General features: G+C 63.3%; 49 protein-coding genes, 1 tRNA gene and 4 pseudogenes (2 of these 54 running past the window's edge). 26 read left to right on the plus strand and 28 right to left on the minus strand.

Annotated elements, in window-relative coordinates; translation table 11 throughout:
- Nucleotides 1–810: the 5' portion of a type I glutamate--ammonia ligase gene (glnA, locus tag ACZ1G0_RS06890; protein ID WP_472736270.1), read on the minus strand. It extends 597 nt beyond the left edge of the window; the window shows 810 of its 1,407 coding nt (coding positions 1–810); its start codon is at nt 808–810; the stop codon falls past the left edge of the window.
- A gap of 42 nt (nt 811–852) precedes the next feature.
- Nucleotides 853–1,191: a P-II family nitrogen regulator gene (locus ACZ1G0_RS06895; protein WP_472737777.1), complete on the minus strand. Its 339-nt coding sequence runs from the start codon at nt 1,189–1,191 to the stop codon at nt 853–855.
- A 172-nt stretch (nt 1,192–1,363) separates the two neighbouring features.
- Between ACZ1G0_RS06895 and ACZ1G0_RS06900 the strand changes: the two genes are divergently transcribed.
- Together ACZ1G0_RS06900 and ACZ1G0_RS06905 are read left to right on the plus strand one after the other, a co-directional pair.
- Entirely contained in the window at nt 1,364–2,107 is a 744-nt protein-coding gene (locus ACZ1G0_RS06900) for an NAD(P)H-hydrate epimerase (protein WP_472736271.1), read from the plus strand.
- Complete coding sequence (locus ACZ1G0_RS06905) at nt 2,041–3,096, plus strand: ADP-dependent NAD(P)H-hydrate dehydratase (RefSeq protein WP_472736272.1); 1,056 nt, start codon at nt 2,041–2,043, stop codon at nt 3,094–3,096. The genes ACZ1G0_RS06900 and ACZ1G0_RS06905 overlap by 67 nt, the downstream gene beginning before the upstream one ends.
- On the opposite strand, the gene ACZ1G0_RS06910 is transcribed toward ACZ1G0_RS06905, so the two are convergent.
- On the minus strand, nt 3,093–3,554 hold the full coding sequence (locus tag ACZ1G0_RS06910) for a Hint domain-containing protein (RefSeq protein ID WP_472736273.1): 462 nt from the start codon (nt 3,552–3,554) through the stop codon (nt 3,093–3,095). The genes ACZ1G0_RS06905 and ACZ1G0_RS06910 overlap by 4 nt on opposite strands.
- A gap of 138 nt (nt 3,555–3,692) precedes the next feature.
- Nucleotides 3,693–4,193, minus strand: a complete 501-nt coding sequence (locus tag ACZ1G0_RS06915; RefSeq protein WP_472736274.1) for a Hint domain-containing protein — start codon at nt 4,191–4,193, stop codon at nt 3,693–3,695.
- A 286-nt stretch (nt 4,194–4,479) separates the two neighbouring features.
- Between ACZ1G0_RS06915 and ACZ1G0_RS06920 the strand changes: the two genes are divergently transcribed.
- A tRNA-Leu gene (locus tag ACZ1G0_RS06920) sits at nt 4,480–4,564 on the plus strand.
- Nucleotides 4,565–4,624: 60 nt separating this feature from the next.
- Here the strand turns inward: ACZ1G0_RS06920 and ACZ1G0_RS06925 are convergent.
- Nucleotides 4,625–9,335: pseudogene (locus tag ACZ1G0_RS06925) on the minus strand (RecQ family ATP-dependent DNA helicase).
- Between the two features lie 770 nt (nt 9,336–10,105).
- Here ACZ1G0_RS06925 and ACZ1G0_RS06930 point away from each other — a divergent pair.
- The 5 genes from ACZ1G0_RS06930 to ACZ1G0_RS06950 all read left to right on the plus strand — a co-directional run bounded on the left by ACZ1G0_RS06930 (nt 10,106) and on the right by ACZ1G0_RS06950 (nt 14,494).
- Complete coding sequence (locus ACZ1G0_RS06930) at nt 10,106–11,422, plus strand: DUF4147 domain-containing protein (RefSeq protein ID WP_472736275.1); 1,317 nt, start codon at nt 10,106–10,108, stop codon at nt 11,420–11,422.
- Nucleotides 11,346–11,798: a DUF1499 domain-containing protein gene (locus tag ACZ1G0_RS06935; protein WP_472736276.1), complete on the plus strand. Its 453-nt coding sequence runs from the start codon at nt 11,346–11,348 to the stop codon at nt 11,796–11,798. Before ACZ1G0_RS06930 ends, ACZ1G0_RS06935 begins: the two co-directional genes overlap by 77 nt.
- Nucleotides 11,799–11,840: 42 nt before the next feature.
- Nucleotides 11,841–12,896, plus strand: a complete 1,056-nt coding sequence (gene prfA / locus ACZ1G0_RS06940; RefSeq protein WP_472736277.1) for a peptide chain release factor 1 — start codon at nt 11,841–11,843, stop codon at nt 12,894–12,896.
- Between the two features lie 4 nt (nt 12,897–12,900).
- Nucleotides 12,901–13,758, plus strand: coding sequence for a peptide chain release factor N(5)-glutamine methyltransferase (gene prmC, locus ACZ1G0_RS06945; RefSeq protein ID WP_472736278.1), 858 nt, complete (start codon nt 12,901–12,903; stop codon nt 13,756–13,758).
- A gap of 178 nt (nt 13,759–13,936) precedes the next feature.
- Nucleotides 13,937–14,494, plus strand: a complete 558-nt coding sequence (locus ACZ1G0_RS06950; protein ID WP_472736279.1) for a DUF4167 domain-containing protein — start codon at nt 13,937–13,939, stop codon at nt 14,492–14,494.
- Between the two features lie 135 nt (nt 14,495–14,629).
- On the opposite strand, the gene ACZ1G0_RS06955 is transcribed toward ACZ1G0_RS06950, so the two are convergent.
- The 7 genes and pseudogenes from ACZ1G0_RS06955 to lptF form a co-directional block, all read right to left on the minus strand.
- Complete coding sequence (locus ACZ1G0_RS06955; protein ID WP_472736280.1) at nt 14,630–15,262, minus strand: hypothetical protein; 633 nt, start codon at nt 15,260–15,262, stop codon at nt 14,630–14,632.
- Nucleotides 15,259–16,097 (minus strand): annotated as a pseudogene (gene rsmA, locus ACZ1G0_RS06960) (16S rRNA (adenine(1518)-N(6)/adenine(1519)-N(6))-dimethyltransferase RsmA). The gene ACZ1G0_RS06955 and the pseudogene rsmA overlap by 4 nt, the downstream one beginning before the upstream one ends.
- Complete coding sequence (pdxA, locus tag ACZ1G0_RS06965) at nt 16,097–17,059, minus strand: 4-hydroxythreonine-4-phosphate dehydrogenase PdxA (RefSeq protein ID WP_472736281.1); 963 nt, start codon at nt 17,057–17,059, stop codon at nt 16,097–16,099. The pseudogene rsmA and the gene pdxA overlap by 1 nt, the downstream one beginning before the upstream one ends.
- On the minus strand, nt 17,056–18,285 hold the full coding sequence (locus tag ACZ1G0_RS06970) for a peptidylprolyl isomerase (protein WP_472736282.1): 1,230 nt from the start codon (nt 18,283–18,285) through the stop codon (nt 17,056–17,058). Before ACZ1G0_RS06970 ends, pdxA begins: the two co-directional genes overlap by 4 nt.
- Before the next feature lie 29 nt (nt 18,286–18,314).
- Nucleotides 18,315–20,447 (minus strand): LPS-assembly protein LptD, encoded by a 2,133-nt coding sequence (locus ACZ1G0_RS06975; protein WP_472736283.1) that lies wholly within the window; start codon nt 20,445–20,447, stop codon nt 18,315–18,317.
- Between the two features lie 3 nt (nt 20,448–20,450).
- The gene (lptG, locus tag ACZ1G0_RS06980; protein WP_472736284.1) at nt 20,451–21,548 is read right to left on the minus strand and encodes an LPS export ABC transporter permease LptG; all 1,098 of its coding nucleotides are present in this window, start codon (nt 21,546–21,548) and stop codon (nt 20,451–20,453) included.
- On the minus strand, nt 21,545–22,804 hold the full coding sequence (gene lptF, locus ACZ1G0_RS06985) for an LPS export ABC transporter permease LptF (protein WP_472736285.1): 1,260 nt from the start codon (nt 22,802–22,804) through the stop codon (nt 21,545–21,547). The genes lptG and lptF overlap by 4 nt, the downstream gene beginning before the upstream one ends.
- On the opposite strand from lptF, the gene ACZ1G0_RS06990 reads away from it, so the two are divergent.
- Entirely contained in the window at nt 22,798–24,273 is a 1,476-nt protein-coding gene (locus tag ACZ1G0_RS06990) for a leucyl aminopeptidase (RefSeq protein ID WP_472736286.1), read from the plus strand. The two genes, lptF and ACZ1G0_RS06990, sit on opposite strands and share 7 nt — an antisense overlap.
- A gap of 5 nt (nt 24,274–24,278) precedes the next feature.
- On the plus strand, nt 24,279–24,746 hold the full coding sequence (locus ACZ1G0_RS06995) for a DNA polymerase III subunit chi (RefSeq protein ID WP_472736287.1): 468 nt from the start codon (nt 24,279–24,281) through the stop codon (nt 24,744–24,746).
- Between the two features lies 1 nt (nt 24,747).
- On the opposite strand, the gene ACZ1G0_RS07000 is transcribed toward ACZ1G0_RS06995, so the two are convergent.
- Complete coding sequence (locus tag ACZ1G0_RS07000; protein ID WP_472736288.1) at nt 24,748–26,493, minus strand: serine protease; 1,746 nt, start codon at nt 26,491–26,493, stop codon at nt 24,748–24,750.
- 169 nt (nt 26,494–26,662) lie between these two features.
- Between ACZ1G0_RS07000 and ACZ1G0_RS07005 the strand changes: the two genes are divergently transcribed.
- The 8 genes and pseudogenes from ACZ1G0_RS07005 (at nt 26,663) to glmM (ending at nt 37,189) form a co-directional block, all read left to right on the plus strand.
- Nucleotides 26,663–27,598, plus strand: a complete 936-nt coding sequence (locus ACZ1G0_RS07005) for a glycine--tRNA ligase subunit alpha (protein WP_472736289.1) — start codon at nt 26,663–26,665, stop codon at nt 27,596–27,598.
- A gap of 3 nt (nt 27,599–27,601) precedes the next feature.
- Nucleotides 27,602–28,141, plus strand: coding sequence for a DUF6446 family protein (locus tag ACZ1G0_RS07010; protein ID WP_472736290.1), 540 nt, complete (start codon nt 27,602–27,604; stop codon nt 28,139–28,141).
- Nucleotides 28,141–30,198: a glycine--tRNA ligase subunit beta gene (gene glyS, locus ACZ1G0_RS07015; protein WP_472736291.1), complete on the plus strand. Its 2,058-nt coding sequence runs from the start codon at nt 28,141–28,143 to the stop codon at nt 30,196–30,198. The genes ACZ1G0_RS07010 and glyS overlap by 1 nt, the downstream gene beginning before the upstream one ends.
- A 144-nt stretch (nt 30,199–30,342) precedes the next feature.
- Nucleotides 30,343–32,873 (plus strand): annotated as a pseudogene (locus ACZ1G0_RS07020) (putative PEP-binding protein).
- A gap of 204 nt (nt 32,874–33,077) precedes the next feature.
- Nucleotides 33,078–33,743: a cell wall hydrolase gene (locus ACZ1G0_RS07025; RefSeq protein ID WP_472736292.1), complete on the plus strand. Its 666-nt coding sequence runs from the start codon at nt 33,078–33,080 to the stop codon at nt 33,741–33,743.
- 100 nt (nt 33,744–33,843) lie between these two features.
- Nucleotides 33,844–34,767 carry a dihydroneopterin aldolase gene (locus ACZ1G0_RS07030; RefSeq protein WP_472736293.1) on the plus strand — a complete coding sequence of 308 codons (924 nt, stop codon included), beginning with the start codon at nt 33,844–33,846 and terminating at the stop codon, nt 34,765–34,767.
- A 50-nt stretch (nt 34,768–34,817) separates the two neighbouring features.
- Entirely contained in the window at nt 34,818–35,846 is a 1,029-nt protein-coding gene (gene folP, locus ACZ1G0_RS07035) for a dihydropteroate synthase (RefSeq protein WP_472736294.1), read from the plus strand.
- The gene (gene glmM, locus ACZ1G0_RS07040) at nt 35,846–37,189 is read left to right on the plus strand and encodes a phosphoglucosamine mutase (RefSeq protein ID WP_472736295.1); all 1,344 of its coding nucleotides are present in this window, start codon (nt 35,846–35,848) and stop codon (nt 37,187–37,189) included. The genes folP and glmM overlap by 1 nt, the downstream gene beginning before the upstream one ends.
- Here glmM and ACZ1G0_RS07045 read toward each other — a convergent pair.
- From ACZ1G0_RS07045 to ilvC, 3 genes are all read right to left on the minus strand, one after another.
- Nucleotides 37,186–37,704: a DMT family transporter gene (locus ACZ1G0_RS07045; protein WP_472736296.1), complete on the minus strand. Its 519-nt coding sequence runs from the start codon at nt 37,702–37,704 to the stop codon at nt 37,186–37,188. The genes glmM and ACZ1G0_RS07045 overlap by 4 nt on opposite strands.
- Nucleotides 37,701–38,027 (minus strand): EamA family transporter, encoded by a 327-nt coding sequence (locus ACZ1G0_RS07050; RefSeq protein ID WP_472736297.1) that lies wholly within the window; start codon nt 38,025–38,027, stop codon nt 37,701–37,703. Before ACZ1G0_RS07050 ends, ACZ1G0_RS07045 begins: the two co-directional genes overlap by 4 nt.
- A 265-nt stretch (nt 38,028–38,292) precedes the next feature.
- The gene (gene ilvC, locus ACZ1G0_RS07055; protein ID WP_472736298.1) at nt 38,293–39,315 is read right to left on the minus strand and encodes a ketol-acid reductoisomerase; all 1,023 of its coding nucleotides are present in this window, start codon (nt 39,313–39,315) and stop codon (nt 38,293–38,295) included.
- Between the two features lie 132 nt (nt 39,316–39,447).
- Here ilvC and ACZ1G0_RS07060 point away from each other — a divergent pair, with 132 nt between their 5' ends.
- The 4 genes from ACZ1G0_RS07060 to ACZ1G0_RS07075 all read left to right on the plus strand — a co-directional run bounded on the left by ACZ1G0_RS07060 (nt 39,448) and on the right by ACZ1G0_RS07075 (nt 42,040).
- Nucleotides 39,448–39,903 carry an Lrp/AsnC family transcriptional regulator gene (locus ACZ1G0_RS07060; protein ID WP_472736299.1) on the plus strand — a complete coding sequence of 152 codons (456 nt, stop codon included), beginning with the start codon at nt 39,448–39,450 and terminating at the stop codon, nt 39,901–39,903.
- Nucleotides 39,900–40,370, plus strand: coding sequence for an Lrp/AsnC family transcriptional regulator (locus tag ACZ1G0_RS07065; protein ID WP_472736300.1), 471 nt, complete (start codon nt 39,900–39,902; stop codon nt 40,368–40,370). Before ACZ1G0_RS07060 ends, ACZ1G0_RS07065 begins: the two co-directional genes overlap by 4 nt.
- A gap of 54 nt (nt 40,371–40,424) precedes the next feature.
- Nucleotides 40,425–40,667: a NirD/YgiW/YdeI family stress tolerance protein gene (locus ACZ1G0_RS07070; protein ID WP_472736301.1), complete on the plus strand. Its 243-nt coding sequence runs from the start codon at nt 40,425–40,427 to the stop codon at nt 40,665–40,667.
- A gap of 227 nt (nt 40,668–40,894) precedes the next feature.
- Nucleotides 40,895–42,040 carry an aminotransferase class V-fold PLP-dependent enzyme gene (locus tag ACZ1G0_RS07075; RefSeq protein WP_472736302.1) on the plus strand — a complete coding sequence of 382 codons (1,146 nt, stop codon included), beginning with the start codon at nt 40,895–40,897 and terminating at the stop codon, nt 42,038–42,040.
- Here the strand turns inward: ACZ1G0_RS07075 and ACZ1G0_RS07080 are convergent.
- Entirely contained in the window at nt 42,037–43,215 is a 1,179-nt protein-coding gene (locus tag ACZ1G0_RS07080; RefSeq protein WP_472736303.1) for a UbiH/UbiF family hydroxylase, read from the minus strand. The genes ACZ1G0_RS07075 and ACZ1G0_RS07080 overlap by 4 nt on opposite strands.
- Before the next feature lie 65 nt (nt 43,216–43,280).
- Nucleotides 43,281–43,931 (minus strand): pyrimidine 5'-nucleotidase, encoded by a 651-nt coding sequence (locus ACZ1G0_RS07085; RefSeq protein WP_472736304.1) that lies wholly within the window; start codon nt 43,929–43,931, stop codon nt 43,281–43,283.
- A gap of 101 nt (nt 43,932–44,032) precedes the next feature.
- Here ACZ1G0_RS07085 and ACZ1G0_RS07090 point away from each other — a divergent pair, with 101 nt between their 5' ends.
- A complete protein-coding gene (locus tag ACZ1G0_RS07090) occupies nt 44,033–44,686 on the plus strand; it encodes a GntR family transcriptional regulator (RefSeq protein WP_472736306.1) in 654 nt (217 codons plus the stop codon).
- Here the strand turns inward: ACZ1G0_RS07090 and ACZ1G0_RS07095 are convergent.
- Together ACZ1G0_RS07095 and carA are read right to left on the minus strand one after the other, a co-directional pair.
- Nucleotides 44,667–46,559: a glycosyltransferase gene (locus tag ACZ1G0_RS07095; protein WP_472736307.1), complete on the minus strand. Its 1,893-nt coding sequence runs from the start codon at nt 46,557–46,559 to the stop codon at nt 44,667–44,669. The two genes, ACZ1G0_RS07090 and ACZ1G0_RS07095, sit on opposite strands and share 20 nt — an antisense overlap.
- A 179-nt stretch (nt 46,560–46,738) precedes the next feature.
- Entirely contained in the window at nt 46,739–47,896 is a 1,158-nt protein-coding gene (gene carA, locus ACZ1G0_RS07100) for a glutamine-hydrolyzing carbamoyl-phosphate synthase small subunit (RefSeq protein WP_472736308.1), read from the minus strand.
- A 151-nt stretch (nt 47,897–48,047) separates the two neighbouring features.
- Here carA and ACZ1G0_RS07105 point away from each other — a divergent pair, with 151 nt between their 5' ends.
- Entirely contained in the window at nt 48,048–48,500 is a 453-nt protein-coding gene (locus tag ACZ1G0_RS07105; RefSeq protein WP_472736309.1) for a GatB/YqeY domain-containing protein, read from the plus strand.
- Between the two features lie 59 nt (nt 48,501–48,559).
- Here ACZ1G0_RS07105 and ACZ1G0_RS07110 read toward each other — a convergent pair whose 3' ends face one another.
- The 8 genes and pseudogenes from ACZ1G0_RS07110 to lipB all read right to left on the minus strand — a co-directional run bounded on the left by ACZ1G0_RS07110 (nt 48,560) and on the right by lipB (nt 55,320).
- A complete protein-coding gene (locus tag ACZ1G0_RS07110; RefSeq protein WP_472736310.1) occupies nt 48,560–48,727 on the minus strand; it encodes a hypothetical protein in 168 nt (55 codons plus the stop codon).
- Between the two features lie 120 nt (nt 48,728–48,847).
- Nucleotides 48,848–49,870, minus strand: a complete 1,023-nt coding sequence (locus tag ACZ1G0_RS07115) for a helix-turn-helix domain-containing protein (protein WP_472736311.1) — start codon at nt 49,868–49,870, stop codon at nt 48,848–48,850.
- Nucleotides 49,871–49,974: 104 nt separating this feature from the next.
- Nucleotides 49,975–50,502 carry a DUF2244 domain-containing protein gene (locus ACZ1G0_RS07120; protein WP_472736312.1) on the minus strand — a complete coding sequence of 176 codons (528 nt, stop codon included), beginning with the start codon at nt 50,500–50,502 and terminating at the stop codon, nt 49,975–49,977.
- A 10-nt stretch (nt 50,503–50,512) separates the two neighbouring features.
- Nucleotides 50,513–52,183 (minus strand): cytochrome c oxidase subunit I, encoded by a 1,671-nt coding sequence (locus ACZ1G0_RS07125; RefSeq protein WP_472736313.1) that lies wholly within the window; start codon nt 52,181–52,183, stop codon nt 50,513–50,515.
- A gap of 269 nt (nt 52,184–52,452) precedes the next feature.
- Nucleotides 52,453–53,070, minus strand: a complete 618-nt coding sequence (locus tag ACZ1G0_RS07130; protein WP_472736314.1) for a hypothetical protein — start codon at nt 53,068–53,070, stop codon at nt 52,453–52,455.
- Nucleotides 53,071–53,259: 189 nt separating this feature from the next.
- Entirely contained in the window at nt 53,260–53,796 is a 537-nt protein-coding gene (locus tag ACZ1G0_RS07135) for a hypothetical protein (RefSeq protein WP_472736315.1), read from the minus strand.
- Between the two features lie 187 nt (nt 53,797–53,983).
- Nucleotides 53,984–54,514, minus strand: a complete 531-nt coding sequence (locus ACZ1G0_RS07140) for a hypothetical protein (protein WP_472736316.1) — start codon at nt 54,512–54,514, stop codon at nt 53,984–53,986.
- A gap of 154 nt (nt 54,515–54,668) precedes the next feature.
- Nucleotides 54,669–55,320 (minus strand): annotated as a pseudogene (lipB, locus tag ACZ1G0_RS07145) (lipoyl(octanoyl) transferase LipB).
- Nucleotides 55,321–55,465: 145 nt separating this feature from the next.
- Between lipB and ACZ1G0_RS07150 the strand changes: the two are divergent.
- Nucleotides 55,466–56,140: a peptidoglycan-binding domain-containing protein gene (locus tag ACZ1G0_RS07150; protein WP_472736317.1), complete on the plus strand. Its 675-nt coding sequence runs from the start codon at nt 55,466–55,468 to the stop codon at nt 56,138–56,140.
- Between the two features lie 75 nt (nt 56,141–56,215).
- A protein-coding gene (locus ACZ1G0_RS07155) for a hypothetical protein (RefSeq protein WP_472736318.1) crosses the window boundary here: on the plus strand, nt 56,216–56,993 show its 5' portion. Its footprint extends 122 nt past the window's final position; the window shows 778 of its 900 coding nt (coding positions 1–778); the start codon lies at nt 56,216–56,218; its stop codon lies off the right edge, out of view.

Consider the following 56,993-nt stretch of genomic DNA (forward strand, 5'->3'; position numbering starts at 1 on the left):
CACGTGCATGCCGGTGCCGTTGTCGCCTGCGATGGGCTTGGGCATAAAGGTGGCGGATTTGCCGTAGGCGTGGGCCACGTTGTGGATCACGTATTTGTATTTCTGCAACTCGTCGGCCTGCTTGGTCAGCGACCCGAAGATCAGGCCCAGCTCGTGCTGGCACGACGCCACTTCGTGGTGGTGCTTGTCGACCTTCATGCCCATCCTTTTCATGGTGGACAGCATTTCGGACCGCAGGTCCTGCGCCGCATCCGTGGGGTTTACGGGGAAATAGCCGCCCTTGACGCCGGGACGGTGGCCCATGTTGCCCATCTCGTACTCGGCGTCGGTGTTCCAGGAGGCGTCTTGCGCATCCACTTCGTAGGACACCTTGTTGATCGAGTTCGAAAAACGCACGTCGTCAAACAGGAAGAACTCGGCTTCGGGGCCAAAGTAGGACACGTCGCCAATTCCCGAGGATTTCAGGTAGGCCTCGGCCTTTTCGGCGGTGCCGCGCGGGTCGCGGGGGTAGGGTTCGCCGGTGTCGGGTTCCACCACCGAGCAGTGCAGACACAGGGTCTTTTCGGCGTAGAAAGGGTCCAGATAGGCCGAGTCCGTGTCGGGCATCAGTTTCATGTCCGACTCTTCGATCGACTTCCACCCAGCGATGGAGGAGCCGTCGAACATGAAGCCTTCTTCGAGGAAGTCGGCGTCCACCAGATCGGCAACGATTGTGACGTGTTGCAATTTGCCACGGGGATCGGTGAAGCGGATATCGACGTATTCGATTTCCTCGTCAGCGATCTGCTTTAGAACAGCATCTTTACTCATGGACTTTCCCTTTCTTGGATTGGGGTCAGTGAAGTGTTGGGATTAAAGGGCTTCGTCGCCGGACTCGCCGGTACGAATGCGGATGGCCTGAGAGATATCAGACACAAAGATTTTGCCGTCGCCGATCTTGTCGGTCTTGGCGGCGGTGATGATCGTCTCGATGGCTTGGTCCAGCAGGTCGTCGGACAGAACAACCTCGATCTTCACCTTGGGCAGAAAGTCGACGACATATTCGGCGCCGCGGTACAATTCGGTGTGGCCTTTCTGGCGGCCAAAGCCTTTGACTTCGGTGACGGACAGGCCCTGAATACCGATTTCTTGCAGCGCTTCCTTCACTTCGTCCAGCTTGAACGGTTTGATGATGGCCTCGATTTTCTTCATGTCGGCGACTCCTCCTGACATCTTCGGGGTTGGTGAGACCACTTCCGCAAAAGGCCCGCAATCAGGTAGGGTGACGCAGATCGGGCAGTTTTCGTGTTTTCGGGTTGTGTGATTAAAAAATAGGCACAACGGGCGATAAGTGTGCAGAGTGTGAAAAGATAGGCAAAATACGATGACGGAACTGCTGACCAGTGCTCAAATGCGCGCCATTGAACAGGCCGCGATCGGGGTCAACGTGGTGACAGGCGCGGCCCTGATGGAACGCGCGGGGCAGGGCGTGGTGGATGCGGTCATGGACTGGCGGCCTGAATTGGCGCAAGGCCCGCATCGGGCATGCGTGCTGTGCGGGCCCGGCAACAACGGGGGCGATGGCTATGTGGTCGCGCGGGTGTTGCAAGGGATGGGCTGGGACGTGGAGGTCCATGCGCTGGCCCCGCCCCGAACCCCCGATGCCCAGGCCATGGCGCAGGCGTGGACCGGGCCGGTGGTGCCCTTGGACCAGAGCACGTTCCGGCGCGGCGCGCCTGCGGATCTGTACGTGGACGCGCTGTTGGGCACGGGTCTGACCCGCGCGCCCGAGGGGGATTTGCTGTCGTTTCTGTCCTACCTCGGCGGATCGGGCGGGGATGCGGCGTTCTACACCCCGCGATTTGTGGCCATCGACGCGCCCTCGGGGCTGTGTCTGGACTCGGGCCGGATGCTGGCCGGGGGCGCGGCCGCGCCATGTTCCGCAACAGTGCCCCTCGCGGGGCTGACCGTCACCTTTGAGTGTCCCAAAATCGGCCACTTCCTCGCCGATGGTCCGGCGGTGTGCGGGCAATTGAAGGTCGTCGATCTGGGTTTGGGGGCGTGGCGTGGGACCGTGCCCCCCGCAAGGCGGGCGTTTCGGTGGTTCGTCCCGCGCGGGTGCGCTTGATCGACCCCAAGCCCTGGGCGCAACCCTGTCCCAACGATGCCCTTGGGCCGAAGGTCGCGATCCAGAAGTGGGGCGGGGACAAAAACAAGTTTGATCATGGGCATGTGGTCGTTGTCGCCGGTGGCATGGGCCGCAGCGGCGCTGCACGGCTGGCGGCCCGGGCGGCCCTGCGGGTGGGCGCGGGGCTGGTCACGGTTGCCGCACCGGGGTCCGCCATGATGGAATGCGCCACCCAGCTGACCGCGATCATGTTGCGGCGCTGCGAGGATGCCGCCGGATTGATCGACCTGCTGGCCGATGATCGGATCCGCTGCCTGTGCATTGGTCCCGGGTTGGGCCTGTCGGACGGCAAGGCGGCGCAGGTCGCTGCGGCATTGGACAGCGGCACGCCGGTGGTTTTGGACGCCGATGCCCTGACCCTGATTGCCGAGGACCCTGCGTTGCAGGCGAAACTGCACCCGGGCTGTGTAATGACCCCGCACATGGGCGAGTTTCGAAGGCTTTGCCCTGATTTGGCGGATCGCCTGTTGCACCCGCGCGAACGCGCGGCCCGGATAATGCCGCGCACGTTAGACGCGATCATGGCAGAAGGCGCACAAGAGGCCCGCGCAGCCGCGATGGACATGATGGGGCAGTCGCTGACGGGCCCGGCCTATTCCAAGGTGGATGCGGCCCGGGACGCAGCGGCCAGATTGGGCTGCGGCATCGTTTTGAAGGGGCCGGATACCGTCTATGCCACACCGGATGGTCAAGCCTTCGTCCACAGTTGCAGCTATGGACGCGAGGTGCCTTGGCTGGCCACCGCCGGGGCGGGCGATGTTCTGGCCGGTCTGATTGCGGGGCAGATCGCGAAATCCCCCGGCGCTGCCACTGGCTTGGTCCCATCCGCCCTCTGGCTCCATGCAGAGGCCGCGCGGGCCTTTGGTCCCGGATTGATCGCCGAGGACCTGCCGGACATGGTCCCACAGGTCTTGCGCGATATGGCCTAGGGTCTGCGCGCTTTGACCGTGGGCACGCCCGCCGCCACCAACTCCAACCCGTTGGCATAGATCATGGCCGGTTTGGCAAAATGCAGGGCGATCAGAGATCCGGGATCCCGTTTGATCCGGCGCACCAATGTGCCATCGGCCAGCCGCCGGGCCGCCACTTTGGCCTGCGTGCGCCCATACAGCATTTGCGCGCGCATGTCGCGGATCAGGATGGGTTGATCGGCCAACACCGTCATGGGTCGTTCGGGCCGATTTGGACCAAACGCATGGGCCGGGATGCGGACCATTTGCAGATCACGCCCGGGTGTCCGGGTGATCAGGCCACGCAATTGAATGGCCCCGTAGTCGCGGGTGATGATCCGGTCGCCAACCCTTAGGGCACTGGCCGGTCGTTCCCCATCGCAGGTCAGGACTTGCGTATTCGGGGTCAGCGCGTGTTCCAGCGCCTTGTTGGCCACAATCGGGGAGCCGGCCAACGGCAGGGGGTGTTTGATTTGTCATGTCACTGCTCGGCTTTTTGCCTGTTATGGGTAAAGACTACCCTAACAGTGCCGTTCAGTGAATCCCCTCATTTCATAAAATGCGACAGGTCCGGATCAGGCTGCCGCTTCGACCAGATCTGCCACGCAGATGCCGGAGCCCAGTTCCAAACCGTTGGCATACAGGATGTGGTCGTCGTCAAAGTGCAGCTCGAAGAAGGTCGCCGGTGCGGCCTCCATCTCGGCCATGAAGGTGCCATCGGTCAGACGCCATGCGGGCACGAGGGCCGCGTCGGATCCAAACAGGGCTTCGGCCCGCCAGTCGCGCAGGTACAGGTGCTGGCCGGGGGCGACGTAGACATCACGGTCCGGGCGACCAAGGCCAAGGCTGTCGGGGCGGATGCGCACACAGGCGATGGCGTCGACGTGGCGGCGCGAAATGGCGCGCAGGGGCACCATGCCGCGGTCGCGGGTGATGATGCGGTCGCCGACCTTCAGGTCTTCGATGGCAGTCTCGCCGCGGGCTGTCAGAATTTTGGTGCCGGAGGTGATGCCAGTGGCACGTGTCCGAGCTACGGTGTTGGTCAAGTCGCGAGCGTTGCGCAGTTGCATTGTCATCAGGTGTCCCTCCGTCGATGTCCCTAGATAGCCTTTGGATTCGGGCGAGAATGGGGCGCGTCCGGGGCGGTGGTGGGGAAATGCGGGGGCAGGCCTTACTCTGATTGTGGTGTAGGGGGCAGGGACCCACCACATCTTGAAATTCTACCTTGCGACACGCGCTGAGCGGACGGCAATCGCAGGTAAGGGGGACACGTCTGTGGTTTTCCCCTGCGGCGCAAACAGCACGGTTCTGGACGATTTTGGGGTTTTCAGCCGCGCGGGTGCTTGCTATGCCGCGCACAGTGCGGGTGTGGCGGAATTGGTAGACGCACCAGATTTAGGTTCTGGCGCCGCAAGGCGTGGGGGTTCAAGTCCCTCCACCCGCACCACATTGAGGAACTCCCGTCCGCTGACCGCCTGTCTTTGAGTTTTTCCAAATCAACTCAAGGTCATCGCGGCACGGAGAACACCATTTCCGGCAAAACCGTTTCCCATTCATCTTGTTTGATGTGACGCTGATACTCTTCTTGGTTGTCGGCTTTCCGCCAGACCACGATTGCGCCAACGGTCCCCGAAAGAAATCTGCTGCCTTCGGGCGGCGTCCAGTTTTTCGCCATGTGGCCAAGCGCCCGCCCGTGTATGTCCCGGATAACCCAGTGCGGCGCGCGGAAGTCCAAGGTGATCTCGTCCCCGGTTTGCGCATCGCGGATCGCTGCATGGATGGGATCATTTGGCCGCTTCCGCCCTGCAAGAGACAGATCGACCGATTTGAGCGTGGAAAGCTGGTAAGCCCTGTCGGGGCTACATGTTTCCAAGGTCCCGGGCGTTATGACCCGGCGCAGGATCGCGTCACTTTCGCCGGTCAGCAAAGCATGATCGCTGCTGGTCATCACCGCAAGGCTATGTCGGGCGCGGGTCATGGCGACGTAGAACAACCGCCCTGGTGCAGCGGCGTCCTCGTTTCGGGACGCTCGGTCCCAGCCGCCATCCAGGATCACCACATGGTCGAACTCAAGCCCCTTGGCCCGGTGCGCGGTCGTCAGCAAAAGCCCTCGTTGCGCGCCGCGGGTGTCGCGGGCCCATTCCGCGATCCATTCGATCACATCCGGCGCGGGCATGGTTTTGTCCTGCAACTCGCGGGCCAGATCCGCGACGCCTTCGGCAAGGAGTTCGGTCCACTTACTGCCTTTCTGCGCGTTCAGCGCGCCAAGAATGTCCTCGAGGCCAAGCAATTCCCGGCCCTGTGCCCGCAAAGCCGCAACAAAGGCCTGGGTTTCGCGCAGGCGCCAGATCGTGGGCAGATCCTCGTTCGCCATATCGACGGAAATGCCCTTGGCCTCGGCGGTGCTGCGCACGGCATCAAGGCTCTTCCAATCGCGCGAGATGATGGCTGTTTTTCGCCAGTCCCATTGCGGGTCTAGCGCGGAAAGGCGCAGAAGTTCATCAATCGCCGCGACGGCTTGCGGCGCCAAGCCGGGCGGGACATCCAAAAGCTGTACGCGGCCCTGCGCGAGCGGGTCCGCATTGGCCATACGGCCCCCGGGGTGTCCGACGCTGCGCGCGGTGTTGATCCGAATGGGCGTGTCCGCCTTCATGCGGTCCGGGGCCATTTCGATCACGGCGTTGGAGGCAGCGATGATGTTGGCCGTGGAGCGGTAGTTTTCCACCAGAAAGGATGGTTTGGCATGATAGTCAGCCTCAAAACGGCGGATGAAATCGACGGATGCACCGGTGAAGGCGTAAATGTTCTGATCATCGTCGCCGACCGCAAACAGGCTTAGCTTGAGGTCTGCATCCTCCAGCGACCGCCCAGCGACGGCAGAGATCAGCGCGTATTCCTCTGGCCCGATGTCCTGATATTCGTCGACCAAAATCCAGCGATAGCCGTCCAGAAGACTGTCGCGCTGCGCCTCCGCTTCGGATTTTGAAAGGCCATCGCCGTTCAGCAACCCCGTAGCATCCGTAACGATCCGGTCGAAATCGGCGTTTTGGGCGTCAAAGCCCGAAAAGCTTGCACCGACCAGACGCATCGCCAGCGCATGGCAGGTGCAGATCGTCACGCCGCGTGCATCCTCGCCCACAAGCGCGGCCAGACGCGTCCGGATTTCGGACGCAGCATGGCGATTATAGGCCAGTACAAGAATGCCGCGCGGGTCCTCGCGTTTGACCCTCAGCAGATAGGCCACCCGGTGCACAAGGACTCGTGTCTTGCCAGACCCGGGGCCTGCGAGCACCAGCACATTGATGCTGGCCCGGTCATCGGCGACAATGCCCTCTTGGGTCTTGTTGCCGAGATCCTCAACTGTCTTCTTCCACGAGGCGCTGGTGGTTTGCCGGCGCATCTCGCGCGCCTTGCCTGGCATCCAGCGTTTCATGAACTGGTCCTGATTGAGGAGGAAGTAATCCTCGGACAAACGCATCGCATCGGGCATCGCGCCCAGCCCGGTCTCGGCGTAATGCGCCATCACATGGGTTTGCAGGTTTTGCTCGGCGTAATGCTCTTCGAGCGGGGTGAAATGGGCCTGCGTGAATGGACCGCCCTTGGGATTGAGCTGCACGGTCATGGCTTGACGGAAGACAGTCAGCCCTTTGCCAAGGTTCAGAACACTCTGTTCATGCAACCACAAAAGCGCCCTTTCCATCAGCCGGGTCATGTCCGTCACGCCTGAGGTCTTGAGAAAGGCGTCCTGAGCCACCGCAGCAAGCAAGTCGCCATACGTCGTTTCAACCTGTAAATCCTTGCCCCGGGTGCCTTGGGCCAGCTTTCCCGTCAGATGGGACAGCAGCAGCGAGGCGGCCGTGTGCCGGACCGCTGCGGTGCGCACAATGCTGCGCCATGGACGAAGCAACGTGACCATCACAGTCTTGCGGCTGGCCTTGCGCAGGCGCAGGTTGCCTGTTCCGCCATCCAGATCGCGCCCGTCGCGGGTCATGCCGCGCAAGAGTTTGTCGATCTGATCAGGGCGCACATCGGCATGGCCTTGCGCCCTGAGCGCGGTGCAGGCCTCTGGCAGGTTCAGCGGGTAGGGAACGTTTTCGTCGGCATCGGGGGCAAGCTCTTGCATCTGAGCGATCAGATCGCGCTCACGCTCGGTTGCCTTGGTCAGCCGCGCAGCCGAGGCATCCGCGACACCCACGTGCACAAAGGCCGTCAGAGCCATGTCATTGCGTGCGATTTCGAAGGTTTCCAACGTTGCCAATGCCTTGGGCAGCGCCCCTGGCGTCAGCCCGGCCACACCGCAGAGCACATCGGTCGACACACCTTCATCGGGGGCGGCCTGCATCAGGTGCCGCACAATTGCCAATAGCGCGTTGCGATGCGCCATGGTGATTTCGGCGCCCGCCAGCTTGGTCTTGGCCTGTTCAAGCAGAGCGCACGGTCAGGGACGAAGGAAACACCCGCACGCGGTTTTCCTCGCGCGACAGCAGCTGCGCCTCTTCCAGCCAGGACACTGCTGTCTTGACCCGCGTGTCATCGGTCGCGCTGTCGCGTTCGAAGTCTTGGTCTTTCTCATGCCGCACGATCTCGCCCGAGGTGGCGACGACCGCGCCAGATTTCTGTGACTTGTCGTCGATCCGCCGCAGCGCTTTGAGGATCGCACCGATCTCGTGCCGGGCAAGGCGCGCGCTGGCGGTCAGACTGAACTGCCGCTCCACATCATCGGCGGCAAACAGCAACACGCAATTTGCATCCAGCCGGTCGCGACCGGCGCGTCCCGCCTCTTGCAGGTAGTTTTCGAGCGATCCAGGGATGTCCGCATGAACCACCAAGCGGATGTCGGGCTTGTCGATCCCCATGCCAAAGGCGTTGGTCGCGGCGATCACGCGCAAATCGCCCACGCGGAAGCGTTCCTGCACGTCTGCTTTGTCGTCGGGGCTGAGACCTGCGTGGAAATGGGCCGCATCAAGGCCCTGGGCCTTAAGAAACTCGGCCACGCGTTCTGTTGATTTGCGCGAGGCACAATAGACCACCGCGCCGGACCGACCCTCATTGGGCAGGTTCTGCTCGATGACCGTCAGCACATCCCCCAGTTTGGTGGTCTTGGTCGTTGGTTTGACCTCGAATGTCAGGTTCTGCCGGGTGCTGCCGCCATCCAGCAAGACCAGCGGCACATCCAGGCGCTCTTGGAAATGGTCGACAATCTCTTTCACCACTTCGGGCTTGGCGGTCGCGGTCAGGCAGATGATCGGGGCGGGCGGCTGATCGTTGGAAAACTCGCGGATGAAGCGGCCAAGATAGCGATAATCGGGGCGGAAATCGTGCCCCCATTTCGACAGGCAATGCGCCTCGTCGATCGCCCAGAGCCCGACCTCGCGCTGCGCCAGCACCGAGCGCACGCTGGTGCTGCGCAATTGCTCAGGTGAGATAATCAAGATGCCAGCCTCACCCAGCCGAACTTTGTCAAGCGCGTCCTGACGCTCTGGCATGGACAGCATGCCGTTGATGGTCACCGCGCAGGTGAGCCCCGCGCGCTCCATCCCCTGCACCTGATCGGCCATCAGGGCGACCAGCGGTGAAATCACCACGGTCAGCGCGCCTGTCTTGTCGAACCGAGACAGCGCAGGCACCTGATAGCATACCGATTTACCGGTGCCGGTGGGCAGAATGCCCAGCACGCTTTGACCCGACATCGCCTCATCCACGATTCGCTCTTGTAGCGGGCGCCCTTCGGGATCCACGGGGTGCGGGCGGTAGGCTTCGAACCCGAACCATTTCTGCAAGGCTCGTACGGGGTCGTTTTGCTCTGCGCACCACGCGCAGCTTGCATTGCCGCAAGACGTATCGCGCAAGTGTTTGACGATCAGCGACGCCTCGCGAAACTGCGCCCGGACCCAGGGCGGCATCACGGAATCCCCACCGGCGACCGTGATCCATGCCAGCGCATAGGCCATGGGCCACCCGTTCTTGGGGCTTGAGAGCCGCTCCAGAGTTTGCGCAAGCCGCGCGCCGCAAACCTGTCCCGCGAGCATGCGCACCAACGCCTCTGTCGCCTGCGCTTCAGTGGGGCAATCCCGCCCGCGCACATGCGCGAACACTGCATCGAACCCTGACATGCCCTCCGCTCGGGTCGTCAGGTAGTGATAGCAGGCAAGAGCGTCCGGATTGCTTTTGTTCAGCGCGGCAAAAGCCTCAAGCTGATTGCCCAGCACGTCGAACACCAGACGCGCGTCCAGTTCGGGGTCGTTGACATGGCCCGTCGCAAGCCGACCGTCCTGATAGTGTTTCACCAAATGGTGGTAGGGGTTGCGCGGAAAGGCCAGCGGGTTGAGCCACAGTGTATCAATCGCCCCCGCCACTGGCAGGTCGGGTTTGAGCGCCACGAGATGGGGCAGATCATGCCCGAGTATATTATGCCCAAGCGGGTGCTGGGCGGCTTCAAGCGCTCGGTGCAGGGCATCGAGGTCCTGTGGGCGCACGCCCTTTGAACACTTCAGGATTGCCGCATCGCCCAAGCGAACGGCGGCAAGACCAAACACTTTTGCCGATTTGGGATCGACTTCGATGTCGATTGACAAGCAACGCGCCAAAAACGTGTGATGGTGCGAGCCCATTTCAAAAAACCTCTCAATTTGAGGCAATTGAAAGGTTTTTTTTCGGGGGCGCAACCCGCCTGTTCATTTCATTCCGGCCTTTGGTACTTTGATGACAACCCCGCACTTTGTTTCGTTTTACCGGTGCCTGTCGTTCATCTTCGAAGATACCCGGCAAAACGGGGTCAATCAACTTGGCGGTCGTCGCGCATATGACCCGTCTTGGGATTGAGGAGCGCAAGAAGTTTTGGCCGCGCCTCGGCAGAAGTACCAGCAGCAGCGCAGGCTCGCTTTCGAAAGTCTAGTTTGACGCCAGATAAAGGGTCTGGCGCCCCAAGGCGTGGGGGTTCAAGTCCCTTCACCCGCACCATAGACTGTCCCCAAATCAAGGGGGCGTCATGGACCGCGAAACCATTACCAACATCTTTATGGCAGGCGTGGCGGCCGCTGATCCGGGGCAAGCCGTCGCCCGGCATATCGCGGATGTGCCGCCCCCGACCTTTATCGTGGCCATTGGCAAGGCGGCCTGCGCCATGGCCGAAGCCGCTTTGGCCGCGCATCCGGGTGTGCCCTGCCTGATCGTTACCAACCCTGAAAACGCGCGCCCTGTGCCCGGGGCACGGGTGATGACGGGCCAACACCCGGTGCCCGATGACACTTCGGCGGCGGCGGGGCAGGCGGTGCTGGCCGCCCTCGAGGCGCTCGGCCCGCAAGACCGGGTGCTGGCGCTGATCTCGGGCGGGGGGTCGGCGTTGATGGTGGCCCCGGTCGATGGGATCACCCTGTCCGACAAAATTGCTGTGAACGAACTGCTCTTGGCCGCGGGGCTCGACATCGTAGCGATGAACACCGTGCGCCAAGCCCTGAGCCGGACCAAGGGCGGCGGGTTGCTGCGCGCGGCGGCACCGGCGCAGGTGGTGACTTTGGTTCTGTCGGATGTGGTGGGGGATGACCCGCGCGCCGTCGCCTCTGGCCCCACGGCAGCGCCACTGGGGGACCGGGCAACGGCGCGCGCGATCCTGGCCCCGCTCTGGGACCGCGTGCCCGAAGCTGTCCGCCACATCCTGTCCGGGGACGAGGCGCAGGCGACACCGCCCCAAGGCCCCATCGCGATGGTTGGATCGAATGGCCTGTCCGTTGCGGCCATGGCCCGGGCGGCCCCGCAGGCTTGGGTCGATCCCGTCCCGCTGGAGGGTGACGTGGCCGATGCCGCCGCCCGCGTGACCGCCCGCGCAAACCAAGGTCCCGGCCTGTCTCTGTGGGGCGGCGAGATGACTGTGCGCCTGCGCGGCACCGGGCGGGGGGCGCAACCAGGAACTGGCCTTGCGGGTGGCACAGGCCTTGGCGGGGCGCGCGTTTGTGTTTCTGTCCGGCGGCACCGATGGGCGCGACGGTCCAACGGATGCAGCAGGGGGCCTTGTGGACGGGGGCACCTGGGGGCGGATTGCAGACGCGCAGGCTCTGCTGGACAACAACGACAGCTACGCCGCGCTGGCGCAGGCGGGGGACCTGCTGCGTATCCCTGCCACCGGGACAAACGTGGCGGACCTGCAAATCCTGTGGGTGAAATAGCCGCTACCCCTCGTATCCCGCGCCGCCCATGTTATCTAAGAGGCTACGCAGACAAAGGACGCCCCCATGCTGATACGGATTGCCATCGCCCTTCTGGCCCTTGTGATGATCGCCGACCTTTGGATCAGGATCGCGCCCATTGACACGGCCACTTACCACGTTCGCCCGGACGGGGCAGAGCGGACGGGCAAGCCCAACGACTACCTCGTGGCCCCGGGCGGCGACCGCGCGCCCTTGGTGGCCGAAGGGGTCAGCGCCGCCGATCTGGCCGCCCGCCTGGACGAAGTCGTGGCGGACGAGGCGCGCACGGTTGTCCTTGCAGGCAGCAGCGCAGAGGGGTTCGTCACTTACGTGCAGCGGTCGCAATTGATGGGATACCCGGACATGATCTCGGTCACGATCACTGACACCGACGCAGGGGCAGAGATGCAGATCTACAGCCGCTCGCGCTACGGACACTCCGACCTTGGGGTCAATCAGGCCCGGGTGGAACGCTGGATCGCGGGGCTTGGCCTTTAGGTCGCCCTTGACCCGACCGCCCCAATCGGACAAGCCACGCCCATGATCCCGATGGAAACCCTTGCCCAGATCACGACGCGGTTCGAGTATCTCGAAGCGCGGCTGAATGCGGGCCCCGACGCCTCCGAAATCGCCGACCTGACGCGCGAGTACTCCGAGGTCAAACCCGTGGCCGAACAGGTCGCCGCATACACCCGGCTGTTGCAAGACATCGACGAGGCAGAGGCGATGCTGTCCGACCCCGAAATGGCCGAACTGGCCGAGGCGGAGTTGCCGGAGCTGCGCGCGGCGCTGCCCGATGCAGAACACCACCTGCGGCTGGCCCTGTTGCCCAAGGATGCGGCCGACGCCAAACCGGCCATTATGGAAATCCGCCCCGGGACGGGTGGCGACGAGGCGGCCCTGTTCGCTGGCGATTTGTTCGCCATGTACCAACGCTATGCCGAACGGAACGGCTGGCAGGTCGAGATGATCGAAAACCAGTGGACCGAACTGGGCGGCGTCAAGGAAGTCACCGCCCGGATCGTGGGGGAAAACGTCTTTGCCCGGCTGAAATACGAAAGTGGGGTGCACCGGGTGCAGCGCGTCCCGACCACCGAATCCGGTGGGCGCATCCATACCTCCGCTGCGACCGTGGCCGTTCTGCCCGAAGCAGAGGCGGTGGATATCGACATCCCCGCCACGGATATCCGCATCGACACCATGCGCGCGTCTGGGTCCGGCGGGCAGCATGTGAACACGACCGATTCCGCCGTGCGCATCACGCACCTGCCATCAGGCATCGTTGTCACCAGTTCCGAGAAGTCCCAGCACCGCAACCGCGAGATCGCCATGCAGGTCCTGCGTGCTCGTCTTTACGAGGCCGAGCGGGAGCGCCTGCATTCCGAACGCTCTGCCGACCGCAAGGCGCAGGTGGGCAGTGGCGACCGGTCCGAACGCATCCGGACCTACAACTTTCCTCAGGGACGGATTTCGGATCACCGGATCAACCTGACCCTGTACAAGCTGGATGCCATCCTTGGCGGTGATCTGGACGAGGTGATTGATGCCCTGACCGCCGATGCCCAAGCGCGCCAATTGGCAGAGATGGAGGGCTAGCGCGGTGGCGCAGACGCTGCGTGCGCTATGGCTGCGCGGCCGGGCCGCCCTGTCTGCCCTGCCTAGTGCCGAGGCGGAGCGTGACGCCCGCCTGTTGATCCAGGCCGCCCTGCGCTTTACGTCCGCGCAATTCATGGCGCGCCTGTCGGAGCCAGTTGCCGCAGAACAGGGGGCGATGGATCATCTGGACTGGATGATTGCCCGTCGCGCCGCCCGTGTGCCGGTGTCTCATATCTTGGGCGAAGTGGTGTTCTGGGGCCGCACCTTCGAGGTGACCTCTGCCACCTTGGCCCCCCGCGCGGACACCGAAACCCTGATCGCGGCGGCTTTAGCGGACCCGTTTGACACGGTCTGGGACCTTGGCACGGGCACGGGCTGTATCGCCGTAACCCTGCTGGCCGAGGCGCGCGGCGCGCGGGGGCTCGCCACGGACATCAGCCGGGACGCGCTGGATGTGGCCACCCGCAACGCCGCGCGCCACGGGGTGGCCGACCGTCTGGAACTGCGCGTGGCGGATTGGGCAGACGGCATGACCGGCGCCTTTGATTTGATCGTCTGCAACCCGCCCTATATCGACGCTGCAGTGCTGGAGACGCTGACCCCCGAAGTGCGCGACCACGAACCGCACTTGGCCCTGTCCCCGGGGCCGGACGGGGTGGAGCCTTACCGCACCCTGTGCCGCGACTTGCCCCGGCACCTGACCAGCGCGGGGCGCTTGGTGTTCGAGGTCGGGCACGATCAGGGGGCGGCTGTGGCGGCCCTGATGCAGGCGGCTGGGTTGGACGATGTGCGCGTGATCCAGGACATGGCGGGCAAGGACCGGGTGGTCACAGGGCGCGCGGCCCCCTTGGCCTTGGGCTAGGAATATAGATTTTTCACCACTTTACGCTTGAATACGCAGGGTTTGCGTGGTTATTGGAGACAGGTCGCGCGCGGACCATTGGCTCCCGCGACCGATGTCAGGACAATCGGGCCCTTCGCGCAAGACGCGCAACAGGACAAAAAACAGCCCGCCTCGCTTGCTGGAACAGAACACACCTATGAGATCATCCAAATCCCGTTCGCGGAACAAGAACCGCAACCGCCAAGGTCAGGTCGGCAACGTCGTCAATCGCGTCTTTGACAGCTCTGGCCCCGAGGGGAAGGTGCGCGGCACCCCCCAACAGGTCATCGAGAAATACAACCAATTGGCCCGCGATGCGCAACTGGCCGGCGATCGGGTCGCCACCGAGAACTTCCAACAACACGCAGAACATTACACCCGCCTTCTGGCCGCTGCGATGAAGGAGCAAGAGGCCCACCGCGAACGTCAGGAAGCGCAACAGCGCGAACGCCAGCAGCAACAGAACGAAAAGCGGCAACAGCGTCAAGACGGCCCCGCCGAGGGCGCGCAGCAGCCTGATGTGGCGGAGGCCGAAGACAGCGGCCTTGTGGAAACGCCCGAGGCGAAAGAGGCCAGCGATACCCCGTCCGAGCCTGCCCCCAAGCCCAAGGCCAAACGTGCCCCGCGCACGCGCACCCGGGCAAAAGCCCCCAAGGGCGAGGATGGCAAGTCCGACGGCGAAGCGGCCCCACAGGAACCTTCTGCCGCCGAATAAAGCTGCGGTGATTGTTCAAGAAAGCCCGTGATGCCCTTGGTATTGCGGGTTTTTGTTTTCCGCGTCTTCTTTTGTTGTGAAGGCGGAAGCCTCCGGCGCAGGGTAGATGGGGCCCAAAGAACAAGGGCGCGGCGCTTATTTGGTCAAGGTTGCGGCCAGACCAAACGCCTCTACCTCGCGCGAGATGCGGCAGTGGGCCAGAAGGTAGAGGTTGGATGTGTGCCGCGCCTGTCGGAACCACGCCAGCGGCGTTTCGGGATAGGGGCCGGTGGCGGGGCAGTCGCGCACGGGGACCGGGCCCTTGGCGATCCATTCGGCCAATCCTTCCTCGCGCCAAGTCTGGGTCCGGCCGGGCCAGGGCAGGGTATGGGCACGGGCGACGTGCACCAACTCGTGGCGCAGGATGATCGGGTCCACGCCCCGGGGCGCAAGCTGTACCACCCATGTCCCATAGGTGATGCCGTATGCCCCATTGATCCCCAGACGCGCGTTGCAGGGTTCCGTCAGACACAGGATGACGGTCGTGTTCGTTGTGCCGGGGCCAAACAGCGCCTCGATATCCGCGCGTCCGCGGGCGACCATGCCGGGCAGGGCGAGGCGCAGGGCGAGGGCCGGGGTGTCGGTCAGGATGCCCGGCGCAATGGGGCTGAGGCCGAAGCAACCGGGGCACAGGGTGGCAAGAACCGGGGTGAAGGTCACGTAGAACAGGGCGGCGGTGGCAAACATCAGGGTGGCAAGGGCCAGCCACAGTTTGCGCAACCGCTTCACTTGGCGATCTCGCGGGCCAGGGCACAAAACCCTTCCAGCGGGACTTGTTCCGCGCGGTCCGTGGGTTTCAGACCGGCAGCCAGAATGCGGTCCTCAATGTCGGGGGCTGCGCCCTTAAGGGCCGCGCGCAGCATCTTGCGCCGCTGGTTGAAGGCCTGGGCCACGACGCGCGACAGGGTTGCCGCGTCCGCTGGGTATCTAGGTTCGGTCCGCGCGCGCAGGTGCACCACAGCGGAATGGACCTTGGGCGGTGGGGAAAACGCCTCGGGCGGCAGGGACAGGGCGATATGCGCCTCGCACCGCCACTGGGACAGGATCGCCAGCCGCCCGTAGGTTTTGGAGCCGGGGGCGGCCACGATCCTTTCCGCCACCTCGCGCTGAAACATCAGGGTCAGGCTGTCCCACACGGGGGGCCACGCGGGCGGCGTCAGCCAACGCACCAGCAGTTCGGTGCCCACATTGTAGGGCAGGTTGGCGGCGATCTTGATCGGCGGGGTCAGGTGGGCCAGCGGGTCGATATCCAGGGCGTCGCCCTCAATCACCTGCAACCGGCCGGGGTACTTCGCGCCAATCTCGGCCAAGGCGGGCAGGCAGCGAGGGTCCTTTTCCACGGCCAACACCCGGCGTGCGCCTTCGGCCAGCAGGCCCCGGGTCAGGCCGCCGGGGCCGGGGCCGACCTCCAGCACATCCGCGCCGGACAGGTCGCCCGCGATCCGCGCAATCCGCGAGGTCAGGTTCAGGTCCAGCAGAAAGTTCTGCCCCAACGCCTTGCGCGCCGACAGTCCGTGGGTTGCGATTACGTCACGCAGGGGGGCAGGTCGTCGATCTGTGCCATCAGCCGCGCCGCGCGACCATGTCGGCGGCCATGTCGATGGCGGCTTTCATGGAGGTGGGGTTGGCGCGCCCCGTGCCCGCGATATCAAAGGCCGTGCCATGGTCCGGGGAGGTGCGCACAAAGGGTAAGCCGAGGGTGACGTTGACGCCCCGGTCGAAGTCTAGCGTTTTGATGGGGATCAGGGCTTGGTCGTGGTACATGCAGATCGCCGCGTCATAACGGGTGCGGGCGGCCGCGTGGAACATCGTATCGGCGGAGTGGGGGCCGGTGATGGTAAGTCCGCGCTGACCGTAGCCCGCGATGAGGTCTGCGATCCAGTCCAGCTCCTCCCGGCCCATGGCGCCGCCTTCGCCCGCATGGGGGTTCAGGCCCGCCACGGCGATGCGCGGGTTCTGGATGCCGAAGGCCGATTGCAGGCCCGCATGTGTGGTCTCGATTACTTGGGACAGCAGGGCGGAAGTCAGGGCCCGTGGAACCTCTGACAGCGCAATGTGAATGGTTGCGGGCACGACGCGCAGGGCATCGCTGGCCAGCATCATGACGACCTGCACATCGCCTGCCAGTGCCGCGAGGTATTCGGTATGACCGGGATAGGCAAAGCCCGCTCCGTCTTGCAGGGCCTTTTTGTGGATCGGTGCTGTAACCACCCCGGCACATTCGCCCGACTGTGTCAGGGCGACAGCGCGGGCGATGACGTCAATGATCCCTTGCGCTTGGGCGGCGTCGGGCTGTCCGGGGCGCGCAGGTCCGGTCACGTCCATGGGCAGAACCGGCAGGCCCTGCGCCATGGCTGCGGCGGCCTGTGCGGGGCTGTCTACGACCTGTACTGGGCCGTAGTGTGCGAAGTGATCCGGGTTGCCAAGGGCCAATACGACGGGGCCAGCGGGGTCGTAGGCGCGGGCTACCACCTCTGGGCCGATGCCGGCGGGCTCGCCGCAGGTCAAGACAAGGGGGCGTGTCATTCCAGCGTTTCGATGATGGCGTCTGCGCGCAATTCCTGCAGGTAGCCCTCGGCGTAGCCTCCGATCCGCTGCTGGAACAACCGCTCGCGCACTTGCGCGCGGGCGCCTTCCTCGAATTCGGTCGTGCGGCCACACAGCATGATGAAACGCACAAAGCCTGCGGGACCGGTGAGCGCAGTCGAGACTTCGTTGTCGTCCAGCTTGGCCAATTCCATGGCAAGATCACCGGGCATGTCGTTTGCGGCGCGGGCCTCGCGGATAAAGGCCTCGGGCGGCAGGTTTTGCGCCGTACCGTAGAGGTCATCGCAGGTGTCGACTGCATCGCGCAGGCGCGCGGCGGCGGCTGCATCGGGCAGGGCGATTTCGGCATATTCGATTGCGAGTGTGGCAGGGGCCGTGGGGGCCAACTCTTCCAGGTCGCGCAGTTGGAACAGAGCGATGAAGGCGCCCATGTTCACAGGCTCGGACGTCTCTCCGGGGGCGAGGGTCAGAATGGCAGAGGTGATCTGGGGTGGCAGATTGGACAGGGGCACCCAGTCCAGTCGACCGCCCCGGGGCGCTGTGGACGCGCGGGAATACCGGCGCGCGGCAGCGGCGAACTCTGCCGCACTGTCGATGCTGGCGGACAGGCGTTCGGCAAGGGCCGGGGCGGCTGTTGGATCTTCTGGATCAATTGGGATCGCAATTTCGGACATCAGAACACGGGCAGAGCCTTGGGTGGCGGTCAGAGCAAGCGCGCGATCCACTTCGGCCGGGGTGATCTGCGCGCGTGCGGCAAAGCGCTGTCGGACCAGTCCACGCCAATACAGGCCGTTGCGCACAAAATCGCGGAAGGTTTCGGCCGCCACACCGTTTTGTTCGATGGCAGCGATGAAGGCATCGGGTTCCAGATTGGCCCGGCCCGCAAACTGAACCATTGCAGCGTCCAATTCCTCCGGTGATACGGTAACCCCGGCGTTGCGGGCGGCTTGGACCTGCAAAGTCTCGGAGATCATGGTCTCGGTGACACTGTCTTGCGATGTGCCCGGCGCGCGCAGCAAGGTCAAAAAGGCAAATCGTTGATCAATTTGAAACCGGTTGATGCCAATGCCATTGACCGTCACCTGAGTGGCGAAAGGATTGCCCTGCGCCTGTGCCTCTGGGGTAGCCAGCGGGCCGCTCAGGGCCAAGGGAATTGCCAGGCTCAGGACCTTGGCGGCCGCGATGATCCGGTGTTTGACTGTCATGGTGATATGTTCCACCCGTAGATCCTTGGTCAAAAGCCGCAAGCCACAGACTTGCCGCGTCGTCCTGTGTTGTCGGCCCCAATGCCCGCCAGCGCAACCGTCAATCCGAAGGTTGTCGCAGGTTCGAGCGTGGCCGTGCTGGTAAAGCGGCGTTCAACGTCTAAATCCACACGCACGCAATCGGACCAGTAGCTGAGGCCAAGGCCCGCGCTGCTGGCGTCGTTGGTGTTGAAATCATAGCGCCAGTCAACCCGTGCCGTCCAGTCGTTCTCAAAGTCGTACTGGGCGTCCAGGGTCCATTCGCTGGTGTCGATGGGCCGCCCCCCGGCAGGATCCGCTTGCAGCCAGCTGTAGCCGGTCAGCAGGTCCAACGTGCCGTTGGAATATCCCAGCAGGGTTTCGGAGCGTGCGAAGGTGAACTGGTCGTCGAAGACAGCCCGGCTGAGGACAGACAGGCCACTTTGGTTCTCGAACGAGACGGAGGCCAGCCAGTCCGATGCGTTGCCATCCAGACCGCTGCCGGGGTTGAACTGGTTGAAATCCTTGCGCCGGATCACGCGCCCCAAACTGAGGCTGCCTTGCCATCCCGTGGGCGAAATGCGCGTGTAGGTCAGGCCCAGGTTCAGCCGGTCGCCCTGTTCCTGCACGTCGCGCCCGGGAAACCGCGTAAAGCTGAACAGGTTGCCTTCGTCAAACGCGACAGAGATCGAATCCTCATTGGGCACCGTGAGGTCGGTGTCACGCACGAAGGTCAGCTGCGCCATGGGCTCAATCACGTGGGTTACACCGTTTTCATCTGTGCGGCTCAGGGGCAGGCGGGCATCCAGGCCCACGTAGGGGGTAAACCGGGTGATCCGCTGCTGGTTTTCCACGAAGTATGTGTCCAAGGCCGCCTCTGCCTCGATCCCTGTGATCAGGCCTGACGCCCAGATCTGTTCGCGCCGCCAGTTCAACTGCCCTGTGATGCGGCTGACATCCCGCGGGTCGGTGGAGCCAAAACGCTCTCCGGGACGATAGTAGCTGTTTGCCTCCAACTTGGCGGTCGCGATCCCGCCGATGGCTGCGGGTTCAAATCTGTGGGTGGTGCCCACGGTGGCCATGATGGTCGGCAGAAAGCGGTTCTCGTCCGCCTCGCGCAGGGATTGGAAACCGATCACCTCGGCCTCGGTAAAGCGATCACGGTCGACGCGGGTCAGGGCAATGCGGCTTTGCAAACGGTCCGCATCATCCACTGCGTAGGTCCGAAGATAGTCGTTGTCGGACGTCGTTTGCAGATCAAACGAAAGCGTATAGTCGCGGCCCACGTCAAAGGCCCCGTTGCCAAACACATAGCCGCGCCAATTGCGGCTCGTCAGCTTGTCGTTCGAAATCGCACCCTCAAAAGTGATGTTGCCGTTGGTAAACGCTTGGCGGTAGCGCAGGGCAACGGACTGGGTGCCGCCGGTGGCAATGTAGGGCGTGACCAGCAGGTCCTTGTGGGGGCTAAGGGCGATGAAATACGGCACTTTCACCCCGATGCCCAGCTGATCGTTTGAAATGAACTCTGGGGTCAGGACCCCGGTGGCCCGCTCCACGCTGGGGTCGGGCAGGCGCAGACGCGGGGCGTAGGCCAAGGGCACGCCCATGACACGGACCTGCGCACCCTCGAAGTACAACTGGCGTTCCTCGGTGTCGTGGATCACGCGGTTGGCGCGGATTTGCCAGACCGGCACGGGGTTGGCCGCGCAGACAGTGCAGGACGACGCCACGGTCTGGTACAACTGGGTGTAGCGGCCATCCTCGGACCGGGTGATCTCGGTCGCGGCGATCTGCAATTCCTGCTCTAGAACCAACCGCGCCCCGCGCAGCAGCCCGGCTTGCAGGTCCGGCGACAGCTCTGCGTAGTCCGCGAAGATCACCGTTCCGTCCGGATCGGTCAGGGTGATAGGGCCCGTGACCTGCAACGTATCCGCGACGCGGTCGTAGGTGATGGCGCGGGCCCGCATTTGCAGGCCATTGTAGAAGACCTCGACGTTGCCACTGGCGCGCAGGATTTGCGTGGCAGGAACAACATCCACGCGATCTGCAACCAGCAAAGCAGTGGCGGTCTGAGCCTGAACAGGGGCCATCGCGCCAAGGGCGAGGCCGACTGCAAGGATGGTGGTGCGCATCAGGGATCTCATCTGTTACCCGTCCTCTTTGTGCAGCATCAGGCCAAGCGCCAGAAAAATTGCCGCCAAAGGGGGCGCCCATGCCGCGACGATCACGGGCAATTGCGCGTTTTCCCCCATCACCTGGGCAAAGTTACGCAGAAAGAACACGGCAAACCCCAACAGCAGCGCCAGCATCACCTGCATCGCAATCCCGCCCCCGCGCGCGTGGCGCATGGTAAAGCCTGCGGCGATCAGGACCATGGCGATCAGGAACACCGGATTTGCCAGCTCCATCGCCAGCCAGACCCGGTGCTGCATGGCGGAAAAGCCTGCGCGGTGCAGGTCGTTGATGAACCCCGGCAGCTCGAAAATCGGAATGGCGGAGGGCACCCCAAAGCTGTCGCGGATCTGGTCTTCGGTCAGGGTCGAGGGCAGGGTCAGTTGCGCCTGCAGCGTTGCGTCCCGTTCAGGGTTGCGGCTGGTGGCGATGGGCCACAGTTTGGCGTTTTGCAGGTTCCAATTGCCCTGTTCCAATCGCGCGCGTGATGCATCGATGCGGTCAACCGGGCTGCCACTGGCGTCAAACTCCATGAAGGTGACGTCATAAAGAACCGTGCCCGACAGCGACGAACGCGCGGCCCGGATCACCGTTTGACCGTTGTCGCCCGCTTGGCGCAGCCAGACCCCCTCGGACGATAGGGACAACACTGACGACCCCGCCGCCCGGGCCGAGTCCGTGGCCCGTTCGTAAGCCGTTTGCGTGGCGGCAACGATCGGGTTCATCACCAACAAGCCGAACACGCCCAACACAAAGGCGGCCAAGATCGGGGCCGTCAGGCTGGACAGGGCAGACCGGCCCGAGGCGCGGATCACCACCAGTTCAGAGCTGCGCGCAAGGCCAAGGAACATCGCAATCGTGCCAAGGATCACGATCAGCGGCATGACTTGGTAGATCGCAGCAGGCAGGTTCAGCATCGCAAGGCGCGCCGCATCCATGACCGAGGCATCCTGACCGCTGGTGCGACGGATCTGTTCCATCAACTCGATGGGCAAAAGAAGGCCCACAAGGATCAACGTCACAAGGGCGACGTTCCAATAGAACCGCCGGATCAGATACAGGTTCAGCGTCATGGCACCACCGCGCGGGCGCGTCGGCGTGGCCAGCGGTCCCGGGACAACAGGGCCGCCGCGACGGTCAAGGCTGCAAGGCCCGGCACATAGATGACAGGCCACAGCTTTGCGTCGCTCAACACTTCTTTCTCGGCGTAGTTGGAAACCAGTTGCAAGGTGATGGCCAGAACCACCGCCAACAGGATTTGTTTCCACAATCCTGTGCGTGAAAAGCCCCCCAGCAACATGCACGACATGGCAAGGATTGGTACGACAAAACCCAACAGTGCATCCGAGAACCGGGTGTGCGCGGTGTGGGCATAGACCTCTGCGGTGGTGCCATCGCGTTTCAGGTCCAGATCGTCCGCGCGCAGCAGCGTCGTGGTGGGCAGGGCATCGGGGTTGCGGGCCAGACCAACCTCACCGGCCACAAGGGACGTCAGATCATAGCTGAACTCACCAAAGGTCACGATGCTCAGGTTGCGGCCCAAGGATTGCAAGGTCTGCGCCATCCCCTCGAACATCACCATTTTTTGCCGACCGTCCGCCGCGCGCAGCAAGAACGCACGTTCTGCGGTGTAGGTGGTGCGCAGGCCCTCGCTGCGGCGGTCTTGCAGGAAGACGCCCTGCAGGACCCCGTCGTCGGACACCTCGCGTATATAGACGGTGATCCCGTCCGTGGGGTGCTGAAACTCCCCGGGTTTGAGGAACTGGCCCGTGATATCAGCCGACAGCGCGGCGTTGCGTTCCCCGAGCCGGTCGATGGAGGCGGGCACAAGGACATGGGTCAACACAAGGATCATTGCGGCCACCAAGGCGCCGAAATAGACTACGGGACGCACCAGAGACCACGGCCCAAGGCCTGTGGTGCGTGCCACCACCATCTCGCTGTCTGCGGTCAGGCGGTTGATGCCATAGATCGTCGCCACAAGGGCGGCCACGGGCAGTACCTGCGTGATGACCTTGGGCAGGGATAACAGGGTAAATTCGAAAAACAGCGACACGCTGGACCCGCCTGCGATCAGCCGGTCAAACACGCTGATGGCACGGTTCACCCAGAACACCCCGACCAACACAAGGCTGAAGAACCCAAACAGCGCCAACAGCTGCAACAGGAGGTATCTGTCAAAGGTCCGCATACTGCCCCTAGTATTTCCTAGCCCCGGTTCTAGGGGATTTTTTACCTTCGTGCGAGGGCAAAACTGGTCAAGGGCCGGGTGGCGGGCTAGGGTTCGCCGAGACAGACAGTGCAAACGTGAAAGGTTGCCCCATGACATCGCCCCTCCCGCTGACTTTTGTGGACCCCGATTTGGACGCCATCGCCGCGCACGAGGGGCGGATTGCGATTCTCGTGCCCTCGGGCGGGACGCTGAACGCGCCTGCGCGGCGGGTGAACAAGCTGACCAAAGGGGCGGTGAAACGCGCCGTGGAAAGTGCGGCCTTTGGCAAGTTGGGTCAGGGCGATGCCATATCGTTGGCCTTTCCTGTCGGTGTGTCGGCAGACGGGGTGGATATTATCTGCCTTGATAACCGTGCCAGCGTGGCGGACGCCCGCAAGGCGGGGGCCGCGATTGCCAAGGCCCAAGGCAAGGCGGCAGTTCTGGGCCTGATGGCCAACCACAAGCGTGCGTGCGACGTGGCCCTCGGCCTTATGCTGCGCGCTTATGCCTTCAACGATCACAAAACTGGCGACGATCTGGATCCGCCTGCCGGTGCCACCTTTCAACACACGCTGAGTGCCGCGATGAACGCAGAACTGGCCGCCGCCCGGGCCGTGGCCGAAGGGGTGCATTTCACCCGTGATCTGGTCAACGCACCGGCCAACGTCCTGACCACCACCACCTTTGCCGAGCAGCTGGTCGCGCTGAAGGATCTGGGCGTCGAGGTCGAGGTGCTGGAAGAGGCAGATCTTGAAAAGCTTGGCATGCACGCCCTACTGGGCGTGGGCCAAGGGTCCGAAGCGCCGTCCAAGGTGGTCGTCATGCAATGGAATGGCGGTGGTGACGAGAAACCCTTTGCCTTCGTGGGCAAGGGCGTGACCTTTGACACTGGCGGGATCAGCCTGAAACCTGCAGGTGGCATGGAAGACATGACCATGGACATGGGCGGTGCCGGTGTCGTGGCAGGCGTGATGAAGACCATCGCCATGCGCAAGGCCCCCGCCAACATCGTGGCTCTCGTGGGTCTCGTAGAGAACATGCCCGACGGCAAGGCGCAGCGCCCGGGCGACGTGGTCACATCCATGAAGGGCGACACAATCGAGGTGATCAACACCGACGCCGAAGGCCGCCTCGTGCTGTGCGACGTGCTGTGGTACGCGCAGGAACGGTTTGAACCCTCGGGCGTGATCAACTTGGCGACCCTGACCGGTGCGATCATCATCGGGCTGGGCCACGAAAACGCGGGCGTCTTTTCCAACGACGACAAACTGTCCCGGGATTTCCTTGCCGCCGCCGGTGCCGAAGGGGAGGGCGCGTGGCGCATGCCGCTGGCCCCGGCCTACGACAAGCTGATCAAATCCCGCGTGGCGGACATGAAGAACGTGGGTGGGCGTGCCGCAGGGTCGATTACCGCCGCGCAGTTTCTGCAACGGTTCATCAAGGACGGCACCCCGTGGATCCACTTGGATATCGCCGGTGTCGCCTCGGTCAGCGGGGGCACGGATTTTGCCCCCGCCGGGGCCACGGGCTGGGGCGTGATGGCCTTGGACCGTCTGGTGCGCGACACGCTGGAACCCAAGGGCTGATCCCCTTGGGGCAGGCCTACTTTTACCATCTCACCCGGTCACCGTTGGATCAAACGGTGGCCGTGCTGCTGGGCAAGTGCCTGTCGGCAGGCTGGCGCGTAGCGGTGCGGGGCCGAGATGCAGAGCGGTTGAAGCGGCTGGATGAAAAGCTGTGGTTGCACGGCGACAAAGACGCCTTCCTGCCCCATGGGCTGGAAGGGGCGGAGCATGCAGCGGATCAACCGGTCCTGCTGACCACCAGCCGTGATCCGGTCAACGCCCCCACCGCCGTGATGTCGGTCGATGGCGGTGACGTGCCCCCCGACGAGGTGACGGCCATGGAACGTGTCTTGATCATCTTTGACGGCACGGACGGGGACGCGGTGGCCCATGCCCGCACCCAGTGGAAGGCCCTGACGGACGCCGGGATTGGCGCGCGCTATTGGTCCGAAGAATCGGGGCGTTGGGCCGAGAAGGCCAGCAAGAACACCTGATCTATTTCCAGCAGCTGACCAGTACCGTCATATCGGCGGCGAGGATCGTCAGGTCCTCGGGTGCGATGGCGGTTTGGGCCGTGCTTTGCCCTGCAGTGACGCCCGCGCTGGACAAGGTGTCGGTCAGGGCGGTGAATTTCTTGGCAAAGGCCACGTCCCCGGGCAGCACCCGGCCAGAGGCATCGGCGGGCAACAACATACCGGTCACAGCTCCGGTTTCGTCAAACACCGGACCACCGGCATCGCCGGGCTGCGCGGCCAAGGCCAGACGTTGGACAGCGGGATCACCGTCCAAGCCGCGGACATCCTCCAAGGTGCCAAAGGTCAAGGACGCCGCGCCCAGCACGCCTTCGAACGGGAAGCCGGCCACGGATACGGGGCTGCGCAGGCGGGCCTCCTGGCTTGCGAACTGGGCAACGGCGATGGGGGACAGCGGCTCGATCGGTTCGATCAGGGCAAAGCGGTCGCCTTGTGCGACCAGCCGCGCGTCATGCAACTGGTTGATCGTGAGGCGGGTGCAAGCAGCGTCGGCCATTTCCGGCGTGGTGATCACACGGCCCGCATTGTCCACAAAAAAGCCGGAGCGGGACAGGGCAGGGCGGCGGATCGTCAGGCCCGACACCATGTCGATGTCTTGCGCGCTGGCCTCGAACCCCTCGCCGGGGTTCATGGGCGTGCCGACCGAGGCCAGCGACGCCTCCATCCGGGGCAGGACGCGGGCCACGCTACCCGCCTGTTCCGGGGGCCACATCAGGATGAAGCCGTGGATATGCCCATCGCGCAGACGCACCCGCGTCTCGGAGGTGAAGGCGTCGGAGGTGCCCGTGATGGAAAACCGATCGCGCCCCTTGGTGCGGTCCCCTTGGGTTGGTACCATGTCGAGGGTTTGCAGGATTTCGTACAGGCCATTCATTGTGCGCCGGTCACCCGCCTGACTGATCAAGACCATGCGCACGCCGGATCCGTCCCGTTCCGTGTAGTGGGCAAAGGGGGCCTCGTACCGGTCGAATTGGACCAGCCCCATGGGGGCCTCTACCTCGATACCTGCCACGTCGTCGCGGATCAGGTCCAGACCCAGGGCGGCCTCGGCGTCGCGCCAGTCGGCCAACAGTTCCGCACGCTGTCGGGTGGTCAGAACGCCCGTGACCTCGTAGCCCTTTTCCTCTTGCCACGCGCGCATGGACCGGCGTGTGCCCGGCCCGAAAGCTCCGTCGATGCCAGCGGTGTAAAAGCCGAACCATTCCAGCCCGCGTTGCAGGTCTTCGCGTGCGCCGCGGTCCAAGGCGCGTTCGGACCGCTGGGCCTCGCGCAGGGTTTCCTCGGGCACGACAGGTCCCGCTTCGGTGACCGGTACTTGTTCTTGCACGTCCAGCACCAAGGGTGCCGCCGGGGCGACCGGTGCGGTCAGGGCCGACGCCCCAATGGGCCAGAACTGGCTGCGGTAGGCCGTACCTTCGGAGATGAAGCTGTCGCGGGGGATCACACCTTGGGCCAGCAGCCGGTTCAAGGTCGCCTGTGCCGTCGCCGGATCGTACGGGCCCAAGGCCAATGTGTACCAGCCGGCACCCGTGTCGAACCCGTTGATATCTGGCACCACTGACCCGTAGGCACGCGCGCGATCCTCGGCGGTGCGCAGGGTCTGGTGGCTTTCGATCTGGACCCAGGCGCGGTCTTGTGCGGCGGCGGGCGAAAGCCCCACCAGCACGCAAGCAGCAACAAGGGACAAAAGACGTGACAGCGGTGACATCAAGGCAAGCTCCGGTACGGTTTGGGGGGTCTTATCCCCCAAGCCCCGGCCTTGCACAAGGTGTCGCAATCAAACCGCTAGGGCCCCTTCGAAGGGCGGCACCCGGGCCCACCGCATTGACGCGCCCCGCGTCAGCCCGTAAGCCCCGCCCAAACACGCGGAGAGACCCATGGCCCAGACCAAAACACCCCGTTCGTTCCAAGAGATCATCTTGCGCCTTCAGGCCTATTGGGCCGACAAGGGCTGCGCCGTGTTGCAACCCTACGACATGGAAGTGGGGGCAGGGACCTTCCACCCGGCAACGACCCTGCGCAGCCTTGGCTCCAACCCATGGACCGCGGCCTATGTGCAGCCCTCGCGCCGGCCCACCGACGGACGCTATGGTGACAGCCCCAACCGGTTGCAGCACTACTATCAGTACCAAGTCCTGATCAAACCCAGCCCGCCGGATCTACAGGACCTCTACCTTGGGTCCCTGCAAGCCATCGGGATCGACATGGACCTGCACGACATCCGCTTCGTCGAGGACGATTGGGAAAGCCCGACCCTTGGCGCTTGGGGGCTGGGCTGGGAAGTCTGGTGCGACGGGATGGAAGTGTCCCAGTTCACCTATTTTCAGCAAGTGGGCGGGCACGATTGCCACCCTGTATCCGGCGAGCTGACCTATGGGTTGGAACGTCTTGCCATGTATGTGCTGGGCGTGGATCACGTCATGGACATGCCGTTCAACAGCCCCGACGCCCCGATCCCCCTGTCCTACGGCGATGTCTTCCGCGAGGCAGAGGCACAATACGCCCGCTGGAACTTCGACGTGGCCAACACGGACGTGCTGTTGCGTCACTTCGAGGAGGCAGAGGCAGAATGCGCCGCCATCCTGTCCCAGCCCTACGACGACCCCAAGACAGGCCGCCGCATCGTCATGGCGCAGCCGGCCTATGACCAATGCATCAAGGCCAGCCACATCTTTAACCTGCTGGACGCGCGCGGGGTGATCTCCGTCACCGAACGCCAAGCCTACATCGGACGGGTCCGCGCGCTGGCCAAACAATGCGCCGACGCATTCGTGCAAACCCAAGCGGGCGGTTACACGCCAGAGGATGCCTGAGCCATGTTGGGAAAAATCGTGATTGTTGGACTGTTGGGCTGCGCCTGCGCAGCAGGTTTCGGGATTTGGTACACCAGCCAGACGGCCTTTTGGGCCCCGATGGAGGATGTGCAGATCACCGGCGTCTTGGCGGCGGGCGAGGTGCGCGAACCACTGGTGGCCGACAATGTGCAGGCGATCCGATCCGAAAGCTCTCCGCTCGGGTTTCGGGCCTGTTTCGACAGCCCCACCAGCACGACGACCCTGGCCGAGACCTACGTCATTATGGACCGTGCCGCCCCGACAGTTGCCCCAAGCGCGTTTGAGTGTTTCGACGCACGTGCCCTTGGGGCCGAATTGCGGGCAGGCACCGCCATTGCGGTTCTGGGTCACAAGAACATCGCCTATGGCGTAGACCGGATCGTGGCCGTGACGGATGACGGGCGTGGCTATGCGTGGCACGAACTCAACAACTGCGGGCGCAAGGCCTACGACGGCTCGCCCGTGGGAGAGACCTGCCCCGACCGCGCGACGTTTGAACCCGAATTCGGAGGCGCCTTCTGATGGCCGATCTTCTGCTTGAACTCTTTTCCGAAGAAATCCCGGCGGGCATGCAAACCCGGGCCCATGAAAACCTGCGCAAGTTGGTGACCGACGCCTTGGTCGAGGCGGGTCTGACCTACGCAGGGGCCGCCAGTTTCGCCACCCCCCGCCGCCTGACCCTGTCTGTGCACGGGCTCACCGACCGCTCCCCGGATACATCTGAAGAGCGTAAAGGCCCCCGCGTGGATGCCCCCGAAAAGGCGCTGGAGGGGTTCTTGCGCTCTACCGGGCTGACCAAAGACCAGCTGTCCGTCAAGGATGACAAGAAGGGTCAAGTCTACATCGCGCGCATCGAAAAGGCCGGGCGCAGTGCCGACGAGATCATCGCAGATGTCATGCCCGCTATCATTCGCACGTTCCCGTGGCCCAAATCCATGCGGTGGGGCACGGGGTCTTTGCGGTGGGTGCGCCCGCTGCAATCCATCCTGTGCATCCTGACAGACGACGAGGGCGCGCGAGTCGTGGACTTCGACGTCGACGGGTTCCGCGCAGGTGATACCACGGGGGGACACCGTTTCATGGCACCCGACCGGTTCAAGGTGTCAGGCTTCGACGATTATGCAGCGAAACTCAAACGCGCCCACGTGGTGTTGGACGGCATTGAACGGTCAAATGCGATCTGGCAGGACGCCACCAATCAGGCCTTTGCCGCAGGGCTAGAGGTTGTGGACGACAAGGGCCTGCTGGCCGAGGTTGCAGGTCTGGTCGAATGGCCCGTCGTCTTGATGGGCGAAATCGGCGAGGCCTTCATGGGCTTGCCGCCCGAGGTTCTGCGCACATCCATGAAGGAACATCAAAAGTTCTTCTCGGTCCGCAACCCCAAGACGGGCCGGATCGAACGGTTCATCACCGTGGCCAACCGCGATACGTCTGACAATGGCGCGACGATCCTTGCGGGCAACGCCAAAGTCCTGTCCGCGCGTCTGGCGGATGCCGTGTTCTTCTGGGACAACGACCTGCGCACGGCCAAGGCGAGCATGGGCGACTGGCTGGCGTCTTTGGATCAAGTGACCTTTCACAACAAGCTTGGGTCGGTTGGTGAACAGATAAGTCGCATAGCGGCTTTGGCCGAACACCTCGCACCCGCATGCGGAGCGGATCCTGCCCTGACCGCCCAAGCCGCGCGTCTGGCCAAGGCGGACCTGGCGTCCGAGATGGTCTATGAGTTCCCCGAACTGCAAGGCATCATGGGCCGCTATTATGCCGAGATCGCTGGTCTGGACGCCGCAATCGGCGCAGCAGCGGCCGAACATCGTTCCCCGCTGGGACCCTCGGACGATGTGCCCACCGCGCCCGTTTCCGTGGCGGTGGCGCTGGCGGACAAGATCGACCTGCTGACCGGCTTTTGGGCCATCGACGAAAAACCCACAGGCTCCAAGGATCCCTTCGCCCTGCGCCGTGCGAGTCTGGGCGTGATCCGGCTGGTGTTGGAAAACGACATTCGCTTGCCCCTTCTTGACACTTTTGCCAAGGGCTATGCCGGTGCGGACGCGAACAATCTGTTGGCCTTCCTCCATGATCGCCTCAAGGTCTACCTGCGCGACCAAGGCATCAGCCATGATGTGATCGACGCCTGCCTTGCGATGCCCGGCAACGACGATCTGGTCCAACTGGTCAAACGCGCCACCGCGCTTGATCGGGTGCTGAAAACCGAAGATGGCGAAAACCTTGTCCAAGGCTACAAGCGCGCCTCGAACATCCTGACACAGGCCGAGGCGAAGGACGGCGTCGAATACTCCTTCGGCGCGGATATCAAGTTTGCGGAATCTGACAGCGAAAAGGGTCTTTTCGCGGCGCTCGACACTGCGCAGCCTGCGATCGACAAAGCCCTCGCCGCAGAGGACTTCGCCACCGCCATGACCGCGATGGCGGCCCTGCGCGCGCCAATTGATGCGTTTTTCGAAGACGTCCAAGTCAATGCGGACACAGAAGTGCTACGTCGTAACCGCTTGAACCTTCTGTCCACGATCCGCAAAACCTGTGGCCAAGTGGCGGATCTGAACAGGCTGGGGGGATAACCCCCTCTTCATTGGGTCGAAAACACCCCGGGGGGTCAGGGGGCTGGCCCCCTGCGGGTCGCCGTCAGGCGAAACCGTTCTGCGGCCACGTAACACTTGCGTGAAGGCGCTGCTGTCCTATGCTGCGTGTGCAAAGGACGCCCCATGCTCAACACACCCGACTTTGTCGAAGTCACCCCAACCGCCGATATCCGCCGATCCCACCACGGGAACCGGGCCAAGTGCCTGCAGCGTCTGATCCGTCTGGACCTGCCTGTGCCACAAACTGTGGCGCTGTCTTTCGATACGGTCCGGGATTTGGCCCAAGGGGTGATGCCCGATCTGGACCGTTTGCTGGCCGTGTTCGACGCGGACCCTTTGCTGTTGTCCGTGCGCTCCAGCTCCGAGATGCCCGATTGGGGGGGCCGGGGACGGTGCTGAACATTGGCATGAATGCTCGCAAACGCGCGATGCTGACCGAGACCCTGGGGGCCGAGGTCGCAGACACGATCTATCTGCGCTTCATCCGGTCTTTCGCCATCGAGGTGATGCGGCTGGACGAGGCCCCGTTTCTGGACGCGACCACGGTCGAGGCGGCCCTCGCCGAATACGAGGACCAAATGGACGAGCCCTTTCCGACCGATCACAAAAGCCAGCTCTCCGAAGTCCTGCGCTCCATGGCGCGGGCGTGGGACGGGACCAGCGCGCGCTTGCTGCGGCAGGCCCAAGGCGCGCCAGTGGATGCGGGGCTGGGATTGGTGGTGCAGCGCATGGCCCTGGGCCTTGGGCCAGGGCAGTCTGGCACAGGCGTGATCCAGTATATTGATCCCGACACAGGCTGCGCCCAGATCACCGGACGTTACAAAGGTCAGACCATGGGCCGCGTCGCCCTGGGGGCCGAGAAAGCGCACTACCTGACAAGCGATCCCCGTGGCCCGTCCTTGCAAGACATGTTGCCGGACGTCTACGCGCAACTGCTGGACGCAGGAAAGATCATGCGCCGCAAGTTGCGCGAGGAAATGCAGGCCGAATTCACGATCGAAGAGGGACGGCTGGCTATCCTTGATGCCGTACCGTGCCCCCGGTCCACCCGCGCATCGGTCAAAGCGGTCGTCGGTCTGGTGCGCGATCAGGTCATTTCCCGCGAAGAGGGGTTGATGCGCATACCACCCGCCTCCCTCTCGCAACTGCTGCACCAACAGATCGACCCCGCTGCGCCTGTTTACGAACTGGCCCGCGGGATTGCCGCCAGCCCCGGTGCCGCCTCTGGTCGGATTGTGTTCGACGCCGCCGCCGCGCTGGCTTGTGCCGCGCAAGAGGAACCTTGCATCCTTGTGCGCCGCGAGACGGAGCCCGAGGATATTCGCGGCATGCACGCCGCTGACGCGATCCTGACCGAACGGGGCGGGATGACCAGCCACGCGGCGGTCATTGCCCGGGGCCTTGGCCTGCCTTGCGTTTCCGGTGCGACGGGTCTGAAGGTCGACACCAGCGGGGCCGGTCGGGTGATCCTGCCCTCGGGCGATGTGCTTTGTGCGGGCGATATCATCACGGTGGACGGCACCTCTGGCCGGGTCTTGGCAGGGAATGTGCCCGTGCAGGAGCCGCAGCTTGATGGTGCCTTTGGCGAGGTGATGGCGTGGTCGGATGCCGTGCGCGATATCGGGGTGCGCGCCAATGCGGACACCCCCGCCGATGCCACCTTGTCACGCACCTTTGGCGTGGACGGGATAGGCCTGTGCCGCACGGAGCACATGTTCTTCGAGACAGGCCGCCTGACAGTTATGCGCGAGATGATCTTTACGGAGAACCCAAGCGACCGTGCCGCCGCCCTTGAACGTCTGCTGCCCATGCAGCGCGCCGACTTTCAGGAATTGTTCGAGATCATGGTCGGCAGCCCCGTGTGTATCCGCTTGCTGGATCCGCCCTTGCACGAGTTCCTGCCCACGCAGAAAGAGGGGATGCGATCCTTGGCAGAGGCGCTGGATATGCCCCTGTCCGACGTGAAGGCGCGCATTGCCGCGCTGGCGGAGTTCAACCCGATGCTGGGCATGCGCGGCGTGCGTCTGGGTGTTGTGGTCCCTGAAATCTACGAGATGCAGGCCCGCGCGATCTTCGAGGCCACAGTAGCGGCCAGTCAGGCGGGCGAGGCCGTGGTGCCCGAGATCATGATCCCTCTTGTGTCTGCCCGCCGCGAGGTGGAATTGGTCAAGAAACGCGTGGATGCGGTCGCCACGGCGGTGAAGCTTGAAACCGGTGCGGCGTTCTCCTACCGCCTAGGCGTCATGGTCGAGACCCCGCGCGCGGCCTTGCGGGCGGGCGACATTGCGCAGACCTCCGACTTTCTGTCCTTCGGCACGAATGACCTGACCCAGATGACCTATGGACTGTCCCGTGACGACGCCGGCCGTTTCATGTCGACCTACGTCAACCAAGGCGTCTATCCTGAGGATCCTTTCCAAAAGCTGGACGAAGACGGCGTGGGGGAACTGTTGCTGCTGGGCGCGGATCGGGGGCGCAAGGCACATCCCAACGTGATGTTGTCCATCTGTGGAGAGCATGGCGGCGACCCCGACTCAATCGAATTTTGCCGCAAGGCCGGGTTTGACTATGTCTCATGTTCGCCGTTTCGGGTACCGATGGCCAAACTGGCGTCGGCACAATCGGTCATCCGTGAGATGAACCCGAAAAGCTGAATATCGCAAAAACAAGGCCTTGTAAGGCGTTCTTCGTCTCTGCAAGGGCGAAATTGTGCTGCGATTGTGTCGGAATAGCTGGGATTGTTGCCTTCGCGGCACATGTTTGTTTGTAAATGCGCGCAATGGCTATGGTTGATCTAAACCATTCAGTAAGGCTCTGGGTGCTATCCGGAATGCGTTCCAGAACGGATGAGATGAATGATGATGATGCGTAAAACGATTTTGGCAGCAGCGGCTGTCGTTGCGATGTCGGCTGGATCAGTCGGCGCCGATGTTGTGAAATCAACCTCTAACGTGGGGCCGGGTGCTGTTGAATGGCAACTGTCCTCGCTATTGCGCGCCGAACGTCAGGCCCTTTTGGCAACGCCGACCTCTCGCTTGAACGCAATTGCGGCACCGGTGGCCCCTCGGACCGGTGGTCTGACACGCACCTTTGACAAACAGAAGCTGGCTGCGATGCCAAAGGCCACGGGCGGTGCCCAGTGGCGCTGTCTGGCAGAGGCGCTCTACTTTGAGGCTCGCGGCGAGACGCTTAAAGGTCAATTTGCTGTCGCCGAGGTGATACTGAACCGTGTGGATATGTCGAATTATCCCGACACGGTCTGCGGTGTGATCAATCAGGGCACGGGTCGGAAGTACGCCTGTCAGTTCACCTACACATGCGATGGCCTGCCCGAAAACATCAACGAGCCTAAGTCGTGGGAACGCGTGGGCAAGGTGGCGCGCATCATGCTGGACGGGGCACCTCGTGATCTGACCAAGAATGCCTCGCACTACCACACGACCGCTGTGAACCCGCGGTGGGCCCGGGTCTATCCGCGCACCGCGCGCTACGGCACGCATATTTTCTACCGCCAACAATACTGACAGGTCGCGCCAGCGCACCCTTGTGACGGTTGGGGCTGTTCAGCCCCGGCCCCTTTGTGGCACACCGCGCGTAAGACCGACGTGCGTGGGAGTGTGCACAATGACCGACGATGCACGACTGGCCTTTGCGCACCCGGTAGAGCGGGCGCAGGCGACCGCTGACCAGCCCCTTGACCGGATTTCCATGCGCGACCACGAACGCGAGGTCGAGATTGGCGCGTTCCAGCAGGAACGGGGCACTCTGCAACGGATTAATTTCAATGTCGTGGTCGAGGTCGCCCCCTTAGGGGATCACCCTCTGGACGACAATGTCGACCGCATCCTAAGCTATGACACGATCATCGAGGCGATTGACATTGAACTTGGGGCAGAACGGCTGAACCTGCTAGAGACACTGGCAGAGCGGATCGCCGACCGGATCCTGTTGGACCCCCGCGCGGCCCGTGCCTTCGTGCGGATTGAAAAGCTGGACAGGGGGCCGTTCGTGTTGGGCGTCGAGATTGTCCGTTCCCAGATCCAAGCCCCCGTGCGCTCTGTGACCGCCGAACCGATGGTGCACCCCCGCGTTGTCTTTCTGGATGAGGCGGCCATCGCGAGCCCGGACCTGCCTGCGTTTTTAGACAGGCTCGAAGCGACGGATACCCCCGCCATTTTGTGTGTTGGTCCTGCCCCCCTCGCCGTGCCGCAAGTGGCCCAGCCCATGCCACAGCGGCGCATTGACCTGTTGGCGATTGAGCAAAACGCTTGGCGGCTGGCGGCCCGGGATCCGCGCTGCGTTGTGGTGGACAGCCGGACCGAACTGGACTGGGCCATGAAACAGGGGCGCCTGTCCGTCTGGGCCCCGTCCCGCATGGCGTTGGATATACCCGACGCCCCCCAAGGCGCGGACCCGCTGGCCCTGACCCGGTGGCTGGCCGGTTTGTTTGAGGCCTGCGAAGTGGTTCTGATCGACGCTTCAGCGACAGCCGCACAGATCACAATCCCCGAACGGCAGGCTGACACGCTCGCAAAACTGTCGTTTTAGACAGGTTTCTTCCCCTTGAGATTTGACGCAATCGCGCGCACACCCGGGGCATGAAACGCTATTACCGCCCCTTGTGTCATACGGACGCCACACGTCCGAACTCTGCCCACGTTCTGGCGGGCGGCTGGACTTGGTTTGACACGGTCGAAGTTCTATCGCGCACGCAAGCCCCGACCTTGATGCCTGCTGATGCTGTTCCAGCCGAGGTGCTGTCGCGTCTGACAGGTGCCCGTCCCGATATCGCTGGCTGCTCGCTAGCCATGCCTCGCGTGATGGGCATCGTGAACACGACCCCGGACAGTTTTTCGGACGGGGGCCTGCATGCCGGCCGGGGCGCAGCCGTGACCGGGGCGCAGGCCATGGTCGCAGCGGGCGTGGATATCCTTGATATCGGTGGCGAGAGCACGCGCCCCGGTGCCACCAAAGTTGAGATCGCCGAAGAAATAAACCGCACCGCCCCCGTGATCCGTGACTTGCGCGCAAGTGGATGCGCAACGCCGATTTCGATCGACACGCGCAAAGCGGCGGTGGCCGAGGCGGCCCATGGGGCCGGGGCGACGATCCTGAATGATGTCTCCGGCTTCGACTTTGATGCCGACATGGCCGCGTGGTGCGCAGATGCGCACATCCCGGTGTGTCTGATGCACGCCCAAGGTACGCCCGAGACGATGCAGGACGATCCGACCTACGATGACGTCGTATTGGACGTCTACGACGCCTTGGAGGCTCGCGTGGCCCGGGCCGAGGCCGCGGGCATCCCGCGTGCGCGCATCGTGGTGGACCCGGGCATCGGATTTGGAAAGACACAAGACCACAACGTCGCTCTGCTCCACCGCTTGTCGATCTTCCATGGTTTGGGTTGCGCTATGTTGCTGGGCGCGTCGCGCAAGCGGTTCATCGGGGCGATTGGCCGCGCCGACACGGCGCGGGATCGCTTTCCCGGTTCCCTTGCCGTGGCCCTGACGGCTGTGGCACAGGGGTGTCAGATTTTGCGGGTGCACGATGTGCCCGAAACGATCCAGGGCCTGGCCCTGTGGCGGGCAGTGACCCAGCCGCCCAAGATGACGAAGGACGGATGATGACCAAGCTGTTTGGAACCGACGGTGTACGTGGCCGCGCAAATACCTATCCCATGACCGCTGATATGGCGCTGCGATTGGGCGCTGCGGCAGGGCGGTACTTTCGGCAGGATCATTCGGCCGCGCACCGTGTTGTGATTGGCAAGGACACGCGACGCTCTGGCTATATGATCGAGAATGCGTTGACGGCGGGCCTGACCTCTACTGGCATGAATGTGCTTCTGCTGGGACCTGTGCCGACACCGGCCGTTGGGCTGTTGACGCGGTCCATGCGCGCGGATGTGGGTGTGATGATCAGCGCCAGCCACAATGAGGCGTCGGACAACGGGATCAAGTTCTTTGGGCCCGATGGCTTCAAGCTGTCCGACGAGGCCGAGGCCGAGATTGAGCGCCTCGTGGCCGATGGTGTGGAGCCTGCGCAGGCGGAAAACATCGGTCGGGCCAAGCGGATTGACGATGGATTGGGCCGCTACGTGGAATATGCCAAGACGACCTTTCCCTCTGGCCTGCGGCTGGACGGTTTGAAGGTTGTGATTGATTGCGCAAATGGCGCCGCCTACCGGGCTGCCCCCGAGGTGCTTTGGGAATTGGGCGCAACGGTCATTCCGGTCGCCGTCAGCCCGAATGGCTACAACATCAATGACCAATGCGGATCGACTTATCCGGCCACCGCCGCCGAAGCTGTGGTGGCCCATGGGGCTGATCTTGGCATCTGTCTGGATGGGGATGCGGACCGCGTGATCCTGCTGGACGAGAAGGGCCGGGTCGCCGATGGGGACCAAGTCATGGCGTTGTTCGCGGATCGCTGGGCTGAGGAGGCGCGCCTGAAGGGCCCTGCGGTGGTGGCCACAGTCATGTCCAACATGGGGTTGGAGCGGTTCTTGAACGAGCGGGCCATTATCCTGCACCGCACCGCCGTGGGCGACCGCCATGTCGTTGAAACCATGCGCAAGGGCGGCTTTAACCTTGGCGGGGAACAATCGGGCCATATCGTGATGACCGACTATGCCACCACCGGCGACGGTTTGATTGCGGGGCTGCAATTCCTTGCCGAAATGGTCCGGTCCCGGGAGAAGGCCAGCACGTTGATGAAGGTTTTTGAAACGGTGCCGCAAAAGCTGGTGAATGTACGGTTTCAAGCGGGAGAGACACCGCTGGAGCACGCCTCTGTCCAGTCTGCGATTGCAAGCGCCGAGGCGGAGCTTGCAGGCCATGGGCGCTTACTGATCCGTAAATCCGGCACAGAACCCTTGATCCGCGTGATGGCGGAATGCACGGACCCGCAAATGCTGGACCGTGTGGTCGAGGATGTGGCCGGTGCCGTGCGCGAGGCGGTTGCCTAGGTGTGGATTTGCTGGATCAGCTGTTTCAGACTGCTCCACTGGCTCACGATCAATCCGCAGAAGATCAGGGATAGGGCGACGAAAAAGCTGCCCGGCAGGTCTTCGGAGAGGACGACTGCGCCGAACAGGATCGACCAAGCGGGCACTTGGTAGTTCACCAGTGTCAAGAAAGACGGGCCTGCGCTGCGGATCACGCTGACGCGCAGTAGGGCGGCGAAGGCTGTGGGCACGAGACCAAGGAACAGGATCGCGAACAGGGTCGTCGGGTCGGCCATGGTCGGCACGCCTTCCACGATGAACATCGCGGGCAGCAACACAACCGCGCCCACGATCAAGGAAACGGCGGACAGGACGATACTGTCGATGGGCGGGCACAGGCGCGTTGTGATGGACGACACGGCATAGCAAAACGCGGCGAGGACACAGGCGATGCGGCCCATCGCCTCCAGATCGCCACCAGTGGCGGCAAAGACGCCGGGTCCAAGCAAGATCAGCGTGCCCATAAACCCGATCACGAACCCGCCCCCTTGCGCCATGTCAGGCGGTCGCCGGGTACAAAGACGTGCGCGAGGGGCAAGACCAACAAGGGCAGACACGCCATGGACAGACCCGCAAAGGCCGAGGGCACATGTTGCTGGCCCCACGATAGCAGAAAAAATGGGACGGCCGTGGACATGAGGCCGATAGCAATGATGTAGGCCCAAAGCTTGGGCGTGAAGCGAGGCCATGTGCGGCGCAGGGCCAATGCCAACGCGAGGATCACAACCGCGCCTAGCGTCGTGCGGGCGGCGGCCACCGTGACGGGGCCATAGCCGCGCAGGGCGATGGCCACGACCATGAACGTGCCCCCCAGATCAAGCCAAGGGCAAGGATGGAAATCCAGTTGGCGGGGGTCGGTGCGGCGATGGGGGCGTTTGACATGCGTGTTGCCTATACCTGCCCGAGGGCGCGGACCAGTGGGTCATCTTGCGTTTCTTTGATCTGTACCATCGAGCTGTCGTGGACTTGGGGTGAGGCTTGAAAAAATTAGCCATGGAAAAGGGCGCCCCGAGGGGCGCCCAAAGTGCGGTGGGACAAGTCCCACCCTACGGTGTGTCCCGCGCTTAGTTGCGGGATTTATCGACCATTTTGCCGTCGGAAATCCAAGGCATCATGCCGCGCAGGGTTTCGCCTGTGGCTTCGATCTGGTGCTCGTCGTTGATGCGGCGGGTGCCTTTGAAGAACGGTTGACCCACGGCGTTTTCCTGCATGAAGTCACGCACGAACTTGCCGGTCTGGATGTCGGTCAGAACCGCCTTCATCCGCGCCTTTGTCTCGTCGTAGGGCAGGATGCGGGGGCCGGAGACATATTCGCCGTATTCAGCCGTGTTGGAGATCGAGTAGTTCATGTTCGCGATGCCGCCCTCGTAGATCAGGTCCACGATCAGCTTCACTTCGTGCAGACATTCGAAATAGGCCATCTCGGGGGCATAACCCGCCTCGACCAGCGTCTCGAAGCCCATGCGGATCAACTCGACCAGACCACCGCACAGAACGGCCTGTTCGCCGAACAGGTCGGTTTCGCATTCCTCGCGGAAGTTCGTTTCGATGATGCCGGAACGACCACCACCGATGGCGGAACAATAGGACAGTCCGATTTCCAGCGCGCGGCCGGAGGCGTTGTTATCAACAGCGACCAAGCAGGGCACGCCGCCGCCTTTGGTGTATTCGCCGCGCACGGTGTGGCCGGGGCCCTTGGGGGCCATCATGATGACGTCGACACCGGGCTTGGGTTCGATCAGGCCGAAGTGCACGTTCAACCCGTGGGCGAAGGCAATGGCCGCCCCTTCACGAATGTTGTCGTGGACGTACTTCTTGTAGGTTTCGGCCTGCAATTCGTCGGGCATGGTGAACATGATGACATCGGCCCAAGCGGCAGCCTCGGCAATGCCCATGACGGTCAGGCCTTCGCCTTCGGCTTTGGCGCGGGAGGGGGAGCCTTCGCGCAGGGCCACAACAAGGTTCTTGGCGCCGGAATCGCGCAGGTTCAGCGCATGGGCGTGGCCTTGGGAACCATAGCCCAGAATGGCCACGTTCATGTCTTTGATCAGGTTCACATCGCAGTCGCGATCGTAGTAAACGCGCATTGGGTCTCTCCACATTGAGGTATGATGCGCTCTTATGGGATGCGGTGGTTCGTGGTGCGAGGGTTAAAATGGGTATTTTTAACCCAATGAAGACGGCTTTTATTCGTCGTTGATTCTGTTATGTGTGTTTTTATGCTTGATGACTTGGACAGACGACTGCTGCGACAGCTACAGGCCGACCCCGAGGCCCCCTTGGTGGAGTTGGCGGAGCGATGCAGCGTCGCACCGGCGCGTGCGGGGCGCAGGTTGGATCGATTGCGCGATCAGGGCGTGTTGCGGGGTCAGCGCGCTGTGATCGACTGGGTGGCCCTTGGATTTGCGGTCGAGGTGTCGCTGCGGTTCACACTGGACAAGACCGATGCCCGCGCCTTTGAAGCCTTTCTGGCCGAGGCGCGCAAAATTCCCGAGGTTCTGGCCGTCCAGACGTTTCTAGGCCGCGTGGACGTGCGCCTGTCCCTCGTCGCGCGGGACATGGCCGATTATCAGCGGATCTACCGCACACGCGTTCTGACGCTGCCCCATATCGCGGACATCGAGGCGCTGATGCATGTGGCCACCATCAAATCCCAAGAGGCGCTGCCCCTATGACGTGGGACGCCACAGACTTCGCCATCCTGCGCGCCTTGGCCGAGGATGCCACCCGCGGGGCAGGGGCCGTGGGGCAGATCGTGGGCCTGTCGCAACCGGCCACATGGCGGCGGATCAAGCGATTGACCGAGGCGGGGGTGATCACAGGCCGGCGCGTGGCGCTGGATGCGGAAAAGCTGGGCTTTGGGGTCACGGTGTTTCTGGGGGTCAAACTGGCCACCAAGGGACGCGTCAGCCTGGAGGATTTCGAGCGCGCCTGCACCGCCATTCCCGAAGTACAGACCGTACAGCATGTGCTGGGCCTCTATGACTACCGCCTGCGGGTCGTGGCCCGCGATATCGCTGATTTCGAGCGGGTGCTCCGCCGCCGGGTGATGACCCTGCCCGGGGTCGGCAACGTGGAGGCGAACGTTCTGATGAGCGAAGAACGGCTGACGGGGCCTCTGTCGGTTGAAGGGGGTCATTGAACGTCAAGTCATACTTTCTACCTATCACGGGTGAAATCGTGAAAGGCTTGATCTATGAAAATGTTTCTGCTTGCAGCGGCCCTCGTGGCCGCGTCCCTTCCGGCTGGGGCGCAATACGTCGGACCTTCGGCGGCGGAGGCGGCGGCCACAGTGGAGGATGCCGCCAGCTTTCTGCCCGGTCGCTATCTGACGGTCGAGGGCCGTTTGGTGCAGCATCTGGGCGAGGATTATTACCTGTTGCAAGACGACACGGGCCAAATCCGCGTCGAAATCCCGGCCTCCGCCTTCCGCGGTTAGCGCGTGGGCGAGACGCAGTGGGTGCGCCTCGATGTCGTGGTGGATCTCGGTCTGCGCGGTCGCGACCTTTGGGCGCGGTCCCTGTCGTTGATTTAGGCGGACGCCATCGGGCGCGGTTGTTTCCGATCGGCACGCGCACGGCCTTGGTTTGGGCGTGATCCGTGCAAATAGGTTTTGCATGGCCGACGTTCGTGTCCTAAGCCCTTTGGCAAAGAGGAGGAACGACCATGGCAGCCTTGCTTGACACGATAGACCCGGACGGCCTGGAGGAGTTCTCGGTCGTGTTTACCGACCGCTCGCTCAATTCCATGAGCCAAGCCTTTCAAGGTGTGATGACCGATATCTCGGGCATGCTGAAGGACGTTTACAAGGCCGACCACGTGGCCCTCATCCCCGGGGGCGGCACCTTCGGGATGGAGGCTGTAGCCCGTCAACTGGGCACCGATGCCCGCGCGCTGGTCGTGCGCAATGGCTGGTTCTCGTACCGCTGGTCGCAGATTTTCGAGACAGGCACCTTCACCAAGGATTGCACGGTGATCAAGGCACGGACGCAAGGCAACGACCCCCAGTCGCCCTTTGCACCCGCCCCGATCGACGAGGTGGTCGCGCGGATTCATGACGAAAAACCAGACGTGGTTTTCGCGCCCCATGTGGAAACCAGTGCGGGGGTGATCCTGCCCGACGACTACATCACGGCACTGGCCGAGGCGGCCCATGCGGTGGGCGGACTGATGGTGCTGGACTGTATCGCCTCCGGCTGCGCTTGGGTCGATATGCGCGCCACGGGCGTGGATGTCCTGATCTCTGCCCCGCAAAAGGGCTGGTCTGCCCAACCCTGCGCGGGTCTGGTGATGATGTCGGACCGGGCGCGCACCCGGGTGATGGAGACGAACAGTACCTCCTTTGCCATTGATCTGAAAAAGTGGCTCCAGATCATGGAAACCTACGAAGGGGGCGGCCACGCCTATCACGCGACCATGCCCACGGATGCCCTGCGCGTTTTCCGGGACACAATGATCGAGACGCGGGACTACGGGTTTGACCGGCTGAAGGAGGCCCAATTGGCCTTGGGCAATGCCGTCCGCGCCGATCTGGCCGCGCGCGGTGTTCGTTCCGTGGCGGCCGAGGGTTTTGGCGCGCCGGGCGTGGTGGTCAGCTACACCGACGATCCCGAAATCCAGTCGGGCCGGGCGTTCATGGCCCAGGGCATGCAGATTGCGGCAGGTGTGCCGTTGCAGTGCGACGAGCCCCAGGGCTTTGCCACCTTCCGGCTTGGCCTGTTTGGGCTGGATAAACTCTACGACGTAGAGGGCACATTGACCCGCCTGCGCCGGGGTTTGGATGCGGTGATCCCCGCGCCGGCCGACGCCTAGGACGCCCCTAGGCCCGCATGCATCAAGGCACGCCGTACCGGCGGCGTGTCGTGCAGCAGCTTGACCCCCACGGACCGCAACGCCTGCACCACGGCGCCCCCAGCCATGGAGGTGCGGTTGAGCAGTTTGATCCCCTCGACCCGCGCCAGCACGTCCGCATAGCGCTTGCGGTGATAGGCGCGCAGCATGTCGGCGCTGCCGAGCCCGTGTTGGCCCGACAGATCCATCAGGACCCGCAGGTCCGCCAGTGACATGTTCAGGCCCTGCGCGCCGATGGGGGGCACCACATGGGCGGCCTCTGCGATCAGGGCGGTCCGCTCCGCCTCGAACCGGTCAGCGATCTGGCTGATGATGGGCCAGGCGGTCAGGCGGCTGGCTTGGGTCAGGTGACCGAAGATCCCGGCAGACCGGTCATTGAGTTCCGCCTCGAAGTCCGCCGCGCTTAGGGTCAAGCGGCGTTTGACCTCTGCGGAATGATCCATCCAGACAATCGCGCTGCGGTGCTGGCCGTCGCGGTCCGGCAAGGGCACAAGGGTGAACGGCCCGCCGGAGCGGTGCACCTCGGTGCTGACGTTGTTGTGCGGTGTCTCGTGGTTTACGGCAAAGGCCAGCGCCATCTGCCCATAGCGCGTGGTGCGCACCCCGATCCCGGCCTGTTCGCGCACGGGGCTGTTGCGGCCATCTGCGGCCACGACCAGTTGCGCGGTGACCTGCGTACCGTCGGACAGGGACACGCGCGCCTCGGACGTGCGGGTCCGCACACGGGCGGTGGCCGTGCCGGGGCGAAAGTCGACGTTGGGCAGCCCCGCCAAACGGTTCAGCAACTCGCGCCGCAACAGCCAGTTGGGCAGGTTCCAGCCAAAGGGCGCGTCGCCAATGTCGGCGCTGTTGAAATCCCGCGACACATGGGTGCCAGAGGCATCTACGATCCGCATGACGTGCAGGGGGGCCGCGTGGGGGGCGTAGTGGTCCCAGACGCCCGCCGCCTCCAGCAGGTCGCGGGCCGGTTGCAGAAACGCCGTGGTGCGCAGGTCAGACCCGTCCGTGCCCTCGTCCGTGATGGGCGGGGCCGGGTCCACGCAGATGACGTCATATCCGCGCGTGCCCAAGGCGGCTGCAGCGGTCAGGCCCGCGATGCCACCGCCGGAAATCAGGATATCGGTTGTGTGTCGCATATGCGCCTCCGTGCTTGAGGGAAAAGTAGGGCGCGGGCCCGTGCCCGTCCAAGCGACACTATGCCCTAGCCCGTCACCTCGCCCAGAAAGGCGGTTAGATCGTCGGTATGGTGATGGATGTGATCGGCGGCCAGGGGTGTGGGGGCGACGTGGACCGTGCGCAGGCCCATGGCGTGGGGGACGGCCAGATTGCGCGGCTCATCCTCGAACATCGCGGCGCGGGTCGGGTCTAGGCCGTCGCGTGCGAACACGCGGTCAAAGGCGGCGCGGGCAGGTTTGGGGTGGTAATCCGCATGTTCCACCCCGTAGATCGCGTCGAACATGGCGGCGTCGATGCCCCGGGCGCGCAGGACATCGCGGGCATAAGGGGCCGATCCGTTGGTGTAGATGATCCGGCGCCCGGGCAGGGCGGCCACGCGCGCGGCCAGAACCGGGTCCGGGGTCAACACCGTGAAGTCGATGTCGTGCACGTCGGCCATGAACGCCTCGGCGTCCACATGGTGCTCGGCCATCAGGCCTGCCAGTGTGGTGCCGTGGGTCTGCCAGTAGTGCAGGCGCAGGCGGTCCGCCTCGGCCCGGTCCACCTGCAGCGCGTCCATGACCCAGTTGACCATCCGGGCTTCGATCTGGTCAAAAAGCGCCATGTGGGGCGGGTAGAGCGTGTTGTCGAGGTCGAACACCCAAGTGTCCACGTGCGAGAAATGGTGTGCTGTCATGGCATCGTGCGTAGCGGTGCGGTCCGACAAGGGCAAGGCGGTGCTTGATTGCAAGCCATGTGTCAGACTAAGTTGACAGTAAAGGTGTCGAAGGATGGAATATGCTTGAACGAACGCAGCAAAAAGATGCCTACGGGCTGATCCTTGATGCTATTGATCGCGGGATCTATCGCCCCGGTGACCGTCTGGTCGAAAGCGAGTTGGCGGATCGGTTCGGCGTGTCGCGCACCCCGATCCGGGAGGCGTTGCAGCGGTTGGAAACCCAGTCTCTTCTGTCGCGCGACGGACGGTCCCTGATCGTCGCCTCCCTCAACCACGACCAGATCGCTGAACTCTACACCGTGCGCACAGAACTGGAGGCGCTGGCCGCCAAGCTGGCCGCACAGCACGCCGCTGTCGAAGAGATCAAGGTCTTAGCCAAGATGGTCGAAGAAGACCACGCCCTGTTGAACAATCCCAAGGCCCTGAGCCGTGCGAACCGGCGTTTCCATACCCAAATCCACTTGGCCAGCCACAACCGCTATCTCGTGCAGCAGCTGGACCTTGTGCACCGATCCATGGCGCTGATGGCCACGACGTCTCTTGCGGCGGAAGGGCGGGGTATCATCGCGCTGGAAGAACACGCGCAGATCGTGGACGCCATTGCCAACCGGGACGGTGATCTGGCCGCCGAAGTCCTGCGCAACCACCTGAGCGTCGCCTTCGAGGTCCGCCTGCGAGAAGAAGCGATGAAGGTCATGGGGCCGGGCGGTTGATCCCCACGCGGGTCAGGGCGTCCATCCGCACCAAGGGTTGGTCAAAGGGCAAAACCGTTTGCGCCGGTAGTGGGTTTTGCTCTTCGCTGTCCACGCCCCCAAACGATCCATGGGCCGTTTTGTCCCAATAGTACGGTTTCACCACAGTCTCCAGCAGCGCCTTGATCATCGCGATCGTGGCCATGGGAAAGTAGACGAAAAGCAGCGGAACGGACGTGCGTAGGAACCGCAGATGCGGCGCGCGGCAGGCAAAGACCGGTAGCAGCAGTGTGACCAAAGCCGCCGCAAGAAAAACGATGCCCGCAACCACCGGACCCCAGCTTGGCAAAAAGGCCTGAACAGGATGCGGGACGCCAAAGGGGATGAGCGCCGTGCTCCACAAGAAAGGAGCCAGCAGAGAGTTCAGGATCGCCCCCATGAACATCAGTTGAAATCCCAACCAACGCTTAAGGCCGAGTTGTTGCAAAAGGCGCAAGGGCTGGCGATTGTGCACCTCCCACGTCAGAAAGTAGCCCTTGTTCCAGCGCGAGCGTTGTTTGATCCAAGGCCACGCGGCGGCGTTCGCTTCCTCCATGGTGGTGATGTCAATTACCTCGGTCCTATAGCCTGCGCGGTGCAGACGCAGGCCCAAATCGGCATCCTCGGTCACGTTGTGCGCATCCCATCCGCCGATCTCTTCCAGCGCGTGGCGACGGAAAAACAGGGTGGTCCCACCAAGGGGCACGGGCAGGCCAAAGCGTTCAATGGTCGGCAAGAACAGGCGGAACCATGCAGCATATTCCAGCGTAAAGCACCGCGCGATCCAGTTTTCGCGCGGGTTGTAGTAGTCGAGGCGACCTTGCAAGCACACGACCTCGTCCGGGGCGCGGGCAAAGCGGCGGACAACCATCTGGATCTGGTTGGCCTCGGGCGCGTCCTCGGCATCGTAGACACCGATGATGGAGCCGCGCGCAAAGTTGATGGCGTAGTTCATGGCGCGCGGCTTGGTCTGGGGCGATCCCGGCGGGACGAGGATGACGCGAAACCAACTGGGCATGTCGGCTACGGCAAGGGCGTCGCGGGTCACGCGATCCTCGGCCTCGACGATCAGACAGATGTCCAAAAGTTCTTTGGGGTAGTTCAGCTTGGCCATGCGCCGCACGAGGGACGCGGCAATGGTGGGTTCCTTGTACAGGGGCACGAGGATGGACACGATCGGCAGGGCGCCGGTCTGGACGACGTCGCGGGTGGTGACAAATCCATCTGGCGGGGCGCGTAGGTGGCTGACCAGAACAGCCGATTTGAACAATGTGTTGGCCGCCATAAGCGATATGGCCATCAGGGTCATCACACCGAACATCGCGGCAGGTGCCCATAGAAACGCCAGCACGAAGCCTGCCACGGCCACGGGCATCAGCCGTGCCATCGCGCGGTTGGGCCAGTCGCGGCACGACTGATCGAGGGGCACCTTCGCCTCGGCCTGTCGGGCCAGCGTGTCGCCATGCCCGCGCGCAATCGTATCCAGGACCGTCACCTCTGGCACCAAGGTGAACAGGACCTTGCCGCAGTTTGGGGGCAGGTGGGCTGCAATCTCTGCCATCCGTTGAGGGTTGGAGGTGGCAACGACCAGCATCTCGCCCAGACGCATCCAAGGCACGACCCTGAACTCCAGCGCCGTCTGCGCGTTAATCATACGGATCAGGTTGACGTCCCTGGGGGCCTCGGACGGGTCTGCAAAGCCGATCTCATACTGTCGGGAGAGCGCCCGCATCAGGGCCTGCTCTGTGACCCATTTGTTTGCCAACAGGATCTCACCCAGACGTACATTTTCGCGGGCTTGCAGGGCCAATGCCTTGGCCAGGTTACCCGCATCCACGGCGCGATCTTCGATCAAGAGTTGCCCCAACCGTGGCCGCCTGCGCCGCTTGGGCGCGGGTCGGGTGCGCGGCGATGGCTGGCAAGGCAGATCCACGGGATGGATCGGCCCTAGCGTTGGATGCAACGACGACATGATTCTCTCCGGTCTGATACCGGAGGGTCATCCGCGGGTGGTTAACAGTGCGTTAACAGAGCCTAAGCGGGCGTCTTTTGGGCGTCGATTGCAGCGCGAAAGTTGCGGAACAGGTAGTAGCTGTCTTGCGGGCCCGGCGACGCCTCGGGGTGGTACTGGACCGAAAACACAGGCCGCTCTGCCATGCGGATCCCACAGTTGGACCCGTCAAACAGCGACACATGGGTTTCCACGACCCCGTCCGGCAAGGACTGGCTGTCCACGGTAAACCCGTGGTTCATAGAGGTGATCTCAACCTTACCGGTGTCCAGATCCTTGACCGGGTGGTTCGCGCCGTGGTGGCCGTGGTTCATCTTGACCGTCTTGGCGCCAAGGGCCAACGCCAGCATTTGGTGCCCGAGGCAGATGCCGAACACCGGAATGCGCGTCCGCTCCAACACGCCTTGGATCATCGGCACGGCATAGGCGCCGGTGGCCGCCGGATCGCCCGGACCGTTGGACAGGAACACGCCGTCGGGGTTGTGGGACAGCACCTCGTCGGCGGTGGCAGAGGCGGGCAGGACGGTCACATCCAACCCGGCGGAGGCGAGGCAGCGTAGGATATTGCGTTTCGCACCATAGTCGATGGCCACAACGTGGGGGGCATCGCCCGTCCGCGTGCCGTAACCGTCGGGCCAGGACCAGCGCGTCTCGTCCCAGCGGTAGGATTGGGCGCAGGTGACGTCTTTGGCCAGATCGAGCCCCTCCAGGCCCTTGAAGGCGCGGGCCTTGGCCACCAGCGCCTCGATGTCAAAATTGCCCTCGGGGTCGTGGGCGATGGCCACATGGGGCGCGCCTTGCTGCCGGATGGCGCGGGTCAGGCGGCGGGTGTCCACCCCGCCGATGCCTATGCGCCCCTGCCGGGTCAGCCAGTCGTGCAGGTGGGCCGTGGCGCGCCAGTTCGACGGTTCTGTCGGGTCCCATTTGACGACCATGCCGTGGGCCACGGATTGCGCACTTTCGTGATCTTCATCCAGGGTTCCGGTGTTGCCGATGTGGGGAAAGGTGAAGGTGACGACCTGGCCCGCATAGGACGGGTCGGTCATGATTTCCTGATAGCCGGTCATGGCGGTGTTGAAACACAGCTCTGCCACTTCGACACCCGTGGCGCCAAACCCGCGCCCGTAAAACACTGTGCCATCGGCAAGGGCGAGGGCGGCGGTGGGGGGGACGTCTGACATGGGGCAGCTCCGGCAATGTGGCAAATCTTGTGTCGTGTAGGCGTCCGCGCTTGGGCGGTCAAGGCGGTGGCCGGGATTTGAGCGCCCGCTTGCCGCATGGCGCGCAGTGGACTATGTGCACGGTTCAGTGAAATCGCCCAAAGGGACCCCGATGGATATCCGTGACCGCCTGAATACGAACCTGAAAGACGCCATGCGCGCCAAGGATGCGACCCGCCTGTCCACCCTGCGCCTGATCAACGCCGCCCTCAAGGATCAAGATATTGCCCTGCGGGCCGAGGGCCGCGAAGTCGGTGAGCCCGAGGTGCTGGCCATCTTGGGCAAGATGGTCAAGCAGCGGCAGGAAAGTGCGCGCGCCTACGAGGAAGCGGGCCGTCTGGAACTGGCCGAGAATGAGCGGTCAGAGATCAAGGTGATCGAAGACTTCCTGCCCCGTCAGCTGTCTGACGAAGAGGTTGGCGCCGCCGTCGATGCCGCCATTGCCGAAGTGGGCGCAGACAGCATCCGCGACATGGGCAAGGTCATGGGCGTGCTGAAGGGCAAATACACGGGCCAGATGGATTTTGGCAGCGTCGGCCCACAGGTCAAAGCGCGCCTCAGCTAGGGGCGGTGCATGGACAAAGGGGCGCGCGGGGGCAACCTCGCGCGCCTCTTTTGCCTGGATCAGTTGCCGCTGGTGCGCGTCACTTGGCCCTTGGGGCACAGGGTCAGAAAGCCACAAAAGGTACCCGCCGTGGGGAAGTCTGTGGCCGTGGGCACCGTGCTGTTGGCCTGTGCGGCAAAGGCGGTCAGGCTCAGGGCGAGGGCGGCGATGGTCAGGGACTTGGTCATGGGGGTTCTCCGGTATCGGGTTGGTGTTGATGACCCCGATATGGCCGCCCCCATGGCCCCACGCGCGCCGATGTTCGAAATCGGCCCCTTGTTTTCAAATTCGGCGCGGTGTTTTCAAAATCAAGCGGTGCCGGTTTTGCGGAACTCTGTCGGGGACTGCCCGGTGATGTCCCGAAAGGCGCGGTTGAACGGCCCCAGAGAGGCAAAGCCCACGTCATAGGCAATCTCTAGCACTGTCTTTTCCACATAGGTCGGGTCGGTCAATTGCGCCTGCGCGGCTTCGATCCGGGCGCTGTTGATAAAACTGGCAAAGTTGCGGTGGCCCAACCCCTGGTTGATCGCCCGTCGCACACGGTGTTCCGGCGCGTCCACCGCCGTGGCCAGGGCGGCGACGGTCAACCCCTCTTGCCGCCAGATGCCCTCTGCCATGGCATTCTGTATGCGGGCGATCAGGGCGGCCTGCGCCGTCACGACCTCCGCCCGGGTGCGGTCGGCTGCGGGCTTTGGCACAATCTCTCCGGGCCAGCGACTGGTGTTCATCCGCAAGGCCCACAGTCCAAATGCCATGGCGCACAGCATCGTGCCCACGGACGACCAAAGCGCAGGCAGCAGAGCGTCCGCCACAAAGTTGGGTGTCGAGATCAGCGCTATGGTGATGGCAAAGACCCCGATGAAGGCCGCAAGGACCGGCCGGATCGCCCGCCGTGCCTCGATCAGGTCGCCTCGGCCCGAGGCAAGGATAAGAACGACCAGTGCTGCGAAGTGACACACTGCGATGGCCCGGGCTGGGACCACCATCGCCGGAAACACCGCTGCGGCCCAAATCCCGAAGGTCACGCACAGACCCGACATCAGCCAAGCAAGGCCCAGCTTGCGGCTGTCCAGAAACATCGTGATCAACAGCCATGTGACCGCAAAGGCATCGAGCGCGCCGACGGTGCGCAGTGTGGCGTGGCCCTGATCAGACAGCAGGTCGCCGCTTGGCAGATCGCCCCATAGGCGCGCCAAGGTCGTCAATGCGACAAGCGTCAATGCCCACTTGGCCTGCGCCTCCGCGCGTCCGACCCAAAACACGGCGCACAGCTGGATTAGCAAAATGCTGGCGGCTCCGCGTGCGGCGATATCGAGGGTGGCAAGGTCCATGGGCGGCTCCGATCCGTTGACCTTTGATATCATAGGCCCAGACGCGACATGCGCCGATTGTGAAAAAAGACGCGCCGATTTTGAAAACGGCGCGCCCTTGTGGGTCAGGGCAGGGCGGTGCAGCGGTTGAGCGCGGATTGCAGCAGTCCATGCAACTCTCGCCGTTCGGACGGGGTCAGAAAGCGGCCCAGCTCCACCTCGCGGTCGGAGCCTTTCAACGTCAGGTAATCCTCGACCGGTTTGGGGTGCAGGGCAAGGCGCACCCAATAGGGGTTGGCGGCCCATGTCTGGTCCGGGCTGCGCGGGTTGTGGCGGGTCACGTCAAGGCTGTCGCGGGTCAGGGTCAGCACTTCGCGCAGACGGCCGTCGGCCCACGACCGGTTCAGCATGACCCAGACCAGCGCCAGATCCAGCACCACAAAGATCAGGACGAACCAAAGTGCCGCTGTGCCCACGATGGCGATCAAAGGGATCAGGAATGCGCCAGAGGTGATGCCGATGAACCAGACAAAACCCCTTGGCGTCAGGGATTGGTGCGGGCGCAGTTCCAGCGCCAGCAGGGGTTCGGATGCAATTGGGGCCGCGGATTCCTCCGCGGCCCCAGTGCGATCCGTCAGGATCGTGATTGGCATGTGCCGCTCCCTAATGGCCCGGCTGCTTGTCCCACATGTCGCGGGTTGGCAGCTGTTCGAAGGTGTGCTCCGGGGGGTTAGGCAGGGTCCATTCCAGCGTATCGGCGTATTCACCCCAATAGCTTTCTTCCTCGACCTTGCGGCCCGCGATCAGCGTGTAGGCCACAACACCGATGAAGAACAGGAAGGACGCGAAGGACAGGAAGGCGCCCCAGCTCGATACGTAGTTCCAGTAAGCAAAAGCCTCGGGATAGTCGATGTAGCGGCGTGGCATCCCCTGACGACCCAGGAAGTGTTGTGGGAAGAAGGTGATGTTGGTGCCCACGAAGAACGTCCAGAAGTGCACCTTACCCGCCCATTCGGGGTACTGACGGCCCGACATCTTGCCGATCCAGTAGTAGATCCCGGCAAAGATCCCAAACACGGCCCCAAGGCTCATCACATAGTGGAAGTGTGCCACGACGTAGTAGGTGTCGTGATAGGCCCGGTCGATCCCCGCTTGCGACAGAACGATACCGGTCACACCGCCCACGGTGAACAGGAAGATGAAGCCCATGGCGAACAGCATCGGGGTTTTGAAGGTCACGGACCCGCCCCAGATGGTTGCGATCCAGCTAAAGATCTTCACACCCGTTGGCACAGCGATGATCATGGTGGCGATCATGAAATACGCCTGCTGTGTCAGGGACATGCCCACGGTGTACATGTGGTGGGCCCAGACCACGAACCCAAGCGCGCCGATGGCGACCATGGCATAGACCATGGGCAGGTAGCCAAAGATCGGCTTTTTCGAGAAGGTCGAGACGATGTGGCTGATGATACCGAAGGCGGGCAGGATCACGATGTAGACCTCGGGGTGCCCGAAGAACCACAGGATGTGCTGATACAGCACCGGATCGCCGCCGCCAGCGGGGTCAAAGAACGTCGTGCCGAAGTTCCGGTCTGTCAGCAGCATCGTGATGGCACCGGCCAGAACAGGCAGGGCCAGAAGGATCAGCCATGCGGTCACAAAGATCGACCACGCGAACAGAGGCACCTTGTGCAGCGTCATGCCGGGGGCGCGCATGTTCAGGAACGTCGTGATGATGTTGATCGCGCCCAGAATGGACGACGCACCGGACACGTGGACCGCAAAGATTGCGATATCCATGGACCAGCCGGTCTCGGTCGTGGACAGGGGCGGGTACAGCACCCAGCCCACACCGGACCCGGCCTGACCGTTCCCCCCGGGGACGAACACCGACATGATCGCCAGCGAGGTGCCCGCGAAATACAACCAGAAGGACAGGTTGTTCAGACGGGGGAACGCCATATCAGGCGCACCAATGTGCAATGGCATGAAGTAGTTGCCAAAGCCGCCGAACAACGCCGGGATCACCACGAAGAACATCATCAAGATGCCGTGGCCGGTGATCAGAACGTTCCACAGGTGGCCGTTCGGGGTACATTCGCCAGCCGCAGCAGCGGTCATGCGGGCCCCTTCAAGGCACATGTATTGTACGCCGGGCTCCATCAGCTCCAGGCGCATGTAGACGGTGAAGGCGACCGAGATGAACCCGGCGATGCCCGACACCAGCAGGTATAGAATGCCGATGTCTTTGTGGTTTGTGGACATGAACCAGCGGGTGAAAAACCCTGGGCGCTCATGCTCTTCGTGTCCCTGGATGGCTGCGTCGGCCATGGAATACTCCCGAGTTGTCTGTGTCTGTTTGTCGTCGTCGTTCTACGCGGAGTCACAATATCTTGCAGATTCCACGCACCTTATGGTCGGTGTTCTAACGATTGGGTTAAGCCGGGGCAATGATCTGCGACAAGATTGGCCGTGCAAAATGTCGCGGGTGTTGATCTGGATCAAGGACGTCAGCGCGATGGGGTGCCGCAAACGGATAACGCCGCGCTGATGTCAGCGCGGCGCGGGATGTTGCGTCCAAGTGCGCGGCGTGTGACGCCCTAATAGGCGACGCCGCGCTGGTTAGCCTCGTCAATATAAATGTCTAGCCAAATCTGTGCTTCCTCAGCCTGCAGATTGTATGTCCGCTGATAGTAGTCGCGTACGAGCGGATTTCCCAAGGCAAAGGCCGCACCCTCCGCACTTGGAACAGGCGACCCTTCGAACACGAACAAGGAGTAATCGGGCGCGTCCGGATCGAACTGTGACATTGCATTGTTCCAGCCGTCGCTAAGCTTCTTGGTGCTTTGAGCCGTGGCAGTGGCGCTTTCGATGTAGGTCTGTAGTGTGGTGTCAGAAGACCGCGCTTCTTTCAGCATCAAATCCAGCATGAGGGCCGAATGTTCCCTTGTCGCGCTATCGGCACTGTGGCCATTTGTGACCGCTTGCTTGACATGAAAGGCGTGCAGAACGTCCAATGCGTCAAACGAGGCAAACGCCGTGCGAATGATGCCGTCTTTGGACAATTCAGTGTCAATATCCGTGGATAGGTCTTTGACCCCGCTGGACACGACGCCCATCGTCGCCAGCCCAAGGCCAACAAGGGCCGCAGTCAAGACAACCCAGTCTACGGTCACGGCACCGGTGTCATCGGTGATGAAGGTGTGCTGTTGTGTCATTGAATAAACCTTGTGCGTTAACATCCTCTATCGGGCTAGCGGCAAATTCGGACCATCATGGGGCAAGAACGGGGTTAATCCGGGCCGCATGGGGCCGCCGTCACATCCGTTTGACACCAACAAACGGACACAAAAACCCGCGCAACGAAATTGCGCGGGTTGGTATCGAGACGCAGATGCGTGCGGGGCTTAGTTGCCGCGTTGGGCAGCCTCGTCTTCGAATACGCTGGCGCGTGCGTCCGCCAAAGCGGCGGCGTCTCCGAAAACAGCGCGGTCACGTTCGAGGTCTTCGGGGAAGTTCCAGGTTGGAAAGCCTGCTTCGCTGAAGGTTTCACCATCGGCATTGCCCAGTTCGTAGTCCGCTGCGATCGCTTCCCATTCATTGTAGGTTGCCAAGGCTTCGTCTGCCGCTTCACGCTCTGCCGCGATCTTGCTGGCAAGCTCCGCGTTGGTCATGCCGCGCGCTTGCGCTTGGATCAAGTCAAAGCTGCCCGCGGAGTCGCCGTTGAGGATGTCGGCGGTGCTTTGGCCGATGCCGGTGAAGGCGGTGCGGATGATGTTGTCTTTCATCATCTGGTCTTCGATGTCGCCCGACAGGTCTTCGACCCCGGTCGATACAACGGCCATAACGGCCAGCCCAAGGCCGACAAGGGCCGCAGTCAGGACGACCCAGTCCACGGTCACGGCGCCGGTGTCATCGGTGATAAAGGTATGGGAAGTGGTCATGGATAACCCTCCTGCACTTGGTTTCTCTATGCTCTAACGATAGCAGTGCAATCGGACCATAATGGGGCAAGAACAGGGTTAATTCGGGCCGCATGGGCCTCTGCCGTTTGACACCAACAAACGAACAGGAAAAACCCGCGCAACGAAATTGCGCGGGTCGGTATCGAGACGCAGATGCGTGCGGGGCTTAGTTCTGGCCGCGCTGGTTCTCTTCGTCCTGGAAGACGGCCACGGTGGCCGCTGCTGTGGCGGATGCGGTCTGGTAGGCCGTTTCTTGCGTGGTGAAGTCCGACGCGCTGGTGACATCGGTGTAGCCTGCGGTGTCGAGCGCGTCACGCTCGTCTGTGGTGATGTTGTCCCAATCCGCTGCGGCCAAGCCTTGGAAATCAGACAGCGTGGTCGCAGCCTCCGTTGCCTTGGTGGTTTCGGCTGTGATCCGGGCGGCCAGTTCGGCGTTGGTCAGGCCAAGCGCTTCGGAGGTCAGCGTGTCAAAACTGCCGCCCAGCGTGTCGGCGGTGCTTTGGCCGATGCCGGTAAAGGCGGTGCGGATGATGTTGTCTTTCATCATCTGGTCTTCGATGTCGCCAGACAGGTCTTCGACCCCGGTGGATACGACGGCCATGACGGCCAGTCCCAGACCAACGAGGGCTGCGGTCAGAACGACCCAGTCAACAGTGACGGCGCCGGATTCGGATTGGATAAAGCTCGTGGAGTTCATTTTTTTGTCCCTTGGTTAGCAATAGTGCTGGGGACAATAGAGCCTAAGAATAAAGACGAGGTTTCGGCTGATTTAAGGCAACATTGAGGCAATTTACCCAAGGTCACTTCACGTGACGCGACACAATGGCCTCGAATTTGGGTTTTGTCCACGCCTACAACGGCGGAAAATGACGTGGGAATGTCTCGGCCAAGGCCGCATCCAGATCGGCCATGGTCACGGGCAGGCCCAGATCCACAAGGCTGGTGACGCCGTGGCCTTGGATGCCGCAGGGCACGATGCCACTGAAATGCTCCAACTCCGGTTCCACGTTGATCGAGATGCCATGAAAGCTGACCCATTTGCGCATGCGGATGCCGATGGCGGCGATCTTGTCGTCGCGCGGGGTGCCGTCGGGCAGGGGGCTTGTCCGGGCGGGCGATCCAGACGCCCACGCGCCCGGGTTTGACCTCGCCGGTCAGGTTGAACTGCGCCAAGGTGTCGATGACCCAGCCCTCTAGGGCGATGACAAAGGCCCGCACGTCGCGGCCCCGCGCGCCCACGTCCAGCATGGTGTAGATCACCCGCTGCCCCGGCCCGTGGTAGGTGTACTGCCCGCCGCGCCGGGCCTTGTAGACCGGAAAGCGGTCGGGGTCGGTCAGATCCTTGGGCTCTGCCGAGGTGCCGGCGGTGTAAAGGGGAGGGTGTTCCACCAGCCAGACCTGTTCGGGGGCCGTGCCTGCCCGCACCGCCTCTGCCCGCGCCTCCATGGTGCGCAGGGCGAGGTCGTAGTCGGTCAGCCCGTCGGTGGTCGTCCATTCGGTCATGGCGTCGGTGTGCCCGTTGCGGCGGGCCATTTCAAGATGCGGCTTGGGCACACGGGGCGACAATCCGCGCGACGTGATTTTTCTGGACGGATACAATCACGGTGATAGGCTGGTTTTATTATTCTACATCTGGGGAGATGCATTCATGACAATTCGTATCAAAACTTTGGCTTTGGCGGTGTCCGCCAGCATGGCCGTCACACCCGTCATGGCGAACGATGGTCTTGTGGGCGGTATCATTGGCGGTGTGATCGGCGGCGTGATTGCCAACGGCGGCGCGCAAAAGCGCACCACCACCGTGCGCCGGTCCAGCGGTGTCAGCAGTGCCACGCGCGCCCAGAACCGCGAAGTGCAGACCGCGCTCAATTATTTTGGCTTTCCGGCTGGCACGCCCGATGGCGTTCTTGGCCGCCGGTCCCGCGAGGCGGTGTCCAGCTATCAGGCGTTCCTGTCCTTCCCGATTGACGGGACGCTCAACACCATGGAGCGGGATATTCTGCTGGGGGCCCATGCCCGCGCGATTTCCGGCGCGCCGGACACCATGCGTCTGATCTCCACCTCGCCCATCGGCCCCCGTGCGGCGCTGCAGGCGCAAAAGGACCTGATGCTGGGCACGACCACCGCCGCCGCCGGACGGACCGTGGGCTATCCGGGTCTGCCGCTGGAGGTCAGCCAGGCCGTGGACGAGATCGCCGCGTCGTCGGACCCCTCGCCCGAGCAATTGATGCAGCGGTCGGGGTTCATCCAACTGGCCGACCTGAACGGGGACGGGCGCAACGAATACATTCTTGACACCAGCTATTCCGGCTCGACCTTCTGATGCCGGGCCGATCGCCAGTGCCGGTCGTTGGTCTTTGTGTCTACGCCGCAAGGGTATTCGCGCAACGATCTGTTGATGGTCGATCCAACCCCTGCCAGCTTTGCCTGTATCCGTGACACCTGCACCACAGCCGGCACCCTGCCCAGCACGCAGCTGGCCGTGGCCCCGCAGGCGCAGCAACCGGCGGCCCCGGGTGGGACGGTGATGGCCTCGCAATCGGGTGTGGTTGCGCCCAGCTTTGCCTCAATCCCCACCTTCGGCGCCGCGACCGAAGCCCCCAAGGTCGAACTGGCCGCCATGTGCACCACCGCCCTTAGCCTTGCATCCAACCGGGGTGGATTGATCGTACAGGTCGGATCCGGCGCGCCCGCCGCGGCGCTGGCCGAACAGTTCTGTGTCGCCCGCGAGGGGGCCATGAACCTTGGCAACGCCGTGATGGCCCGTCTGCCCGGTGTGACGCCGGAACAGGTCTCGGCCCAATGCGCGGCCTTTGCCCCGGCGATGGAGCCGCTCTTGGCCGCCCTTGGCACCAAGCCCGCCGATGACGTCTACAACGAAGCGGCGGCCTTCATGGTCGGCACTGGCATGTCCGCCGATCAGCTGATGACCACCGCCGGGGTCTGCCTGAAATCGGGCTACGCGGAAAACAACATGGAGGTGGCCATGGGGTCGGCCCTGTTGATGGTCGCCCTGGGCTCCCAACCCCATTCGGAACTGCTGGGCCACCACTTGGCCGCAGGCTACGGCGTGCCCACCTCCAACGAGTTGGCGCAACAATGGTTCAGCCGCGCGCTGAGTGCCCTGAACACCGGCGCGCAGCCCGTCTTTGGGGCCGACATCGCCGCGCGCCCTG

This window comes from Thalassobacter sp. HA4-2 (assembly GCF_055693705.1).

Coding starts and splice junctions, on each gene's coding strand:
- ilvC (WP_472736298.1), bottom strand. CDS start 39,315: ATGCGCGTTTACTACGATCGCGACTGCGATGTGAACCTGATCAAAGAC.
- ACZ1G0_RS07080 (WP_472736303.1), bottom strand. CDS start 43,215: ATGCGACACACAACCGATATCCTGATTTCCGGCGGTGGCATCGCGGGC.
- ACZ1G0_RS07110 (WP_472736310.1), bottom strand. CDS start 48,727: ATGACCAAGTCCCTGACCATCGCCGCCCTCGCCCTGAGCCTGACCGCC.
- ACZ1G0_RS07010 (WP_472736290.1), top strand. CDS start 27,602: ATGTTGGGAAAAATCGTGATTGTTGGACTGTTGGGCTGCGCCTGCGCA.
- glmM (WP_472736295.1), top strand. CDS start 35,846: ATGACCAAGCTGTTTGGAACCGACGGTGTACGTGGCCGCGCAAATACC.
- lptG (WP_472736284.1), bottom strand. CDS start 21,548: ATGACGCTGAACCTGTATCTGATCCGGCGGTTCTATTGGAACGTCGCC.
- carA (WP_472736308.1), bottom strand. CDS start 47,896: ATGTCAGACGTCCCCCCCACCGCCGCCCTCGCCCTTGCCGATGGCACA.
- ACZ1G0_RS07105 (WP_472736309.1), top strand. CDS start 48,048: ATGGATATCCGTGACCGCCTGAATACGAACCTGAAAGACGCCATGCGC.
- ACZ1G0_RS07135 (WP_472736315.1), bottom strand. CDS start 53,796: ATGACCACTTCCCATACCTTTATCACCGATGACACCGGCGCCGTGACC.
- ACZ1G0_RS07115 (WP_472736311.1), bottom strand. CDS start 49,870: ATGGACCTTGCCACCCTCGATATCGCCGCACGCGGAGCCGCCAGCATT.
- ACZ1G0_RS07085 (WP_472736304.1), bottom strand. CDS start 43,931: ATGACAGCACACCATTTCTCGCACGTGGACACTTGGGTGTTCGACCTC.
- ACZ1G0_RS07140 (WP_472736316.1), bottom strand. CDS start 54,514: ATGAACTCCACGAGCTTTATCCAATCCGAATCCGGCGCCGTCACTGTT.
- ACZ1G0_RS06970 (WP_472736282.1), bottom strand. CDS start 18,285: ATGACAGTCAAACACCGGATCATCGCGGCCGCCAAGGTCCTGAGCCTG.
- ACZ1G0_RS07090 (WP_472736306.1), top strand. CDS start 44,033: ATGCTTGAACGAACGCAGCAAAAAGATGCCTACGGGCTGATCCTTGAT.
- ACZ1G0_RS07000 (WP_472736288.1), bottom strand. CDS start 26,493: ATGTCACCGCTGTCACGTCTTTTGTCCCTTGTTGCTGCTTGCGTGCTG.
- ACZ1G0_RS06915 (WP_472736274.1), bottom strand. CDS start 4,193: ATGACAATGCAACTGCGCAACGCTCGCGACTTGACCAACACCGTAGCT.
- folP (WP_472736294.1), top strand. CDS start 34,818: ATGAAACGCTATTACCGCCCCTTGTGTCATACGGACGCCACACGTCCG.
- ACZ1G0_RS06930 (WP_472736275.1), top strand. CDS start 10,106: ATGGACCGCGAAACCATTACCAACATCTTTATGGCAGGCGTGGCGGCC.
- glyS (WP_472736291.1), top strand. CDS start 28,141: ATGGCCGATCTTCTGCTTGAACTCTTTTCCGAAGAAATCCCGGCGGGC.
- ACZ1G0_RS07030 (WP_472736293.1), top strand. CDS start 33,844: ATGACCGACGATGCACGACTGGCCTTTGCGCACCCGGTAGAGCGGGCG.
- ACZ1G0_RS07120 (WP_472736312.1), bottom strand. CDS start 50,502: ATGCCAATCACGATCCTGACGGATCGCACTGGGGCCGCGGAGGAATCC.
- ACZ1G0_RS07005 (WP_472736289.1), top strand. CDS start 26,663: ATGGCCCAGACCAAAACACCCCGTTCGTTCCAAGAGATCATCTTGCGC.
- ACZ1G0_RS07060 (WP_472736299.1), top strand. CDS start 39,448: ATGCTTGATGACTTGGACAGACGACTGCTGCGACAGCTACAGGCCGAC.
- ACZ1G0_RS07150 (WP_472736317.1), top strand. CDS start 55,466: ATGACAATTCGTATCAAAACTTTGGCTTTGGCGGTGTCCGCCAGCATG.
- ACZ1G0_RS07075 (WP_472736302.1), top strand. CDS start 40,895: ATGGCAGCCTTGCTTGACACGATAGACCCGGACGGCCTGGAGGAGTTC.
- ACZ1G0_RS07130 (WP_472736314.1), bottom strand. CDS start 53,070: ATGACACAACAGCACACCTTCATCACCGATGACACCGGTGCCGTGACC.
- ACZ1G0_RS06990 (WP_472736286.1), top strand. CDS start 22,798: ATGACATCGCCCCTCCCGCTGACTTTTGTGGACCCCGATTTGGACGCC.
- pdxA (WP_472736281.1), bottom strand. CDS start 17,059: ATGACACGCCCCCTTGTCTTGACCTGCGGCGAGCCCGCCGGCATCGGC.
- ACZ1G0_RS07050 (WP_472736297.1), bottom strand. CDS start 38,027: ATGGTCGTGGCCATCGCCCTGCGCGGCTATGGCCCCGTCACGGTGGCC.
- ACZ1G0_RS06900 (WP_472736271.1), top strand. CDS start 1,364: ATGACGGAACTGCTGACCAGTGCTCAAATGCGCGCCATTGAACAGGCC.
- lptF (WP_472736285.1), bottom strand. CDS start 22,804: ATGTCATGGGGCAACCTTTCACGTTTGCACTGTCTGTCTCGGCGAACC.
- ACZ1G0_RS06895 (WP_472737777.1), bottom strand. CDS start 1,191: ATGAAGAAAATCGAGGCCATCATCAAACCGTTCAAGCTGGACGAAGTG.
- ACZ1G0_RS07125 (WP_472736313.1), bottom strand. CDS start 52,183: ATGGCCGACGCAGCCATCCAGGGACACGAAGAGCATGAGCGCCCAGGG.
- ACZ1G0_RS07070 (WP_472736301.1), top strand. CDS start 40,425: ATGAAAATGTTTCTGCTTGCAGCGGCCCTCGTGGCCGCGTCCCTTCCG.
- ACZ1G0_RS07025 (WP_472736292.1), top strand. CDS start 33,078: ATGATGATGCGTAAAACGATTTTGGCAGCAGCGGCTGTCGTTGCGATG.
- ACZ1G0_RS06950 (WP_472736279.1), top strand. CDS start 13,937: ATGAGATCATCCAAATCCCGTTCGCGGAACAAGAACCGCAACCGCCAA.
- prfA (WP_472736277.1), top strand. CDS start 11,841: ATGATCCCGATGGAAACCCTTGCCCAGATCACGACGCGGTTCGAGTAT.
- ACZ1G0_RS06935 (WP_472736276.1), top strand. CDS start 11,346: ATGCTGATACGGATTGCCATCGCCCTTCTGGCCCTTGTGATGATCGCC.
- ACZ1G0_RS06975 (WP_472736283.1), bottom strand. CDS start 20,447: ATGAGATCCCTGATGCGCACCACCATCCTTGCAGTCGGCCTCGCCCTT.
- ACZ1G0_RS07065 (WP_472736300.1), top strand. CDS start 39,900: ATGACGTGGGACGCCACAGACTTCGCCATCCTGCGCGCCTTGGCCGAG.